The 56,929-nt window shown below is 57.2% G+C and carries 55 protein-coding genes and 1 other RNA gene (2 of these 56 cut by a window edge); 15 read left to right on the top strand and 41 right to left on the bottom strand.

Annotated features, from left to right (window positions below):
- The 5 genes from lysS to xerD form a co-directional block, all read right to left on the bottom strand.
- Positions 1 to 847: the 5' portion of a lysine--tRNA ligase gene (gene lysS / locus ACOTWU_RS06000; protein WP_003863452.1), read on the bottom strand. The gene continues 671 nt to the left of window position 1, outside the view; the window shows 847 of its 1,518 coding nt (coding positions 1-847); its start codon is at positions 845 to 847; its stop codon lies beyond the left edge, outside the window.
- A 9-nt stretch (positions 848 to 856) separates the two neighbouring features.
- A protein-coding gene (gene prfB, locus ACOTWU_RS05995; protein ID WP_096147815.1) for a peptide chain release factor 2 occupies positions 857 to 1,955 on the bottom strand; the annotation gives its coding sequence in 2 pieces (ribosomal slippage) (positions 857 to 1,879 and positions 1,881 to 1,955; 1,098 coding nt in all).
- Positions 1,956 to 2,045: 90 nt separating this feature from the next.
- Complete coding sequence (recJ, locus tag ACOTWU_RS05990) at positions 2,046 to 3,779, bottom strand: single-stranded-DNA-specific exonuclease RecJ (protein ID WP_017382886.1); 1,734 nt, start codon at positions 3,777 to 3,779, stop codon at positions 2,046 to 2,048.
- A 5-nt stretch (positions 3,780 to 3,784) separates the two neighbouring features.
- Positions 3,785 to 4,498 (bottom strand): bifunctional protein-disulfide isomerase/oxidoreductase DsbC, encoded by a 714-nt coding sequence (gene dsbC / locus ACOTWU_RS05985; protein ID WP_023295380.1) that lies wholly within the window; start codon positions 4,496 to 4,498, stop codon positions 3,785 to 3,787.
- Positions 4,499 to 4,526: 28 nt separating this feature from the next.
- A complete protein-coding gene (gene xerD, locus ACOTWU_RS05980) occupies positions 4,527 to 5,423 on the bottom strand; it encodes a site-specific tyrosine recombinase XerD (RefSeq protein ID WP_003863442.1) in 897 nt (298 codons plus the stop codon).
- 101 nt (positions 5,424 to 5,524) lie between these two features.
- Between xerD and fldB the strand changes: the two genes are divergently transcribed.
- Positions 5,525 to 6,046 (top strand): flavodoxin FldB, encoded by a 522-nt coding sequence (fldB, locus tag ACOTWU_RS05975; RefSeq protein ID WP_015571793.1) that lies wholly within the window; start codon positions 5,525 to 5,527, stop codon positions 6,044 to 6,046.
- Between the two features lies 1 nt (position 6,047).
- Here the strand turns inward: fldB and ACOTWU_RS05970 are convergent, their stop codons facing one another.
- On the bottom strand, positions 6,048 to 6,458 hold the full coding sequence (locus ACOTWU_RS05970; RefSeq protein WP_017382887.1) for a protein YgfX: 411 nt from the start codon (positions 6,456 to 6,458) through the stop codon (positions 6,048 to 6,050).
- Positions 6,439 to 6,705, bottom strand: a complete 267-nt coding sequence (gene sdhE, locus ACOTWU_RS05965; protein ID WP_003863437.1) for an FAD assembly factor SdhE — start codon at positions 6,703 to 6,705, stop codon at positions 6,439 to 6,441. The genes ACOTWU_RS05970 and sdhE overlap by 20 nt, the downstream gene beginning before the upstream one ends.
- A gap of 294 nt (positions 6,706 to 6,999) precedes the next feature.
- Between sdhE and ygfZ the strand changes: the two genes are divergently transcribed.
- On the top strand, positions 7,000 to 7,980 hold the full coding sequence (gene ygfZ, locus ACOTWU_RS05960; RefSeq protein ID WP_022649306.1) for a tRNA-modifying protein YgfZ: 981 nt from the start codon (positions 7,000 to 7,002) through the stop codon (positions 7,978 to 7,980).
- 111 nt (positions 7,981 to 8,091) lie between these two features.
- Here ygfZ and trhA read toward each other — a convergent pair whose 3' ends face one another.
- Positions 8,092 to 8,751 carry a PAQR family membrane homeostasis protein TrhA gene (trhA, locus tag ACOTWU_RS05955; protein WP_003863433.1) on the bottom strand — a complete coding sequence of 220 codons (660 nt, stop codon included), beginning with the start codon at positions 8,749 to 8,751 and terminating at the stop codon, positions 8,092 to 8,094.
- A gap of 266 nt (positions 8,752 to 9,017) precedes the next feature.
- On the opposite strand from trhA, the gene ACOTWU_RS05950 reads away from it, so the two are divergent.
- From ACOTWU_RS05950 to ACOTWU_RS05925, 6 genes are all read left to right on the top strand, one after another.
- Positions 9,018 to 9,749, top strand: a complete 732-nt coding sequence (locus ACOTWU_RS05950; RefSeq protein WP_015571796.1) for a MurR/RpiR family transcriptional regulator — start codon at positions 9,018 to 9,020, stop codon at positions 9,747 to 9,749.
- A 116-nt stretch (positions 9,750 to 9,865) separates the two neighbouring features.
- On the top strand, positions 9,866 to 11,299 hold the full coding sequence (bglA, locus tag ACOTWU_RS05945) for a 6-phospho-beta-glucosidase BglA (RefSeq protein WP_017382891.1): 1,434 nt from the start codon (positions 9,866 to 9,868) through the stop codon (positions 11,297 to 11,299).
- Between the two features lie 124 nt (positions 11,300 to 11,423).
- A complete protein-coding gene (locus ACOTWU_RS05940) occupies positions 11,424 to 11,783 on the top strand; it encodes a hypothetical protein (protein ID WP_032649430.1) in 360 nt (119 codons plus the stop codon).
- A 48-nt stretch (positions 11,784 to 11,831) separates the two neighbouring features.
- On the top strand, positions 11,832 to 13,841 hold the full coding sequence (locus ACOTWU_RS05935; RefSeq protein ID WP_126498788.1) for a protein-disulfide reductase DsbD family protein: 2,010 nt from the start codon (positions 11,832 to 11,834) through the stop codon (positions 13,839 to 13,841).
- Between the two features lies 1 nt (position 13,842).
- On the top strand, positions 13,843 to 14,445 hold the full coding sequence (locus ACOTWU_RS05930; protein ID WP_040118068.1) for a DsbA family protein: 603 nt from the start codon (positions 13,843 to 13,845) through the stop codon (positions 14,443 to 14,445).
- Positions 14,435 to 14,935 carry a protein disulfide oxidoreductase gene (locus ACOTWU_RS05925; RefSeq protein ID WP_017382895.1) on the top strand — a complete coding sequence of 167 codons (501 nt, stop codon included), beginning with the start codon at positions 14,435 to 14,437 and terminating at the stop codon, positions 14,933 to 14,935. Before ACOTWU_RS05930 ends, ACOTWU_RS05925 begins: the two co-directional genes overlap by 11 nt.
- A gap of 2 nt (positions 14,936 to 14,937) precedes the next feature.
- Here ACOTWU_RS05925 and ACOTWU_RS05920 read toward each other — a convergent pair whose 3' ends face one another.
- The 8 genes from ACOTWU_RS05920 to ACOTWU_RS05885 form a co-directional block, all read right to left on the bottom strand.
- Positions 14,938 to 15,681 (bottom strand): SDR family oxidoreductase, encoded by a 744-nt coding sequence (locus ACOTWU_RS05920; protein ID WP_015571798.1) that lies wholly within the window; start codon positions 15,679 to 15,681, stop codon positions 14,938 to 14,940.
- Between the two features lie 70 nt (positions 15,682 to 15,751).
- On the bottom strand, positions 15,752 to 18,625 hold the full coding sequence (gene gcvP / locus ACOTWU_RS05915) for an aminomethyl-transferring glycine dehydrogenase (RefSeq protein ID WP_126498787.1): 2,874 nt from the start codon (positions 18,623 to 18,625) through the stop codon (positions 15,752 to 15,754).
- Between the two features lie 124 nt (positions 18,626 to 18,749).
- On the bottom strand, positions 18,750 to 19,139 hold the full coding sequence (gcvH, locus tag ACOTWU_RS05910; RefSeq protein ID WP_006811885.1) for a glycine cleavage system protein GcvH: 390 nt from the start codon (positions 19,137 to 19,139) through the stop codon (positions 18,750 to 18,752).
- Between the two features lie 23 nt (positions 19,140 to 19,162).
- Positions 19,163 to 20,257 carry a glycine cleavage system aminomethyltransferase GcvT gene (gene gcvT / locus ACOTWU_RS05905; protein ID WP_126498786.1) on the bottom strand — a complete coding sequence of 365 codons (1,095 nt, stop codon included), beginning with the start codon at positions 20,255 to 20,257 and terminating at the stop codon, positions 19,163 to 19,165.
- 397 nt (positions 20,258 to 20,654) lie between these two features.
- Positions 20,655 to 21,857, bottom strand: a complete 1,203-nt coding sequence (gene ubiI / locus ACOTWU_RS05900; protein ID WP_017382899.1) for an FAD-dependent 2-octaprenylphenol hydroxylase — start codon at positions 21,855 to 21,857, stop codon at positions 20,655 to 20,657.
- A gap of 12 nt (positions 21,858 to 21,869) precedes the next feature.
- Positions 21,870 to 23,048: a 2-octaprenyl-6-methoxyphenyl hydroxylase gene (gene ubiH, locus ACOTWU_RS05895; protein ID WP_015571801.1), complete on the bottom strand. Its 1,179-nt coding sequence runs from the start codon at positions 23,046 to 23,048 to the stop codon at positions 21,870 to 21,872.
- Positions 23,045 to 24,358, bottom strand: coding sequence for a Xaa-Pro aminopeptidase (gene pepP / locus ACOTWU_RS05890; protein WP_126498837.1), 1,314 nt, complete (start codon positions 24,356 to 24,358; stop codon positions 23,045 to 23,047). The genes ubiH and pepP overlap by 4 nt, the downstream gene beginning before the upstream one ends.
- A gap of 31 nt (positions 24,359 to 24,389) precedes the next feature.
- Positions 24,390 to 24,968 carry a YecA family protein gene (locus ACOTWU_RS05885; protein WP_003860099.1) on the bottom strand — a complete coding sequence of 193 codons (579 nt, stop codon included), beginning with the start codon at positions 24,966 to 24,968 and terminating at the stop codon, positions 24,390 to 24,392.
- A 167-nt stretch (positions 24,969 to 25,135) separates the two neighbouring features.
- On the opposite strand from ACOTWU_RS05885, the gene zapA reads away from it, so the two are divergent.
- From zapA to ACOTWU_RS05870, 3 genes are all read left to right on the top strand, one after another.
- Positions 25,136 to 25,465, top strand: coding sequence for a cell division protein ZapA (gene zapA / locus ACOTWU_RS05880; protein ID WP_003860096.1), 330 nt, complete (start codon positions 25,136 to 25,138; stop codon positions 25,463 to 25,465).
- A 41-nt stretch (positions 25,466 to 25,506) separates the two neighbouring features.
- Positions 25,507 to 25,690: non-coding RNA, 6S RNA (gene ssrS, locus ACOTWU_RS05875), on the top strand.
- 24 nt (positions 25,691 to 25,714) lie between these two features.
- Entirely contained in the window at positions 25,715 to 26,311 is a 597-nt protein-coding gene (locus tag ACOTWU_RS05870; RefSeq protein ID WP_017692706.1) for a 5-formyltetrahydrofolate cyclo-ligase, read from the top strand.
- A 154-nt stretch (positions 26,312 to 26,465) separates the two neighbouring features.
- Here the strand turns inward: ACOTWU_RS05870 and serA are convergent, their stop codons facing one another.
- Both serA and rpiA read right to left on the bottom strand, forming a co-directional pair.
- Positions 26,466 to 27,698: a phosphoglycerate dehydrogenase gene (gene serA, locus ACOTWU_RS05865; protein ID WP_017382902.1), complete on the bottom strand. Its 1,233-nt coding sequence runs from the start codon at positions 27,696 to 27,698 to the stop codon at positions 26,466 to 26,468.
- A 266-nt stretch (positions 27,699 to 27,964) separates the two neighbouring features.
- The gene (rpiA, locus tag ACOTWU_RS05860) at positions 27,965 to 28,624 is read right to left on the bottom strand and encodes a ribose-5-phosphate isomerase RpiA (RefSeq protein ID WP_003860091.1); all 660 of its coding nucleotides are present in this window, start codon (positions 28,622 to 28,624) and stop codon (positions 27,965 to 27,967) included.
- Between the two features lie 127 nt (positions 28,625 to 28,751).
- Here rpiA and argP point away from each other — a divergent pair, with 127 nt between their 5' ends.
- Complete coding sequence (gene argP / locus ACOTWU_RS05855) at positions 28,752 to 29,645, top strand: DNA-binding transcriptional regulator ArgP (protein WP_003860089.1); 894 nt, start codon at positions 28,752 to 28,754, stop codon at positions 29,643 to 29,645.
- 42 nt (positions 29,646 to 29,687) lie between these two features.
- On the opposite strand, the gene ACOTWU_RS05850 is transcribed toward argP, so the two are convergent.
- Positions 29,688 to 30,410: an oxidative stress defense protein gene (locus tag ACOTWU_RS05850; RefSeq protein ID WP_017382904.1), complete on the bottom strand. Its 723-nt coding sequence runs from the start codon at positions 30,408 to 30,410 to the stop codon at positions 29,688 to 29,690.
- A 92-nt stretch (positions 30,411 to 30,502) separates the two neighbouring features.
- Complete coding sequence (gene argO, locus ACOTWU_RS05845) at positions 30,503 to 31,138, bottom strand: arginine exporter ArgO (protein WP_017382905.1); 636 nt, start codon at positions 31,136 to 31,138, stop codon at positions 30,503 to 30,505.
- Positions 31,139 to 31,338: 200 nt separating this feature from the next.
- On the opposite strand from argO, the gene ACOTWU_RS05840 reads away from it, so the two are divergent.
- Positions 31,339 to 32,397 (top strand): ABC transporter substrate-binding protein, encoded by a 1,059-nt coding sequence (locus ACOTWU_RS05840; protein WP_126498785.1) that lies wholly within the window; start codon positions 31,339 to 31,341, stop codon positions 32,395 to 32,397.
- A 46-nt stretch (positions 32,398 to 32,443) separates the two neighbouring features.
- On the opposite strand, the gene ACOTWU_RS05835 is transcribed toward ACOTWU_RS05840, so the two are convergent.
- From ACOTWU_RS05835 to tkt, 11 genes are all read right to left on the bottom strand, one after another.
- Positions 32,444 to 33,298: a small-conductance mechanosensitive channel MscS gene (locus tag ACOTWU_RS05835; protein ID WP_017382907.1), complete on the bottom strand. Its 855-nt coding sequence runs from the start codon at positions 33,296 to 33,298 to the stop codon at positions 32,444 to 32,446.
- Between the two features lie 187 nt (positions 33,299 to 33,485).
- On the bottom strand, positions 33,486 to 34,565 hold the full coding sequence (gene fbaA / locus ACOTWU_RS05830; protein ID WP_017692704.1) for a class II fructose-bisphosphate aldolase: 1,080 nt from the start codon (positions 34,563 to 34,565) through the stop codon (positions 33,486 to 33,488).
- Positions 34,566 to 34,657: 92 nt separating this feature from the next.
- Complete coding sequence (gene pgk, locus ACOTWU_RS05825; protein ID WP_032102947.1) at positions 34,658 to 35,821, bottom strand: phosphoglycerate kinase; 1,164 nt, start codon at positions 35,819 to 35,821, stop codon at positions 34,658 to 34,660.
- A gap of 49 nt (positions 35,822 to 35,870) precedes the next feature.
- Positions 35,871 to 36,890 carry an erythrose-4-phosphate dehydrogenase gene (gene epd, locus ACOTWU_RS05820; protein WP_015571810.1) on the bottom strand — a complete coding sequence of 340 codons (1,020 nt, stop codon included), beginning with the start codon at positions 36,888 to 36,890 and terminating at the stop codon, positions 35,871 to 35,873.
- 293 nt (positions 36,891 to 37,183) lie between these two features.
- On the bottom strand, positions 37,184 to 37,894 hold the full coding sequence (locus ACOTWU_RS05815) for a nucleoside/nucleotide kinase family protein (RefSeq protein ID WP_047733985.1): 711 nt from the start codon (positions 37,892 to 37,894) through the stop codon (positions 37,184 to 37,186).
- Positions 37,891 to 38,400 (bottom strand): MltR family transcriptional regulator, encoded by a 510-nt coding sequence (locus tag ACOTWU_RS05810; protein ID WP_015571811.1) that lies wholly within the window; start codon positions 38,398 to 38,400, stop codon positions 37,891 to 37,893. Before ACOTWU_RS05810 ends, ACOTWU_RS05815 begins: the two co-directional genes overlap by 4 nt.
- 15 nt (positions 38,401 to 38,415) lie before the next feature.
- Positions 38,416 to 39,387 (bottom strand): class II fructose-bisphosphatase, encoded by a 972-nt coding sequence (gene glpX, locus ACOTWU_RS05805; protein ID WP_126498784.1) that lies wholly within the window; start codon positions 39,385 to 39,387, stop codon positions 38,416 to 38,418.
- The gene (locus ACOTWU_RS05800; RefSeq protein ID WP_126498783.1) at positions 39,384 to 40,661 is read right to left on the bottom strand and encodes a zinc-binding dehydrogenase; all 1,278 of its coding nucleotides are present in this window, start codon (positions 40,659 to 40,661) and stop codon (positions 39,384 to 39,386) included. The genes glpX and ACOTWU_RS05800 overlap by 4 nt, the downstream gene beginning before the upstream one ends.
- A gap of 23 nt (positions 40,662 to 40,684) precedes the next feature.
- Entirely contained in the window at positions 40,685 to 42,064 is a 1,380-nt protein-coding gene (locus tag ACOTWU_RS05795; protein WP_126291047.1) for a PTS mannitol transporter subunit IICB, read from the bottom strand.
- Positions 42,065 to 42,091: 27 nt separating this feature from the next.
- On the bottom strand, positions 42,092 to 42,535 hold the full coding sequence (gene cmtB / locus ACOTWU_RS05790; RefSeq protein ID WP_023295399.1) for a PTS mannitol transporter subunit IIA: 444 nt from the start codon (positions 42,533 to 42,535) through the stop codon (positions 42,092 to 42,094).
- A gap of 315 nt (positions 42,536 to 42,850) precedes the next feature.
- Positions 42,851 to 44,842 (bottom strand): transketolase, encoded by a 1,992-nt coding sequence (gene tkt / locus ACOTWU_RS05785; RefSeq protein ID WP_126498782.1) that lies wholly within the window; start codon positions 44,840 to 44,842, stop codon positions 42,851 to 42,853.
- Between the two features lie 270 nt (positions 44,843 to 45,112).
- Here tkt and ACOTWU_RS05780 point away from each other — a divergent pair, with 270 nt between their 5' ends.
- Positions 45,113 to 45,871: a M48 family metallopeptidase gene (locus tag ACOTWU_RS05780; RefSeq protein WP_126498781.1), complete on the top strand. Its 759-nt coding sequence runs from the start codon at positions 45,113 to 45,115 to the stop codon at positions 45,869 to 45,871.
- A gap of 210 nt (positions 45,872 to 46,081) precedes the next feature.
- The gene (locus ACOTWU_RS05775) at positions 46,082 to 47,350 is read left to right on the top strand and encodes an OprD family outer membrane porin (RefSeq protein ID WP_126498780.1); all 1,269 of its coding nucleotides are present in this window, start codon (positions 46,082 to 46,084) and stop codon (positions 47,348 to 47,350) included.
- A gap of 88 nt (positions 47,351 to 47,438) precedes the next feature.
- Here ACOTWU_RS05775 and ACOTWU_RS05770 read toward each other — a convergent pair whose 3' ends face one another.
- From ACOTWU_RS05770 to ACOTWU_RS05725, 10 genes are all read right to left on the bottom strand, one after another.
- Complete coding sequence (locus ACOTWU_RS05770; protein WP_126498779.1) at positions 47,439 to 49,079, bottom strand: thiamine pyrophosphate-binding protein; 1,641 nt, start codon at positions 49,077 to 49,079, stop codon at positions 47,439 to 47,441.
- 13 nt (positions 49,080 to 49,092) lie between these two features.
- Positions 49,093 to 50,562, bottom strand: a complete 1,470-nt coding sequence (locus ACOTWU_RS05765; RefSeq protein WP_126498778.1) for an aldehyde dehydrogenase — start codon at positions 50,560 to 50,562, stop codon at positions 49,093 to 49,095.
- Between the two features lie 9 nt (positions 50,563 to 50,571).
- Positions 50,572 to 51,342 carry an aspartate dehydrogenase gene (locus tag ACOTWU_RS05760; protein ID WP_126498777.1) on the bottom strand — a complete coding sequence of 257 codons (771 nt, stop codon included), beginning with the start codon at positions 51,340 to 51,342 and terminating at the stop codon, positions 50,572 to 50,574.
- Between the two features lie 9 nt (positions 51,343 to 51,351).
- Positions 51,352 to 52,146 (bottom strand): SDR family oxidoreductase, encoded by a 795-nt coding sequence (locus ACOTWU_RS05755; RefSeq protein ID WP_126498776.1) that lies wholly within the window; start codon positions 52,144 to 52,146, stop codon positions 51,352 to 51,354.
- Positions 52,130 to 52,900, bottom strand: a complete 771-nt coding sequence (locus ACOTWU_RS05750; protein WP_126498836.1) for an alpha/beta fold hydrolase — start codon at positions 52,898 to 52,900, stop codon at positions 52,130 to 52,132. Before ACOTWU_RS05750 ends, ACOTWU_RS05755 begins: the two co-directional genes overlap by 17 nt.
- 9 nt (positions 52,901 to 52,909) lie before the next feature.
- Positions 52,910 to 53,440, bottom strand: a complete 531-nt coding sequence (locus ACOTWU_RS05745) for a cupin domain-containing protein (RefSeq protein WP_126498775.1) — start codon at positions 53,438 to 53,440, stop codon at positions 52,910 to 52,912.
- Positions 53,441 to 53,450: 10 nt separating this feature from the next.
- Positions 53,451 to 54,707, bottom strand: a complete 1,257-nt coding sequence (locus ACOTWU_RS05740; protein WP_015571825.1) for an MFS transporter — start codon at positions 54,705 to 54,707, stop codon at positions 53,451 to 53,453.
- Between the two features lie 25 nt (positions 54,708 to 54,732).
- Entirely contained in the window at positions 54,733 to 55,920 is a 1,188-nt protein-coding gene (locus ACOTWU_RS05735; RefSeq protein WP_126498774.1) for an NAD(P)/FAD-dependent oxidoreductase, read from the bottom strand.
- A complete protein-coding gene (locus ACOTWU_RS05730) occupies positions 55,917 to 56,843 on the bottom strand; it encodes a VOC family protein (protein WP_023304399.1) in 927 nt (308 codons plus the stop codon). The genes ACOTWU_RS05735 and ACOTWU_RS05730 overlap by 4 nt, the downstream gene beginning before the upstream one ends.
- Before the next feature lie 78 nt (positions 56,844 to 56,921).
- Positions 56,922 to 56,929 carry the 3' portion of an IclR family transcriptional regulator gene (locus ACOTWU_RS05725; protein ID WP_126498835.1) on the bottom strand. 781 nt of this gene lie beyond the right edge of the window, so 8 of the gene's 789 nt are visible here — the last part of the coding sequence; the start codon falls outside the window, past its right edge; its stop codon occupies positions 56,922 to 56,924.

The raw sequence follows: 56,929 nt of genomic DNA, 5'->3' as shown, positions 1-56,929 counted from the left end.
CCATATAGAGTTCCATCATGGTGAACTCTGGGTTATGACGTACGGAGATACCTTCGTTACGGAAGTTACGGTTGATCTCAAACACACGGTCGAAACCGCCGACCACCAGACGCTTCAGATACAGTTCCGGCGCGATACGCAGGTACATGTCCAGGTCCAGGGCGTTGTGATGGGTGATGAACGGACGGGCAGAGGCACCGCCTGGGATCACCTGCATCATCGGGGTTTCTACTTCCATAAAGTCGCGGTTAACCATGAACTGGCGAATACCGGCCATGATCTGGGAGCGAATTTTGAAGGTCTTACGGGATTCATCGTTAGAGATGAGATCCAGGTAACGCTGACGATAGCGCGCTTCCTGATCCTGCAAACCGTGGAACTTGTCCGGCAGCGGGCGCAGGGCTTTGGTCAGCAGACGCAGTTCGGTGCAGTGGATAGACAGTTCACCGGTCTTGGTTTTGAACAGTTTACCTTTAGCGCCCAGGATATCGCCGAGGTCCCACTTTTTGAACTGCTCGTTGTAGATGCCTTCCGGCAGGTCGTCACGAGAGACGTACAGCTGAATGCGGCCGCCAACGTCCTGTAAGGTCACGAAGGACGCTTTACCCATGATACGACGGGTCATCATGCGGCCCGCCACGGACACTTCAACGTTCAGCGCTTCCAGCTCTTCGTTCTCTTTACCGTCGAAGTCTGCGTGCAGTTGGTCTGAGGTGTGGTCACGACGAAAATCGTTCGGGAACGGCACGCCCTGCTCGCGCAGCGCTGCCAGCTTCTCGCGGCGGGTTTTCAGTTCGTTGTTAAGATCGACTACCGCGTCAGCGCCCTGTGCTTGTTGTTCAGACATGTTGGTTCCTCATAACCCTGCTTTCAAACTTGCTTCGATAAATTGGTCCAGGCTGCCGTCCAGCACCGCCTGCGTGTTGCGGGTTTCAACCCCGGTACGCAGGTCTTTGATGCGGGAGTCATCAAGGACGTAAGAACGGATCTGGCTGCCCCAGCCGATATCGGACTTGTTGTCTTCCATCGCCTGCTTCTCAGCATTTTTCTTCTGCATCTCCAGCTCATAAAGCTTCGCTTTCATCTGCTTCATGGCCTGGTCTTTGTTCTTATGCTGGGAACGGTCGTTCTGGCACTGTGTTACCAGCCCGGTTGGAATGTGGGTAATACGCACCGCAGATTCCGTACGGTTAACGTGCTGACCACCCGCGCCGGATGCGCGGTAAACGTCGATACGCAGGTCCGCCGGGTTGATGTCGATATCGATATCTTCATCCACTTCCGGGTAGACAAACGCGGAGCTGAAGGAGGTGTGACGACGGCCGCCGGAATCGAACGGGCTCTTACGCACCAGGCGGTGAACGCCGGTCTCGGTACGCAGCCAGCCGTAAGCGTAATCGCCAATAATCTTGATGGTGACGGATTTGATACCCGCCACTTCACCTTCGGACTCTTCGATAATCTCGGTTTTGAAACCGCGCGCTTCCGCCCAGCGCAGGTACATGCGCATCAGCATGCTCGCCCAGTCCTGCGCTTCGGTACCGCCAGAACCTGCCTGAATATCGAGATAGCAGTCAGCACTATCGTATTCGCCGGAGAACATGCGACGGAATTCCAGCTGCGCCAGCTTCTCTTCCAGCACGTCGAGCTCTGCCACGGCTTCGTTAAAGGTTTCTTCGTCGTCGGCTTCGACAGCCAGCTCCAGCAGCCCAGAAACATCTTCCAGACCCTGCGCCATTTGATCCAGCGTATCTACGATGGCTTCGAGGGAGGAACGCTCTTTACCCAGCGCCTGAGCGCGCTCAGGTTCGTTCCAGACGTCCGGCTGTTCCAGCTCGGCGTTTACTTCTTCGAGACGCTCTTTCTTGGCATCGTAGTCAAAGATACCCCCTAAGAACGTCAGAGCGCTCCGTGAGGTCCTGAATGCGGTTTTTTACCGGATTAATTTCAAACATGGTCTGTTTTCTTTTATGAGCTTGTCAAAATGCGGTGATAAGAGCGGGATTGTACCGAATCCACGCCCTTTTTTATAGAGATTACTGACGCTAAATTGGCCAGATATTGTCGATGATGATCTGAAGGGAGCGGTTACCGCGGAACTCGTTAATATCCAGCTTATAGGCCAGCTCAACCTCGCGCACGCCGTTGTCCGGCCAGATGGAGGTATCAACGTTAAAGGCGATGCCATCGAGCAGCGGTCCGCCGCCGACCGGTTCCACCATCACTTTGAGATGGCGTTCGCCCACGATGCGCTGTTGCAGCAAACGAAAACGTCCGTCGAAAAGCGGTTCCGGGAACATCTGCCCCCACGGGCCGGCATCGCGCAGCATCTGCGCCACCTCCATGGTCATTTCAGCCGGTGAAAGCTCACCGTCAGAAACCACTTCACCCTGCAACAGAGCCGGATCGATCCACTCGGTGACCAGTTCGCCAAACAGACGCTGGAATTCGTCGAACTTCGCCTCTTCCAGCGACAGGCCTGCCGCCATCGCGTGACCGCCGAACTTAATCATCAGGTTCGGATGCAGCGTATCCAGACGCTCCAGCGCATCGCGCATATGCAGACCCTGAATGGAACGACCGGAGCCTTTCAGCGTGCCGTCCCCGGCGGGGGCGAACGCGATCACCGGGCGGTGGAAACGCTCTTTAATGCGCGACGCCAGAATGCCCACCACGCCCTGGTGCCATTCGGGGTGATACATCGCCAGCCCACCCGGCAGGGTGTCGCCGCTGCGCTCCAGCTTTTCGCACAGGGTCAGCGCTTCGGCCTGCATGCCCTGCTCAATCTCTTTACGGGTCTGGTTGAGTGCGTCCAGCTCACTGGCCAGCACGCGCGCTTCGCCGATGTTGTCGCACAGCAGCAGCGCAACGCCAACCGACATATCATCCAGCCGCCCCGCCGCGTTCAGGCGCGGGCCGAGGGCAAAGCCTAAATCGCTTGCCGCAAGCTTCAGCGGATCGCGGTTGGCAATTTCCAGCAGCGCCTTAATCCCCGGACGGCATTTACCTGCCCGAATGCGGCTTAAGCCCTGCCAGGTGAGAATACGGTTATTGGTATCGAGCGGCACCACGTCCGCCACGGTTCCCAGCGCCACCAGATCGAGATACTCCGCGAGGTTCGGCACGGCAATTCCGCGCGATTCGAACCAGCCCTTATCTCGCAGCAGCGTGCGTAACGCCAGCATCAGATAAAACGCCACCCCTACTCCGGCCAGCGATTTCGACGGGAAATCGCAGTCGCGCAGGTTCGGGTTAATGATGGCTTCGGCGGCAGGCAGAGTTTCGCCCGGCAGGTGGTGATCGGTGACCAGTACCGGGATCCCCAGCGCATGGGCATGATCGACCCCCGCATGAGAAGAGATCCCGTTATCCACGGTCATGATCATCTGTGCGCCACGGGCGTGGGCCTGATCGACCACTTCCGGGCTGAGGCCGTAGCCGTCTTCAAACCGGTTCGGCACCAGGTAAGTCACATTATCGCAGCCCAGCGCACGCAGGCTGAGCACGCTCAGCGCGGTACTGGTTGCGCCGTCGGCATCGAAATCGCCCACCACGACAATCCGCGTGCCTTCCCGGAACGCGTCGTAGAGCATTTCAGTCGCTTTTTCGATGCCACTCAGCGCTTGCCAGGGCAGCATGCCTTTGACGCTGCGCTCAAGATCGCTTGCCGTACGCACGCCACGGCTGGCGTACAGCCGCTTTAACAGCAGCGGAAGCGTGTCTGGTAAATCCGCGGTTTCACCCGCATCGCGGCGGCGCAGTTTTATCGGGGCTTTCACGCGAATTATTTACCACCCATCTGTTTCTGGTGCTCGTCGAGGAACGCTTTCATCTCTTTTGGCCCCTGGTAGCCCGGCACCACGTAGCCGTTACTCAGCACAATGGCTGGCGTACCGCTCACGCCAAACTGTACGCCCAGCGCGTAGTGGTTAGCGATGTCGATATCGCAGGACGCGGGCTTCACGCCTTTGCCGTTCATCGCGTCATCAAAGGCCTTGTTGCGGTCTTTCGCACACCAGATCGCTTTCATATCCTGCTCAGGCTGGCTCTGCACGCCGGCACGTGGGAAAGCCAGGTAACGCACGGTAATGCCCAGCGCGTTGTAGTCTTTCATCTCTTCATGCAGCTTGTGGCAGTAGCCGCAGGTGATGTCGGTGAAGACGGTAATAACGTGCTTTTCCTGCGCCGCTTTGTAGACAATCATCTCTTTTTCGAGCGCGTTCAGGTTTTTCATCAGCAGCTGGTTAGTGACGTTCACCGGCTGCGCGCCGCTCACGTCGTACATAGGCCCCTGAATGATGTGCTTGCCGTCTTCGGTCACGTACAGCACGCCGCTGTTGGTCAGCACCGTTTTCATGCCAGCCACCGGCGCTGGCTGGATCTCGCTGCTGGCGACGCCGAGTTTCGTCAGAGACTGTTTAATGGCGGCATCGTCCGCATGGGCAATACCGGAAATCGAAGCTGCCAGCAGGGTGAGCAGCGCTAAAGACTTTTTCATATTTGTTCCTGTAACAATTCGTCGGCACTCACGCGCGAGGGTGGTGCTGTTGGTGTAGCTGCCGCAGGCGTTCCGTCGCGACATGGGTGTATATTTGCGTCGTTGAAAGATCGCTGTGTCCAAGCAACATCTGCACCACGCGTAAATCAGCGCCGTGGTTTAACAGATGCGTCGCGAAGGCGTGACGCAAAACGTGCGGCGACAGCTTCTCACTGTCAATACCCGCCAGTGTGGCGTAATGTTTAATGCGATGCCAGAACGTTTGTCGCGTCATCTGCTGCGCGCGCTGGCTCGGGAACAATACATCTATGGAGACGCCGTTCAGCAGCCACGGACGCCCGTGTTCCAGATACGTCTCCAGCCAGTAGACCGCCTCTTCACCCAGCGGCACCAGCCGTTCTTTGTTCCCTTTACCGATAACGCGCACCACGCCCTGACGCAGGCTGATATCGCTCATCGTCAGGCCCACCAGCTCGGAAACGCGCAAGCCCGTGGCATACAATAGTTCAAGCATGGCTTTATCGCGTAACTCCAGCGGAAGGTCAACTGCGGGCGACTGTAATAATCTCTCAACTTGTGCTTCGCTGAGATCTTTTGGCAGCCGCTGAGGCAGTTTAGGCGATGCCAGCAGTGCGCTGGGGTCATCCGCGCGGATCTTCTCGCGGTACAGGTGCTGGAACAGGCGGCGCATGGCGCTCAGCAGACGTGCAGAGCTGGTGGCTTTGTACCCCCCTTCCATCCGCTCAGCCAGTAACCCTTGCAGGTCATCGCTTTGCGCGCTTTCAAGCGTCAGCCCACGATGTGCCAGCCACTCGACCAGCAGCGTGAGATCCCGACGATAGGCGCTGAGCGTATTTTCAGCGAGGTTTTTCTCCAGCCACAGCGCGTCGAGAAACTGTTCGATGAGTGCGAGATCCTTTTCCACATCAGCCCCTTTGGTTCAGCAATCTGGCCATTATGCCTGAATGCCATCGGTTTCTGGTACACTACGCGCAAAGTCATAGCAAGAATTGAGATAGTTACGCGATGAATATTGGTCTGTTCTATGGTTCCAGCACCTGCTACACCGAAATGGCGGCGGAGAAAATTCGTGACATCATTGGCCCGGAATTGGTGACGCTGCATAACCTGAAAGATGACGCGGTTGCCTTGATGGAGCAGTACGATGTGCTCATTCTGGGTATCCCTACCTGGGACTTTGGTGAGATTCAGGAAGACTGGGAAGCCATCTGGGATCAGCTCGATTCAGTCAATTTTGAAGGCAAAATCATTGCGATGTACGGCATGGGCGACCAGTTGGGCTACGGGGAGTGGTTCCTTGACGCACTCGGCATGCTGCACGACAAACTGGCGCCAAAGGGCGCGACCTTTATCGGCTACTGGCCTACGGAAGGCTATGAGTTCACCAGTCAAAAACCGATTATTGCCGACGGTCAGCTGTTTGTCGGGCTCGCGCTGGATGAAACCAACCAGTACGATCTTAGCGACGAGCGCCTCCAGAGCTGGTGCGAGCAGATTCTGGGTGAGATGGCCGAGCAGTTCAGCTGATTTACTCCTGCGTCGGCTGTTGCACGATCAACCGGCGCAGATCTCGCCACTCCGCAGGATCCATACTGTCTGCGGCCAGCCACAGGTGCTGGCGACGGTTATCCTCGACCCGACGCAGCCGTAGCATCATCCCGGTATTAAGCATCCACGGCGTCCCCATCATCTCCCACTCTTTTCCCTGCCAGCGCAGGCGAGAATCCATCAGCAGCTTAATTTCACCCTGACGGGCGTTGATTCGACGCTGGCTGCGCACGCTGTCAAACACCACAAACGACAGCAATAGCAACCACAGAGGGGTATAGCTAAGCGGCCACGGCACCAATAACACCAGTGCCGCCACCAGACCGTGGAGCAGTAAGGACATCCACTGTGAGCGCCACGAGACGCGAAGATCAGATTGCCACAGGACCACGTTCCTGATTCCGTGTTTGAATTAATTGCACCATCCGTTGCAACTCGGTGTCGGCGGGCTTGCCGTGATTCATCAGCCAGTTGAATAAATCCGGATCGTCAGACTCAAGCAGACGGACAAACAGGCGCTTATCGTCATCGCTTAAGCTGTCGTACTCATATTCGAAGAAAGGCATGATGGAGATATCAAGTTCACGCATGCCGCGACGGCACGCCCAGTGAATACGGGCTTTGTTGTTAATATCCATGTTCTGTTTCCTGCATTACGTTTGGCACAGTCGGTATCCCGTTTGGTATTCATTATTGCTCTCCGGGAACACCTGCTAGTGTAACGTGTTTTTGACCGTTTCTTTACTGGAATATTGCGAACCTCGAGCAGGCTCCCTGAATAATCCTTATAAAGACAGCGGATTACACTATTTTGCGTAGCGCCACGCATAACCGCGTAATGGCACGAATGGCCTGCTGAAAGCGCTTGCATTGAATACAGTCTCTTTTACCATTAGGTATTATCAAAGCGTTAAGCAATTCAGGACATCACTATGGCATTTACACCATTTTCTCCTCGCCAGCCCGCCGCCTCTGCGCGTCTGCCGCTGACGCTGATTACTCTTGATGACTGGGCACTGGCGACACTGACTGGTGCGGACAGTGAAAAATACCTGCAAGGCCAGGTCACGGCGGACGTGGCGCAGTTGACTGAGCACCAGCATCTGCTGGCCGCGCATTGCGATCCAAAAGGCAAAATGTGGAGCAACCTGCGTCTGTTCCGCCGTCAGGACGGATTCGCCTTTATTGAGCGCCGCAGCCTGCGTGACGCCCAGCTTAAAGAGCTGAAAAAATACGCGGTCTTTTCTAAAGTCACCATCGCCCCGGACGATGAACACGTTCTGCTGGGGGTCGCGGGTTTCCAGGCGCGTGCAGCGCTGAAAAACCTGTTTGCCGAGCTGCCGGATGCTGAAAAACAGCTGGTCAGCGAGGGAGCGACCTCCATTCTGTGGTTCGAACACCCGGCGGAGCGCTTCCTGCTGGTAACCGACGAAGCAACGGCGGAACGCGTCACTGACGCCCTGCGCGGTGAAGCACAGCTCAACAACAGCCAGCAGTGGCTGGCGCTGAACATCGAAGCGGGCCTGCCGGTGATTGACGCGGCAAACAGCGCGCAGTTTATCCCGCAGGCGACAAACATCCAGGCGCTGGGTGGTATCAGCTTTAAGAAGGGCTGCTACACCGGTCAGGAAATGGTGGCGCGTGCGAAATTCCGCGGCGCGAACAAACGCGCCCTGTGGACACTGGCTGGTCACGCCAGCCGTGTGCCGGAAGCGGGTGAAGATCTTGAGATGAAGATGGGCGAAAACTGGCGCCGTACCGGCACCGTGTTAGCCGCCGTCCAGCTCGATGATGGCCGCCTGCTGGTGCAGGTTGTCATGAATAATGATATGGAGCCCGACAGCGTGTTCCGCGTGCGGGATGATGCAAACACGCTCAGCATTGAGCCGCTACCGTATTCTCTGGAAGATTGATGCTGTATCGCCCGGTGGCGCTGCGTTTACCGGGCCTACGGTGTTGATATTCTCCCTCTCCCTGTGGGAGAGGGTCGGGGTGAGGGCATCAGACCGCACCTTACAAAAAAACTACACCTGCCCAACATACAGATAAATTGCCAGGAAGTGGCACACGCTGCCGCCCAGCACAAAGCCGTGCCAGATGGCATGGTTATACGGGATACGCTTGCAGACGTAGAAAATCACGCCCAGCGAGTAGACCACCCCGCCCACCGCCAGAAGCGTCACGCCCCCCACCGCCAGCTTAATGGCTAACTGATACACCACAATCAGCGACAGCCAGCCCATTGTCAGATAGGTAACCAGCGACAACACTTTAAACCGGTGCGCAATAGTCAGCTTAAACAGGATCCCCAGCAGCGCCAGGCTCCAGATCACAATCATCAGGCCACGCGACAGCGGTGAGTTGAGCCCCACCAGCAAAAACGGCGTATAGGTACCCGCAATAAGAAGATAGATAGCGCAGTGGTCAAATTTCTTGAGCCATATCTTCGCCCGTTGATGCGGAATAGCGTGATACAGCGTTGAGGCCAGGAAAAGCAGGATCATACTCCCGCCATACAGACTGTAGCTGGTAATGGCCATCGCGCTGGCGTTGGTATCCACTGCCTGTACCAGCAATAACACTAAGCCGACAATCCCAAAAACCAGGCCAATGCCGTGGCTTATACTGTTGGCTACTTCCTCAGCCAGCGAATATCCCTGTGCGATTAATGGTCTGCTCACCATACTTAACTCCGGGAAAACAAAAGATGATTATTCATCGCCAGTCTATGCTAACTGAGAATGATTCCAGTGAACACCTGTTAGCTAAAATAAATCCACATTCAAGATTTATCCTTATAAATCAGCATAATGTAAAAACAATCCACCGCACAGGTGTAAATGATTTCATTAACATCTAAGTAATCAAGGAGATAAATCCGTCTCCCGCCCTTCGTCATCATGGTATGCTTCAGGAATAGTGTCCGACAGCGAGTTTAGCCATTGTGAGTATGTTCAGCCATTCCGCCATTGCCAGCCTCAACAATCTGGAAATGATGGTCTACAACTATGTCATTAAGAACCGCGATAAAGTGATGTACATGACCATCCGCGAGCTGGCGGATGCGGCGGGCGTTTCCACTACTACCATCCTGCGCTTCTGCCGCAAGCTTAACTGCGATGGCTACTCGGAATTTCGGGTGCGCTTTAAACTCTATCTGGAGCAGAACGAGCCGCAGCAGGCGAATTTTGGTGCCAGTGAAATCATCAGCTTCTTTAAAAGCGTAAATAACGAAGAGTTTGATGCGCTATTAGATAACGCCGTCGATATTATTTTATCATCTGAACGAATTATTTTTGTCGGTGCGGGCACCTCCGGATCGCTGGCAAAATATGGCGCACGTTTCTTTTCAAATATCGGGAAATTCAGCAACCATATCGACGATCCTTATTTTCCAGTCACTAACGATATGGCTAAAAATGCGCTGGCTATTGTACTCTCCGTCTCCGGCGAAACCGAGGAGATCCTGCGCTTCGCCAGCCAGTTCAGCCTGCACCACTGCAAGGTGCTCTCAGTCACCAGCCACGAACATTCACGTCTCGCAAAGCTGGCGGACTTTAACCTCTCCTGGCATGTCCCGCAAACGCGCATTGGCGGCGTTTACGATATCACCACGCAAATTCCCGTCATCTATATTCTGGAATCATTAGGCCGGAAACTGGCGAAGAAATTAACAGAATAAAACATCCTGTTTTTTTGATGTGACAAATTACAATTTCCGCAAAATGTTATATCGTGACATTTAATTCCGCTTTGCTAGACTCGAAATCAATAAGTCCTGAATTGAGAATAGCAAAGATGAAAAAACTCACCTTACCGAAAGATTTTTTATGGGGCGGCGCGGTAGCGGCGCACCAGGTTGAAGGCGGCTGGAACAAAGGCGGCAAAGGGCCAAGCATCTGCGACGTGCTCACCGGCGGCGCACACGGCGTTCCGCGAGAAATCACGCAGGAAGTGATTGAAGGCAAATATTACCCCAACCACGAAGCCGTCGACTTCTACGGCCATTACAAAGAAGACATCAGGCTGTTTGCCGAGATGGGCTTCAAATGTTTCCGTACCTCCATCGCCTGGACGCGCATCTTCCCGAAAGGCGACGAAACTCAGCCAAACGAAGAGGGGCTGAAGTTTTACGACGACATGTTCGATGAACTGCTGAAGTACAACATCGAGCCGGTGATCACCCTCTCCCACTTTGAAATGCCGCTGCACCTCGTTCAGGAATATGGCGGATGGACCAACCGTAAAGTGGTCGATTTCTTTGTGCGCTTCTCGGAAGTGGTATTTGAGCGCTACAAAAATAAGGTCAAATACTGGATGACCTTCAACGAAATCAACAACCAGCGCAACTGGCGTGCGCCGCTGTTCGGCTACTGCTGCTCTGGCGTGGTCTATACCGAGCACGACAACCCGGAAGAGACCATGTACCAGGTGCTGCACCACCAGTTCGTGGCCAGCGCGCTGGCGGTGAAAGCCGCACGCCGCATTAACCCGGAAATGAAAGTCGGCTGCATGCTGGCGATGGTGGCGCTCTATCCGTACTCCTGCAAGCCAGAAGATGTCATGTTCGCTCAGGAATCCATGCGCGAGCGCTACGTCTTTACCGACGTACAGCTGCGCGGCTACTACCCGTCTTACGTGCTGAACGAGTGGGAGCGCCGTGGCTTCTCCATCAAAATGGAAGCGGGCGACGAGCAGATCCTGCGTGAAGGCACCTGCGATTACTTAGGTTTCAGCTACTACATGACCAACGCGGTCAAAGCGGAAGGCGGTACCGGTGACGCCATTTCCGGCTTCGAGGGCAGCGTGCCGAACCCACACGTCAAGGCGTCCGACTGGGGCTGGCAGATTGATCCGGTAGGCCTGCGCTATTCGCTGTGTGAACTGTACGAACGTTATCAGAAGCCGCTGTTTATCGTGGAAAATGGTTTCGGCGCCTACGACACCGTGGAAGAGGACGGCAGCATCAACGATGACTATCGCATCGACTACCTGCGCGCCCACGTGGAAGAGATGATGAAGGCGGTGACCTGGGATGGCGTGGATCTGATGGGCTACACGCCGTGGGGCTGCATCGACTGCGTCTCCTTCACCACCGGCCAGTATAGTAAGCGCTACGGCTTTATCTACGTCAACAAGCACGATGACGGTACCGGTGACATGTCCCGCTCCCGTAAGAAGAGCTTCGAGTGGTATAAAACCGTCATTGCCAGCAACGGCGAAACGCTGTAATGGCTCGCCCTCTCTGCAAGCAGAGAGGGCAAACCGCTTATCTTCCAGACACTTCTTTACAGCTTTTGCGTTGCCAAAATATGTTCGCCCGATAATATAGGCGTCCTGAATATTTGAGGCGAACATGATTAAGCGACAACGCAACGCTATCCTGCTTGTAGCCCTGGCCTGCCTGGTGGTGCTGATATGCACCGCCCAGCGGATGGCCGGGATGCACGCGCTTGTCATGAACGTCACCGCCACGAGCCAGTCTGTCCAGCAGGGGCAGGAGAGTACCGACGCACCGGTAACCCCGTGTGAGCTTAGCGCCAAGTCGCTGATGTCGGTCCCGCCTGTTTTATTTGAAGGCGCCCTGATTGCCGTCACCCTGCTGCTGGCGTTGCTGGCAGCCAGTCCACCGCGCCGCGAACGGCAGTGGCCTCCCCGCGTTATCTCCTCGCCCCGGTTAAGGGTGCATCTGCGATTATGCGTCTTCCGTGAATGAGCCTTCGCCTGTTACTTCAGGTTAATTCATCATTTACGGAGAAAATTTATGTTTACTGTATTCAGGCGACTGCTGGTCTGCCTGCTTTGGCTATGGCTGCCCCTCAGCCAGGCTGCCGACAGCGGCTGGCTGCGCGCCGCCGATAATCAGCACGCCAGCGTCAGGCTGCGTGCGCAACCCGAAAGCACTGGCGAAACCCGCCTGCTGCTGGACGTCGCCCTGCAAAAAGGCTGGAAAACCTACTGGCGCTCGCCGGGCGAAGGCGGCGTCGCACCCGCGATTAAATGGCATCAGCCCGTCGAGGCGATCTGGCGCTGGCCTGTGCCGCAGCGTTTCGACGTCGCGGGCATCACCACGCAGGGCTACCACGGCGATGTCAGCTTTCCCATCACTCTGCGGGGCGACGTCCCGAAGATCCTGAGCGGCGTACTGACGCTCTCCACCTGTAGCAACGTCTGTATTCTTACCGACTACCCGTTTTCGCTGAACATGACCGCATCCGCAGGTGCCGGTTTTGATTACGATTTCAGTCGGGCCATGGGCACCCTTCCGCTCAGCGGCGGGTTGACCTCAACGCTTAACGCCACCTATGCCCCCGGCAAGCTGACCGTAACGGCGCAGCGTGACGCAGGCTGGCAGGCGCCGTCCCTGTTTATCGACGGTATGGATGATGTTGATTTCGGCAAACCGGCCCTCACCGTTCGCGGTGACTCGCTGGTCGCCACCGTGCCCGTGACGGACAACTGGGGCGAGGCCGCGCCCAACCTCAGCGGCAAAACCCTGTCGCTGGTTCTGGCCGATAGCGGGCAGGCGCAGGAGTCCAGCCTGAGCATTCAGCCGGGGAACGCCGCGCCGACGCTCTCGTTAGGCTGGGTGCTGCTGATGGCGCTGGCGGGCGGTCTGATCCTTAACGTCATGCCCTGCGTACTGCCCGTGCTGGCCATGAAGCTAGGCACGCTGATGCAAACCGAACGGCAGGCGCGGGGTCAGGTACGCCGACAGTTTCTTGCGTCGGTAGCCGGGATCGTGATCTCGTTCCTCGCGCTGGCGCTGATGATGACGGTTTTACGCTTAGGCAATCAGGCGCTCGGCTGGGGGATCCAGTTCCAGAATCCGTGGTTTATTGGCGCGATGGCGCTGGTGATGGTGCTTTTCAGCGCCAGCCTGCTGGGGTTGTTTGAAATCCGTCTCCCTTCCGGCGCCAGCACCTTCCTCGCCACGCGCGGCGGCAACGGGCTTGCGGGTCATTTCTGGCAAGGCGCGTTTGCCACGCTGCTGGCGACACCCTGCACCGCGCCGTTCCTGGGTACGGCGGTCTCGGTCGCGCTGGCGGCACCGCTTCCCCTGCTGTGGGGGATCTTCCTGGCGATGGGTATCGGCATGAGCCTGCCGTGGCTGCTGGTGGCGGCCTGGCCGGGGCTGGCCCAGCGGTTGCCGCGTCCGGGACGCTGGATGAACGTCGTACGCGTAGTGCTGGGGATGATGATGCTCGGCTCATCGCTGTGGCTGCTGAGCCTGCTGACGGTGCACATTGGCAGCCTGCCCGTCATCACGCTGGGCGTGTTCCTGATCCTTACGCTGCTGCTGGTCACCGCCTGGCGCTACCGCTGGCAAACGGCACTGCGCGCCGGGGTATTAGCTGTAGTGGTGGCCGGGGCGGTCGCGTTTGTATCCGGTTCCGGCGGCGAGGGTTCCCGCCGCGATCGTATTCACTGGCAGCCGCTCAGCGAGCAGGCCATTGCCCGCGCGCTGGCGGAGAACAAACGGGTGTTCGTCGACGTGACCGCCGACTGGTGCGTGACCTGTAAAGCCAATAAATACAACGTGCTGCTGCGCGACGACGTGCAGGATGCGCTCTCCGCCCCGGACGTTGTCGCCCTGCGCGGCGACTGGAGCCGCCCCTCAGATACCATCAGCCAGTTCTTAACCACGCGCGGCAGCGCCGCCGTACCGTTTAACCAGATCTACGGACCGGGATTACCGCAGGGCCACGTGCTGCCTGCGTTGTTAAGCCGCGAAGCGGTGCTGAGCACCCTGTCCGATGCAAAAGGAAAATAACATGAGAGCCTTCGTTGCCTTACTTCTGCTGTCGTTATCAACGTTCGGTTTCGCCGCACCTTCTGATGACGCTTCCAGCGACCAGCTGGCAAAACTGCTGTTTAACGACCCCAACAGCCCGCGAACCGGCGCGACATCGCCGAAGCTGACCATCGTCTCCTTCACTGACTACAACTGCCCGTATTGCAAGCAGTTCGACCCAATGCTTGAGAAAATCGTGCAGGAAAATCCCGACGTGCAGCTCATCGTCAAACTGCTGCCGTTCAAGGGACAAAGCTCGGTAAATGCCGCGAAAGCGGCACTCTCAACGTGGCAGCAGGCGCCGGATAAATTCTGGGCGCTGCACCAGCGGCTGATGATGAAAAAGGGCTATCACGATGACGCCAGCATCGCCGCCGCGAAGGTAAAGACCGGAACGGACAGCATTAAAACGGATGATAAAACCATGGACAGCCTAAAGATGAACCTCATCCTGGCGCAGGTGCTGAATATTCAGGGTACCCCGGCGACCATTATCGGCGACCAGATGGTGGCGGGCGCAATTCCGTATGACGACCTGGAGGGGCTGGTCAAAGAACAGCTGGCAGACGCCCGTGGCAAGTAAGCTTCCGCGCCTGCTGCGCGAGCTGGGCGTATGGCTGCTGATTGGCGTAGCCGTGAGCCTGGCGGTGGACTATTTCCGCCAGCCCGCGCTGCCGCAGAATTTCTCCGCGACGGCACTGCACACCCTCGACGGTCAGCCCGTCGATCTTATCGCCATGAGTAAGGAGCGACCGCTGCTGGTCTACGTCTGGGCGACATGGTGCGGCGTCTGCCGCTATACCACGCCGTCGGTGGCGGCGCTTGCCGCAGACGGGGGTAACGTGATGTCGGTTGCGCTGCGCTCGGGCGATAACGCGACGCTCGAAACCTGGATGAGGAAGAAGAAGGCGACGATGCCCACGGTCAACGACGCCAGTGGAGAGCTGGCGCGTGAGTGGGATGTTAAGGTTACGCCAACGCTGGTGGTGATCTCTCACGGTGAAGTGAAGTCGATCACCACCGGCTGGACCAGCGGCTGGGGAATGCGCCTGCGGCTGTGGCTGGCGTCGTAGCGTTACTTCCCGCCAGCCAGCTCCAGGAAGCTACCGGTGACATAGGAGGCTTTGTCGCTCAGCAGCCAGACAATGGCCTGGGCGACCTCCTCCGGCTGACCGCCACGCTGCATCGGTAACATCGACTTCACCCGATCCACACGCCCCGGCTCGCCGCCGGAGGCGTGAATATCGGTATAAATCAGGCCTGGCCGCACGCCGTTAACGCGAATGCCCTGCGCCGCCACCTCCAGCGCGAGGCCGGTGGTCAGGGAATCCACCGCCCCTTTTGAGGCGGCATAATCCACATATTCCCCCGGCGCGCCCAGCCGTGATGCCGCCGAGGAGACATTCACAATCGCGCCGCCCTTGCCGCCGTGTTTATGCGACATGCGCTTAACCGCTTCACGGCAGCAGAGAAAATAGCCGGTGACGTTGGTAGCCAGCACGCGGTTAATACGTTCAGCGGAGAGATTTTCGATGGTGGATTGTTCAAACAAAATCCCGGCGTTGTTCACCAGCGCGGCGAGCGGCTCACCTTCGCGATCGATGCTGTCGAACATCGCCATCACCTGCGCTTCATCGCTGATGTCCGCGCGTACGGCAAAGGCTTTACCGCCCGCGTCCACGATCTGATTAATGACGTCCGTCGCGGCTTTGATGTTGTGATGAAAATTCACCGCAACGGTGTAGCCTTCGCTTGCCAGCTGTAGCGCGGTGGCTTTACCAATACCCCGGCTGGCGCCGGTGACCAGTGCAATTGCCATTCTTTTCTCCCAATAAAAAAGCCGGGTGGCGGCTTCGCCTTACCCGGCCTACGTTACTACAGGAACAACGTTACTGGTATTCGCTCATCGGTACGCAGGAGCAGAACAGGTTACGGTCGCCGTAAACATCATCAAGACGTTTCACGGTTGGCCAGTATTTGTTTGCCACACCTGCCGGGAAGACAGCCAGCTCGCGGGTATAACCGTGGTTCCACTCTGCCACCAGTTCGTTCTGTGTATGCGGCGCGTTCACCAGCGGGTTATCTTCCAGCGTCCACTCCCCGCCTTTCACGCGGTCGATTTCGCTGCGGATAGCCAGCATGGCGTCGATAAAGCGATCCAGCTCCACCTTGCTTTCAGATTCGGTCGGCTCAACCATCAGCGTACCCGCTACCGGGAACGACATGGTTGGCGCGTGGAAGCCGTAGTCGATCAGACGCTTGGCGATATCCAGCTCGCTGATGCCCGTCTCTTCTTTCAGAGGACGAATATCGAGGATGCATTCGTGCGCCACGCGACCGTCGCGACCGGTATAAAGCACCGGATAGGCGTCCTTCAGACGCGTTGCGATGTAGTTGGCGTTGAGGATCGCCACCTGGCTGGCCTGCTTCAGCCCTTCCGCGCCCATCATGCGGATGTACATCCAGCTGATTGGCAGGATAGAGGCGCTGCCGAACGGTGCCGCGGAGACCGCGCCCTGACGGGTCAGCATGCCTTCAATCTGCACCACGCTGTGGCCCGGCACAAACGGTGCCAGGTGCGCTTTCACGCCGATAGGACCCATCCCCGGGCCGCCACCGCCGTGCGGAATGCAGAACGTTTTATGCAGGTTCAGGTGCGACACATCCGCGCCAATAAAGCCCGGAGAGGTGATGCCCACCTGGGCGTTCATGTTTGCGCCGTCGAGGTAAACCTGGCCGCCGAACTTATGCACCACTTCACACACTTCACGGATAGTTTCTTCGTACACGCCGTGGGTGGACGGGTAGGTCACCATGATGCAGGAGAGTTTGTCGCCCGCCTGCTCGGCTTTGGCGCGCAGGTCGGCCAGATCGATGTTGCCGTTTTTGTCGCACGCCACAACCACCACTTCCATTCCTGCCATCTGGGCAGAAGCCGGGTTGGTACCGTGGGCAGAGCTTGGGATCAGGCAGATATCACGGTGGCCTTCGTTGCGGCTTTCGTGATAGTGACGGATCGCCAGCAGACCAGCGTATTCACCCTGCGCACCGGAGTTCGGCTGCATGCAGAGCGCGTCGTACCCGGTCAGCTTCACCAGCCAGTCGGAGAGCTGGTTGATCATCATGTGATACCCTTCCGCCTGCTCAGCCGGGCAGAACGGGTGCAGCTCAGAGAATTCAGGCCAGGTAATTGGGATCATCTCAGCCGCGGCGTTCAGCTTCATGGTGCAGGAGCCCAGCGGGATCATCGCCTGGTTTAGCGCCAGATCTTTACGTTCCAGAGAGTGCATGTAACGCATCATCTCGGTTTCGCTGTGATAGCGGTTGAACACCGGGTGAGTCAGGATCGCGTCGTCGCGCAGCATGCTTTCCTGAATGGAGCGGCTGTCGAGCGCAACCTCTTTGTCGAGCGTATCAACGTCCAGACCGTGTGCGTCACCCAGCAATACGTTGAACAGGGTCAGGATATCGTCACGGGTGGTGCTTTCGTCCAGCGTAATGCCGACCGCATTGTGAATGTCGCTGCGCAGGTTGATTTGCGCTGCCTCGGCGCGCGCCAGCACGGCCGCTTTGTCTGCCACCTCGACGCACAGGGTATCGAAATAGTGTTCATGACGCAGTCTGAGACCTTTCTGTTGCAGACCGCAGGCCAGGATATCGGCCAGACGGTGGATGCGGCTGGCAATACGTTTCAGGCCAGCCGGACCGTGGAACACCGCGTACAGGCTGGCAATGTTAGCCAGCAGCACCTGCGAGGTACAGATGTTGGAGTTCGCTTTCTCGCGGCGGATATGCTGCTCGCGGGTCTGCATCGCCATGCGCAGCGCGGTGTTACCGGCGGCATCTTTCGATACGCCGATAATACGGCCTGGCATGGAACGTTTAAATTCATCTTTCGCGCCAAAGAACGCCGCGTGCGGGCCGCCGTAGCCCATCGGCACGCCGAAACGCTGAGCTGAGCCGAAGACAATATCCGAGCCCTGTTTGCCTGGCGCCGTCAGCAGCACCAGCGCCATAAAATCAGCGGCGACGCTAACAATAACCTTACGGGATTTCAGCTCGGCGATCAGTGCGCCGTAGTCGTGTATTTCCCCGGTGGTGCCCACCTGCTGCAACAGCACGCCGAAGACGTCCTGGTGATCCAGCACTTTTTCAGCGTCGTCGACAATCACCTCAAAGCCGAAGGTTTCCGCACGGGTGCGCACCACGTCCAGCGTCTGGGGATGCACGTCCGCCGCGACGAAGAAGCGGTTGGCGTTTTTCAGCTTGCTCACGCGCTTCGCCATCGCCATCGCTTCGGCGGCGGCGGTGGCTTCGTCCAGCAGCGAGGCAGAGGCGATATCCATACCGGTCAGATCCAGCGTCACCTGCTGGAAGTTCAGCAGCGCTTCCAGACGGCCCTGGGAGACTTCTGGCTGATACGGGGTATAAGCGGTATACCAGCCCGGGTTTTCCAGCATATTACGCAGGATCACCGGCGGTAACTGCACGTTGGTGTAGCCCATGCCGATATAAGACTTATAGCGCTTGTTAAGGCCGGCGATGGCCTTCAGCTCCGCCAGCGCGGCGAACTCCGTCGTGGACTCGCCTACCTGCGGCGGCGTAGCAAGCTGGATGTCTTTTGGCACGATCTGGCCGATCAGTGCGTTTAATGAATCCGCGCCAACTGTTTTCAGCATCTCCTGCTGTTGCTGAGCATCCGGCCCAATGTGACGTTCAATGAAAGCGCCACGGTTTTCAAGCTGGCTTAAAGTCTGTGTCATGAGCGATGGTTCCTGAAACGTGCAGTGAATTTAAGTTCCCTCTCCCTTTGGGAGAGGGTTAGGGTGAGGGGAAGATTGGCACCCTCACCCCTGCCCTCTCCCAAAGGGAGAGGGGGATTACTGATTACTCGTCTTCTAACAGTGCTTCGTACGCGGTCGCATCCAGCAGCGCGGCAACCTGCGCTTCGTCGCTGGCTTTGATCTTGAAGATCCAGCCGCCTTCATACGGTTCGCTGTTGACCAGCTCCGGGGAGTCGCTCAGCGCGTCGTTCACGGCAACAATTTCACCGCTCACCGGGGCGTAGATGTCAGAGGCCGCTTTAACGGATTCCGCCACCGCACAGTCGTCGCCTGCGCTCACGGTTGCGCCCACTTCCGGCAGATCAACAAACACCATGTCGCCCAGCAGCTCCTGCGCGTGCTCGGTGATCCCAACGGTGTAAGTGCCGTCCGCCTCTTTGCGCAGCCACTCGTGTTCTTTGCTGTATTTCAGTTCTGCTGGCACATTGCTCATTGAAGTTCTCCTGATAAAAATAGTTAGGCGACCGGCTTACCGGCGCGAACAAAAATCGGTTTGGTCACGTTGACCGGCATTTCGCGGTTGCGGATCTGCACCACCGCCGTTTCGCCAATCCCCGCCGGCACGCGTGCCAGGGCAATACTGTAGCCGAGCGTCGGGGAGAACGTTCCGCTGGTGATCACGCCTTCGCGATGATTGCCATCGGCATCGGTGAAGCGCACCGGCAGCTCGCCGCGCAGCACGCCTTTTTCTTTCATCACCAGGCCAACCAGCTGTTCAGTGCCCTTCTCGCGCTGCATCTCCAGCGCTTCACGACCAATAAAATCACGGTCAGCCGGTTCCCACGCGATGGTCCAGCCCATGTTGGCCGCCAGCGGAGAGACGCCTTCGTCCATCTCCTGACCGTAGAGGTTCATCCCCGCTTCCAGACGCAGCGTATCGCGCGCGCCCAGGCCCGCAGGCTTCACGCCCGCCTCCACCAGCGCACGCCAGAAATCAGCGGCCTTATCGTTTGGCATGGCAATTTCGTAGCCCGCTTCACCGGTGTAGCCGGTGGTGGCGATAAACAGATCGCCCGCCTGCACGCCGAAGAACGGCTTCATGCCTTCGGTGGCTTTGCGCTGCTCGTCGCTGAACAGAGACGCGGCTTTCGCCTGCGCGTTCGGCCCCTGCACGGCGATCAGTGACAGATCGTCACGGACGGTGATGTCGATGGCATAAGGTTCGGCGTGTTGGGTGATCCAGGAGAGGTCTTTTTCGCGGGTGGCGGAGTTTACAACGAGGCGGAAGTAATCTTCAGTGAAGTAGTAGACGATGAGGTCGTCAATCACGCCGCCCGAGGCATTCAGCATGCCGGTATAGAGCGCTTTGCCCGGCGTCTTCAGTTTGGCGACGTCATTTGCCAGCAGATAACGCAAAAACTCCCGGGTGCGGCTACCGCGCAGGTCGACAATCGTCATATGAGACACGTCGAACATACCGGCATCGGTGCGCACCGCGTGGTGCTCATCAATCTGCGAGCCGTAGTGCAGCGGCATCATCCAGCCGTGGAAGTCCACCATGCGGGCGCCGCACAACACGTGCTGTTCGTACAAAGGAGTCTGTTGAGCCATCTTTTCCTCGTTGAAAAATTCACCGTGAAACCCGGTGTCGGCCTCGCGATCGGGGGCCGACGCAAACGTTCTCTTTTACCTGAACTTACCACCGAAACCGGCGGTTAACCATAAGGTAAAACGGGTCATCACATTAGCTTATGACCAAAAATCGCTGAAAAGCCTACAGAGTTATTCACTGGGAAAATGCGATTAAACCCGCATAAAATTAACAATGATCTAACAGAATTTAGCAGATGGTGATATTTCATGCGGAAAAACGGGCCGAATTTCCGTAACATAAAAATAGTTAGATTAGATTTTCTAATGCGAAAAATGACGTGAAATTAGATTATTTCAAACGAGGAAATTTCCCCGGCGCAGAGGCCGGGAAAATAAAGTGTGACGGGGATCGAGATTAACGTAACCAGTCGGGAAGATCGTTGAGGCCCATTGCCTGACGAAGAAGCTGCGGTTTTACGCCGGGAAGAGTGTCGGCCAGCTTGAGGCCAATATCGCGCAGCAGTTTTTTCGCCGGATTCGCTCCGGCAAACAGCTCGCGGAAACCCTGCATCCCCGCCAGCATCATCGCCGCACTGTGTTTGCGGCTGCGCTCGTAGCGACGCAGATACAGATGCTGACCAATATCTTTACCTTCCCGATGCAGGCGACGCAGCTCTTCAACCAGCTCAGCCGCGTCCATAAAGCCGAGGTTCACCCCCTGCCCGGCCAGCGGATGAATGGTATGCGCCGCATCCCCCACCAGCGCCAGACGGTGCGCGGCAAACTGACGCGCGTAGCGACCGGTTAACGGAAACGTCTGGCGTTCGCTTTCAAGCGTGCACAGGCCCAGACGGTTATCAAACGCCACGCATAGCGCCTGACTGAAGGCATCCGGCGTCGCCTCCTGCATCTGCTGCGCTTTCTCCGGCTCTAAAGACCAGACGATGGAGCAGAGATGCGGATCGGCAAGCGGCAGGAAGGCCAGAATGCCGTCATTATGGAAAATCTGGCGCGCCACGCCGCCGTGCGGCTCTTCGGTGCGGATTGTGGCCACCAACGCGTGATGGCGGTAATCCCAGAAGGTCAGCGGAATATCCGCTTTGTTACGCAGCCAGGAATTGGCGCCGTCGGCACCCACCACCAGACGCGCGGTCAGCATGTCGCCACTTTCAAGAGTGATAAACGCGTCGTTTTCGCCCCACGCCACCTGCTGAAGTTTCGCCGGTGCGATCAGCGTGACGTCGCTGCACTGCTGCGCTTTCTGCCACAGCGCGTGGTGGATCACCGCGTTTTCAACGATGTGTCCAAGGTGGCTGTAGCCCATGCTTTCATCGTCAAACGCGATATGGCCGAAGCTGTCTTTGTCCCACACTTCCATGCCATGGTAACAGCTGGCACGCAGCGCCACGATTTCAGACCAGACGCCAAGGTGCGTCAGTAGCTTTTCGCTGGCGGCATTGATCGCCGAGACGCGCAGCTCCGGCGGTGCATCCTGCGCCACAGGCTGCGGCGCTTTTTGCTCAAGCACGGCCACGCGCAGGCCGCTGCCCTGTAAACCACAGGCCAGCGCCAGTCCTACCATTCCGCCGCCCACAATGGCGACATCAACATTTTGCACGGTCAATACTCCTTAACGCGCGACCCAACCCAGGGTCCGCTGCGCCAGCACGTCACGTGCCGGAATGAACAGTTCCATCGCCATCAGCCCAAGGTTGCGACCCGCAACCAGCGGTGCCCAGCGATTGGCAAACAGGTGGACTAAACCGTCGGTGACGCCAATGGTCGCCGCTTTGTCCGCCTGGCGTCGTTTCTGGTAATGGCTTAGCACCGAGTATGCGCCACAATCCTGTTGTTCGCTCCACGTCCGGGCCAGTAGCTCTGCCAGGCTTATCACGTCACGGAGGCCAAGGTTGAAGCCTTGCCCGGCGATGGGGTGCAGCGTCTGCGCGGCGTTGCCGACCAGGGCGACGCGATGGGAGACAGTCTGCGATGCGGTCGTCAGCGCGAGCGGATAGGCCACGCGTTTTCCGGCATGGGTGATGCGCCCAAGCCGCCAGCCGAAGGCTTTTTGCAGCTCGGAACAAAAACGTTCGTCGGACCAGGAGAGAACCTCATCGGCCCGATCCTGCGCATGGCACCATACCAGCGAGCAGCGCCCGTTCGACATCGGCAGCATGGCCAGCGGGCCGTGCTCCGTGAAGCGCTCAAATGCCCTGCCGTTATGCGCGCCAGCCGTAGAGACGTTAGCGATGACCGCCGCCTGCCCATAGGGTTCAGAGCGCCATTCGACGCCGCACTGCGTGGCGATCGCGGAGCGTGAACCATCTGCCGCCACCAGCAGTTGCCCCTCCAGCGTGGTGCCGTTGTCCAGCGTCACGCTGACGGCCTCGTCACGGCGGGTAAAGCTGGCGACGCGCGCCGGACAGTGCAGCGTGACGCCAGGCGCGTCCTGTAACAGACGGAACAACCGCAGCCCTACATCATGCAGCTCGACAACCTGCCCCAACGCCTCGATCCGATAATCGTGGGCATCCAGCGTCACAAACCCGGCATGCCCGCGATCGCTGACGTGAACGGTGCCGATCGCCGTTGCGCAATCCGCTATCGCCTGCCAGATCCCAATACGCGCAAGCTGCTGACAGGTTCCCTGCGCCAGCGCGATAGCGCGGGCGTCGAAACCGGGATGATCGGCCGCCTGCGGCGCGACCGCCTCGACGAGATGCACCGGAAGCTGGCCCTGGGTTAACTGCGAAATAGCCAGCGCCAGAGTAGCGCCGGTCATGCCTCCGCCAACAATGATTACGCTCATCCGCGTGCCGCCGCCATCAGCGCCTCGATGTCGTCGGCTTTTTTCACCACGGTCGCGGTCAGGTTTTCGTTACCGGTTTCCGTGATGACGATGTCATCTTCAATACGAATGCCGATCCCGCGGTACTGTTCCGGCACGTCGGCATCCGGCGCGATGTACAGCCCCGGCTCAACGGTCAGCACCATGCCAGGCTCCAGCACGCGCGAACGTTCCGGACCGTATGCCCCGACGTCATGCACATCCAGCCCCAGCCAGTGGCTCAGGCCGTGCATAAAGTACGGACGATGGGCGTTTTCGGTTATAAGGGTGTCCACATCGCCTTTCAGAATGCCGAGCTTCACCAGCCCGGTAATCATGATGCGTACCACCTCGCCCGTAACCTCCTGAATGGAGGTGCCAGGGCGGAACAGCGTCAGCGCGGTCTCCAGAGACTCAAGCACGATGTCATAGATTTCACGCTGCGCGGTGGTGAATTTACCGTTCACCGGGAAGGTACGGGTGATGTCGCCCGCGTAACCCTGATATTCACAGCCGGCGTCAATCAGCACCAGATCGCCGTCGCGCAGTTCACTTTCGTTTTCGGTGTAGTGCAGAATGCAGCCATTTTCCCCGCCGCCTACGATGGTGTTATAGGACGGGAAGCGCGCACCGTGACGGTTAAATTCATGGTGAATTTCGCCTTCAAGCTGGTACTCGAACATACCGGGATGGCACTTTTCCATGGCGCGGGTATGCGCCAGGGCGCTGATTTCGCCCGCGCGGCGCATCACGTTCAGCTCTTCTTCAGACTTGAACAGGCGCATCTCATGCACCATCGGTCGCCAGTCCGTCAGGGTGGCGGGTGCAGACAAATTCTGACGTGAGCCTTTACGCAGCTTATCCAGCGCGGTGAAAACAATGTCATCCGCATACGCGTATTCGCCCTGGGCGTGATAGAGCACGTCCAGACCGTTCAGCAGTTGGTAGAGCTGCTGGTTGATTTCGCTGTAGGCCAGCGCGCGGTGCACGCCCAGTTTTTCCGGCGCCGCCTCCTGCCCTAAGCGGCGGCCAAACCAGATTTCAGCCGTCAGATCGCGCACGCGGTTGAAAATCACGCTGTGGTTGTGGGTGTCATTGCTTTTAATCAGCACCAGTACCGCTTCCGGCTCGTTAAACCCGGTGAAGTACCAGAAATCACTGCTCTGGCGATAGGGGTATTCGCTGTCGGCGCTGCGCGTCACTTCCGGCGCGGCGAAAATCAGGGCAGCGCTTCCCGGCTGCATTTTTGCCAGCAGCGCCTGACGACGGCGAGAATACTCTTGACTGGAGATAACCATGACACCCTCCTGTGCGTTATTTTTCTTAGTGTAATGTTGGCTTGCGAACTTCCGGCGCGGTCGGCTGCGAGCGCGTAAAGTTGTCGTGGCACAGCAGAGACGCCACGCGTACGTACTCGATAATCTCTTCGAGAGACATCTCCAGCTCTTCCTGGTCTTCGTCTTCATCGTAGCCGAGTTGGGCGATGTTACGCAGATCGTCGATCGCTTCACCCGCTTCGCCGGTCACTTTATCCAGTTTAGGCTGGGTTACGCCCAGGCCAAGAAGATAGTGGTTTACCCAACCCGCGAGCGCATCAGCGCGATCGAAGACGCTGACATCGTCGCCTTCAGGCAGATAAAGCTGAAAAAGAAAGCCATCGTCTTCCAGGGAATCGCTGGTTGCGGCGTGCATTTTACGCAGCGCTTCCGCCAGTTCGTGGCCAAACGCCAGCCCTTCGTTGGTGAGGTCGTGGATCAGCGGCTGCCATGAGCTGTCGCTGTTTCCGCCGCACAGTATGCCGCTGATCAGACCGTGCATTTCGGCAGGGGTCAGACCGACTCCCTGCTGGTTCAGTAACTGGTTTAAATCCTTGTAACCAGGCATTTCGTTCTGTATAGACATACGCATTCGTCATCAAAGGGAGGATATTCATGATATGCTACCACTTTGGACCCTGGTGATACCAGAAAAGGGCTTGTATCTTCACATCAGGGTAGCTATAGTGTCGCCCCTTCGCAGCCCCCGGGGCAGTATGCGAAGGCAGCGCAGTCAATCAGCAGGAAGGTGGCATGTCTGCACAACCCGTCGATCTCCAGATTTTTGGCCGTTCACTGCGAGTGAATTGTCCGCCTGAACAAAGGGATGCCTTGAATCAGGCTGCGGACGATTTGAATCAGCGGTTGCAAGATCTAAAAGAACGCACTAGAGTCACAAATACTGAGCAGCTGGTTTTCATCGCCGCGTTGAACATCAGCTATGAACTGACTCAGGAAAAAGCGAAGACCCGCGATTACGCGGCAAGCATGGAGCAGCGCATTAAAATGCTCCAGCAGACCATAGAACAGGCATTGCTTGATCAAGGTCGCAGTCCCGAAAGACCGGGACCAAAGTTTGAATAACACTTCTCAGTTGACTATGGTAGAGTAACTGTGAAGACAAAATTTCTCTGAGATGTTCGCAAGCGGGCCAGTCCCCTGAGCCGATATTTCATACCACAAGAATGTGGCGCTCCATGGTTGGTGAGCATGCTCGGTTCGTCCGAGAAGCCTTAAAACTATGACGACACATTCACCTTGAACCAAGGGTTCAAGGGTTACAGCCTGCGGCGGCATCTCGGAGATTCCCTCTCTTTTCTTCTACCGACTACCATGACTCAACTCCCTGAAGTTTCTGCTTCACGCCAGGACATCCGTCAGCTTATTCGCCAGCGTCGTCGCGCCCTAAGCGCCGAGCAACAGGCACAGTTTGCTCAGCAGGCCGCCGCCCGCATGATGGCCTATCCCCCTGTGGTGATGGCAAACACCGTCGCCCTGTTTCTCTCGTTTGATGGTGAGCTGGATACCCAACCGCTTATCGACCAGCTCTGGCGCGCCGGGAAAAAAGTTTACCTGCCGGTTCTGCATCCCTTTAGCCCGGGCAATCTGCTGTTTCTGCACTACCATCCGCACAGCGAGCTGGTGGTGAATCGTCTGAAAATCACCGAACCCAAACTGGACGTGCGCGACGTGCTCCCGCTTTCCGGGCTGGATGTGCTGATTACGCCGCTGGTGGCGTTTGACGAGCAGGGCCAGCGATTGGGCATGGGCGGGGGATTCTATGACAGGACGCTACAAAACTGGCAGCAGTACGGATTGCAGCCGGTGGGGTATGCGCATGATTGCCAGGGCGTGGAGGCATTACCCGTAGAGAAATGGGATGTGCCGTTGCCGGCGGTGGTGACGCCCAGTAAAACCTGGACCTGGTAGAACAAAGCCGGGTGGCGGCTACGCCTTACCCGGCCTACATAAATCCTCGAACATTACAGGTCGGGTAAGCGTAAGCGCCACCCGACACACAAACCGCACGACAACTGTAGGTCGGGTAAGGCGCAGCCGCCACCCGACGCCACAGACCGCACCATCAGTACAACAGGCGCGCGCGAATCGTCCCCGGAATGGCCTTCATGCTCTGCAATGCTTTCTCGGCGATGTCTTCATCCGCTTCGATATCAATCACCACATAACCCATCTGCGAGTTAGTTTGCAGATACTGCGCGGCAATGTTAACACCCTGCTCAGCAAAAATCTGGTTGATGGCGGTCAGCACGCCAGGACGGTTTTCGTGGATGTGCAGCAGACGACGCCCACCGTGCAGCGGCAGAGACACCTCCGGGAAGTTCACCGCAGAGAGCGTTGAACCGTTGTCGGAATATTTGCTCAGTTTACCCGCCACTTCCAGGCCGATATTTTCCTGCGCTTCCTGAGTAGAACCGCCGATGTGCGGCGTCAGGATCACGTTGTCGAACTCGCACAGCGGAGAGGTGAACGGATCGCTGTTGGTGGCCGGTTCCGTCGGGAATACGTCAATCGCCGCACCCGCCAGATGCTTACGCTTCAGCGCGTCGCACAGCGCAGGAATATCGACCACCGTGCCGCGCGCGGCGTTGATCAGCAGAGAGCCCGGCTTCATCAGCGCCAGCTCTTCCGCCCCCATCATGTTTTTGGTGGACGCATTTTCCGGCACGTGCAGGCTGACCACGTCGCTCATATTCAGCAGATCAGAGAGATGCTGCACCTGCGTCGCGTTACCCAGCGGCAGCTTGCTTTCGATATCGTAGAAAAACACGTGCATGCCGAGGGATTCAGCCAGAATACCGAGCTGCGTACCGATGTGGCCGTAACCGATAATCCCGAGCTTTTTACCACGCGCTTCGAAAGAGCCCGCAGCCAGCTTATTCCACACGCCGCGGTGCGCTTTAGCGTTAGCTTCCGGAATGCCGCGAAGGAGCAGCAGCAGCTCGCCAATCACCAGCTCCGCCACGGAACGGGTGTTAGAGAACGGCGCGTTAAAGACCGGGATACCGCGTTTGGCGGCGGCATTCAGATCAACCTGGTTGGTGCCGATGCAGAAACAGCCAATCGCCACCAGCTTTTCCGCCGCAGCAATAACGTCTTCAGTCAGTTGGGTACGGGATCGCAGGCCAATGAAATGGGCATCACGGATGGACGCTTTCAGCTCTTCAGTGTCCAGCGCGCCTTTGTGAAATTCGATGTTGGTGTAGCCTGCTGCGCGAAGGCTATCGAGCGCTTTCTGGTGCACGCCTTCAACCAGCAGGAATTTAATCTTGTCTTTCTCCAGTGATACCTTTGCCATTTACCCGACCCTGTTTTTATCTGAACTGATGTTGTGCTGGATATAAATCCCGTGCAGCCAACATATCAAAAAAAACTATTGCAGCAATATGAACGTTTGCGTCGGCACTCTGAAGAAAAGTCATACAGAGCAAAATGGCAGAGGAAAATGCTGCGGAAAATTACGAACGTGGCAGGATCGGCAAAAGAGGCGGAAAAACGTGACACAAGTCACCGAATTTAGCTTTTCAAAAATTTTTTAGCGGGGGGAGCGCTCCCCCCGTCAGATCATTTTACGATGGTTTTTACACCGTCAGCCGTGCCGATCAGCGCCACGTCCGCGCCACGGTTGGCAAATAACCCTACGGTAACGACGCCTGGAATGCCGTTGATCGCATTTTCCAGCGCAATGGCATCGAGGATCTCAAGGCCGTGAACGTCGAGGATCACGTTGCCGTTGTCGGTCACCACACCCTGACGGTATTCCGGACGACCACCCAGCTTCACCAGTTGACGTGCCACGGCGCTGCGCGCCATCGGGATCACTTCGACCGGCAGCGGGAAATTCCCCAGAATGTCGACCTGCTTGGAGGCGTCCGCGATGCAGATGAACTTATCCGCCACGGAAGCGATGATCTTCTCGCGGGTCAGCGCCGCGCCACCGCCTTTGATCATCTGCATATGGCCGTTGATTTCATCCGCGCCATCAACGTAAATGCCCAGACGGTCCACTTCGTTGAGGTCGAAAACGGTGATGCCGAGGCTTTTCAGCTTTTCCGTGGAAGCATCGGAGCTGGAAACCGCGCCCTCGATCTGCCCCTTCATCGTGCCCAGCGCATCGATAAAGTGCGCCGCCGTCGACCCCGTACCAACACCGACAATGGTACCCGGCTGTACGTACTGGAGAGCGGCCCATCCTACTGCTTTTTTCAGTTCATCCTGCGTCATGATCGTTTTGCCTGTGGTGTGAAAACTCAGGGCGCATTATAGAACACGTCGAATGGATTTCGTCTGCCACGAAGGGAAAATTGTGTCATAGTGCAGATTAAGCAAAATTAAGGAGTCAGCCAGAGCAATGAAACGTCCGGACTACAGAACACTACAGGCACTTGATGCAGTTATTCGTGAACGCGGTTTTGAGCGCGCGGCGCAAAAGCTGTGCATCACCCAGTCCGCCGTATCACAGCGTATCAAACAGCTTGAAAACATGTTCGGGCAGCCGCTGCTGGTGCGTACCGTACCGCCGCGTCCGACGGAGCAAGGACAAAAGCTCCTCGCCCTGCTGCGGCAGGTTGAACTGCTGGAAGATGAGTGGCTGGGCGATGAACAGACCGGCTCCACGCCGCTGCTGCTGTCGCTGGCGGTGAACGCCGACAGTCTGGCAACCTGGTTGCTGCCGGCCCTTGCGCCGGTGCTGGCCGACTCCCCTATCCGCCTGAATCTCCAGGTTGAAGACGAGACCCGCACCCAGGAGCGCCTGCGACGCGGCGAAGTGGTTGGGGCGGTCAGTATTCAGCCTCAGGCGCTGCCAAGCTGTCTGGTGGATCAGCTGGGCGCGCTGGATTACCTGTTTGTCGGTTCAAAAGCCTTTGCCGAGCGCTACTTCCCGAACGGTGTGACCCGCGCCGCGCTGCTGAAAGCGCCTGCCGTCGCTTTCGACCATCTGGACGATATGCATCAGGCCTTCCTGCAACAAAACTTCGATCTGCCGCCGGGCAGCGTACCGTGTCATATCGTTAACTCGTCCGAAGCCTTCGTACAGCTCGCGCGTCAGGGAACCACCTGCTGCATGATCCCGCATTTGCAGATTGAGAAAGAGTTGAAAAGCGGTGAGCTGATTGATTTAACCCCGGGGCTGTATCAGCGCCGGATGCTGTACTGGCACCGTTTTGCGCCGGAAAGCCGCATGATGCGCAACGTCACTGACGCGCTGCTGGCGTTTGGGCATAAGGTGTTAAGACAGGATTGAAAAACTAGCCGGGTGGCGGCTTCGCCTTACCCGGCCTACGGGTTACTGAGCGGGCTTTTCAGTCGGCTCCAGCTGGAACACCACATCAACCTGATCGTCGAACTGAATGGTTGGCTGCTCGTAGGTTTCCTGAGCAGAAACCGGCGCGGCGTCCGCCTTCATCATCCGAACCATCGGGCTTGGCTGGTAGTTTGAAACGTGGTAGCGCACGCTGTAAACCGGACCGAGCTTGGTCTTGAAGCCGGATGCCAGCTGCTGCGCCTGATGAATGGCATCATCAATCGCCGCTTTACGCGCTTCGTCTTTATATTTCTCCGGTTGCGCAACGCCCAGCGAGACGGAACGAATTTCGTTCAGCCCAGCCTTCAGCGCACCATCCAGCAATCCGTTGAGCTTATCAAGCTGGCGTACAGTCACTTCCACAGTACGCACGGCGCGATAGCCTTTCAGGATGCTTTTGCCGTTCTGGTAGTCGTAATCCGGTTGGGTACGCAGGTTCGCAGAGCTGATGTCTTTTTTCGCGACACCGTTCTGTTCCAGGAAAGAGAGGTATTGCGCAACACGATCGTCTGCCTGTTTCTTGGCGGAAGCAGCATCTTTCGCCGCCACGTTCACTTCAATTGCCAGGGTTGCAACATCCGGTACCGCATCCACGCTTGCCGTGCCTGAAGTGACAATGTGCGGGCCGTTTGGCAGTTCATTCGCCTGCACCGACACCGCACCTAAACTTACTAATGCCGCCAGGGCCATCACCTTAAACTTCACTGTCATTCCTCCATGTTGCGAAGAGTGCCCCATCAACAGGGCTCATGCCAGCAAGCTTAGCGGGTCTTGTTCAGATGTCCATAAGACAACGCTTAGTTGAACAATCCCTGTACGTGATGAATGCCCTCTTTCGCCAGCTGGAAGGCAATAAACCACATCACCAGCCCAACCAGGGTATTGATAATGCGCTGCGCTTTAGCGGTGCGCAGACGTGGCGCCAGCCATGCCGCCAGGATCGCAAGACCAAAGAACCAGAGGAAGGAGGCGCTGACCGTACCGAGCGCAAACCAGCGCTTGGGCTCAACGTCCAGCTGTCCACCCAGGCTGCCGAGCACCACGAACGTATCAAGATAAACGTGCGGGTTAAGCCACGTCACGGCGAGCATGGTGACGATAATCTTCCAGCGCCCCTGCTTCATCACTTCGGCGCTCGCCAGCTCAAGATTGCTGCTCATGGCCGTTTTCAGGGCGCCAAACCCGTACCACAGCAGAAACGCTACGCCGCCCCAGGTAACCAGCGCCAGCAGCCACGGCGACTGCATCAGCAAGGCGCTGCCGCCAAAAATCCCGGCGCAAATCAGTAGCAAATCGCTCACCGCGCACAGCAGGGCAATCATCAGATGATACTGACGGCGAATGCCCTGGTTCATCACAAACGCATTTTGTGGACCAAGGGGAAGGATCATGGCCGCACCTAATGCAAGCCCTTGAAAATAGTAAGTTAACATTGATAACTCTCAGGCAGTTTTCTCTACGTGCAGACTATACTGCGTGACCATCATTAGATAAAATTTAAAATTTTAATGGTTAATTAGAATCACTAATAAAACCCTGCTGTATACAATATTAAGATTTTATAAAACCTGCCCTCTCGCGACCCGGCGTATGCTGTAATGCCCCAGGCCGAAAAATTCTCACAGGAAATCATATGAAACATCAAGGCGTTGCAATGGTCATCTCCGCCATATTTGCGCTCTTAACTGCATTTCCGGCCATAGCGAGTGCAGGAAAGATACTTCGCTACACGGACCATGAACCGTACGGCAATATGCGTACGCAATTTATCAAAAACGTTTTCTTTAGTGAGATTGAAAAAGAATCGCAAGGCCGCCTGAAAATTGAAGCCCACTGGGAAGGTGATATATCAAGTAGTTACAATGCGCTAAGTACGCTTGGCCAGGGAACCAGAGCTGATATTGGCATCGTTGTCCCTGAATATACGGCTGAGCAACTGCCGCTTCATCAAATATTCAAAAGCTTTCCCCTGGGGCCTACAAACGGCGAGGCCCAGATGCGCTTCTTTCATCGCGTGTTCCAGCAATACCCACAGTTTGCCCGCGAGCTTGGGCAGAATAACCTGGTGAATTTGCAGTTCTTCCTGGGTTATCCGGTCGGGTTCTTTACCCGTCAGCCAGACGTTAAGCTGAAGCAGCTAGAGGGAACAAAATGGCGAACCGCCAGCTTCTGGCACCAGTCATTTTTGCGCAATGCTGGCGGAGCTACCCTGGCAATGCCCTGGAATGACAAGATTACCGACGCGTTGCGCACGGGACAGTTGAATGGCCTTATGGTGAATCTCGACAGCGGAGATGACATACATGCGCAGCGCGCGGCGCCCTACATTCATTATTCTCCTGCGCTCTGGCTGGGGCATGTCTACCTTCTGGTTATAAATAAGGACACCTTAAACGCACTGGACGAGCGGGATCGTCTTGCTATTCGTCGTGCAGCCGAAACCACGGAGAAACAACTCGGTGCTGCGTTGGACAGCGGGCTGGCTTCTCTCACCACGCGTCTGGAAAACGAAGGCGCTAAGCTTCATCTTCTGAGCCGTGATGAGCAATTGGAATGGCAGAAAGCAACGCGATATCAAGAGGTTCAGGAGGAATGGGTACGGCAACAGGAAAGTAAGGGTAATACGGACGCAGGCAAATTGATGCACGAGCTACGCCTATTGCTGGAGGCTAACGCCCGGCAAAAGCGATAGGCTCAACGCCCGCATACAATGCGGGCGTTGTCTGAACTGACGAGCGTTAGTCAGCTTCTTTCACTTTTTTGAAGTTCACATCCATCTGCGGATAAGGGAAGCTGATGCCGTTAGCATCGAAATCACGCTTGATGCGCTCCAGCACGTCCCAGTAAACGTTTTGCAGATCGCCGCTTTTACTCCAGATGCGCACCACAAAATTAATGGATGACGCGCCCAGCTCGTTCAGGCGAACGGTCATTTCGCGATCTTTAAGAATGCGGTCATCTGATTCGATGATATCGGTAATCAGCTTTTTTACCAGCTCAGTATCTGAATCATAGCCAACCCCGATAATGAGTTCATTACGGCGAACCGGCTCACGAGAGAAGTTAGTAATGTTGCCATCAATCACTTTCTTGTTTGGCACAATGACGATTTTGCCGTCTGCCGAACGCAGCGTGGTAGAAAAAATCTGCACGTTCAGCACGGTGCCCGCAGTGCCACCGAGATCAACATACTCTCCGGCACGGAAAGGACGGAACGTCACTAACAGTACGCCAGCTGCAAGGTTAGCCAGCGAGCCCTGAAGAGCGAGACCTACGGCCAGACCAGCGGCACCAAGTACGGCAATGACCGAAGCGGTCTGTACACCGACCCGCCCCATTGCCGCAATGAGGGTAAACGCAATAATCCCGTAACGCACCAGCGCAGAAAGGAAATCAGCAACGGTTGCATCGATATGACGGGATAGCATTACGCGATTAACGCCCCGGGAAACCGTGCGGGCAACGATCATCCCCACAATAATAATGGCGATTGCCGCCGCAATATTCACAGCGTAACTAATCAGGAGCGCCTGGTTGCGCACCAGCCAGGAGCCAGCGTTATTGATGCTATCTACAACACCGAGATCTTCCATTTATCTTTCCTTATGCTCATAAAAACCACAAAATCTATCCCACACGGAGACAGGCAGGTCAGTAAAGGGTAAACAAAAAGCCATGATATTGCCAAACAGATCACAAAAACAGAGGCATCAGGCTATTGAAAAGGCATAAAAAAAGGCCCGCATATGCGGACCTTCTTGACGCTATGAACAGCTCAAATTACAGAACGTCAACCGCGTTCAGTTCTTTGAATGCCTGCTCCAGACGAGTAATCATAGAAGTCTGGGCAGCGCGCAGCCATACGCGTGGATCGTAGTATTTCTTGTTCGGCTGGTCTTCGCCTTTCGGGTTGCCCAGCTGACCTTGCAGGTAAGCTTCGTTGGTTTTGTAGTATTGCAGGATACCGTCCCAGGTTGCCCATTGGGTGTCGGTATCGATGTTCATTTTCACTACGCCGTAGCTTACGGAATCTTTGATTTCCTGAGCAGAAGAACCGGAACCGCCGTGGAAGACGAAGTTCAGGCTGTTGTGCGGCAGGTTGTGTTTCTTAGACACGTATTCCTGAGAATCACGCAGGATGGTCGGGGTCAGAACCACGTTACCTGGTTTGTATACGCCGTGTACGTTACCGAAGGACGCTGCGATGGTGAAGCGTGGGCTGATTTTGCTCAGCTCGGTGTAAGCGTAATCAACGTCTTCTGGCTGAGTGTACAGAGCAGAAGCGTCCATGTGGCTGTTGTCCACACCGTCTTCTTCACCGCCGGTGCAACCCAGTTCGATTTCCAGGGTCATGCCCATTTTGGACATACGCGCCAGGTACTTAGAGCAGATCTCGATGTTTTCTTCCAGAGACTCTTCGGACAGGTCGATCATGTGAGAAGAGAACAGTGGCTTACCGGTTGCTGCGAAGTGTTTTTCACCTGCGTCCAGCAGACCGTCGATCCATGGCAGCAGTTTTTTCGCGCAGTGATCAGTGTGCAGGATAACCGGAACACCGTAGTGCTCAGCCATCTGGTGAACGTGATGTGCGCCAGAGATAGCACCCAGGATAGCAGCGCCCTGAGGAACGTCAGTTTTCACGCCTTTACCTGCGATGAACGCAGCGCCGCCGTTAGAGAACTGAACGATAACCGGTGCTTTAACTTTTGCAGCGGTTTCCAGTACGGCGTTGATGGAGTCGGTACCTACGCAGTTAACTGCTGGCAGAGCGAAGTTGTTTTCTTTAGCTACCTGGAACACTTTCTGTACGTCATCACCAGTGATAACGCCAGGTTTTACGAAATCAAAAATTTTAGACATGTTGCTTAGTCCTGTATCTTCGGCCGTTAGAAAAGGTGCGAGCTCTGATAAGCGCGCTGAAAATTGGGCAGGTTTCCCTGCCCCTGAATGGCTTACTTCTTAGCGCGCTCTTCGAGCATTGCTACTGCTGGCAGGACTTTACCTTCCACGAATTCGAGGAATGCGCCGCCACCAGTGGAGATGTAGGAGATCTTGTCAGCGATACCGAACAGATCGATAGCTGCCAGGGTGTCACCACCGCCTGCGATAGAGAACGCTTCGCTGTCTGCGATAGCGTTAGCCACGATCTCAGTCCCTTTGCGGAAGTTCGGGAATTCGAACACGCCGACAGGACCGTTCCACAGGATAGTTTTTGCGTTTTTCAGGATTTCAGCCAGTTTCTGTGCAGAAACGTCGCCCAGGTCCAGAATCTGCTCTTCATCTTTGATGTCGTTAACAGATTTCAGGGTTGCGGTAGCGGTTTCGGAGAACTCGGTAGCTACACGAACGTCAGTTGGAACCGGGATATCACAGGTGCTCAGCAGACGTTTGGCTTCGTCAACCAGATCCGCTTCGTACAGGGATTTACCCACGTTGTGGCCTTGCGCAGCAACGAAGGTATTCGCGATACCACCACCAACGATCAGCTGGTCAGCGATTTTGGACAGGGAATCCAGTACGGTCAGTTTGGTAGACACTTTAGAACCACCAACGATAGCGACCATTGGACGAGCAGGTTCTTTCAGAGCTTTACCCAGCGCTTCCAGTTCGTCAGCCAGCAGCGGACCTGCACAGGCGACGTCTGCGAATTTACCGATACCGTGGGTAGATGCCTGCGCACGGTGAGCCGTACCGAATGCATCCATCACGAATACGTCGCACAGCGCAGCGTATTTTTTGGACAGGGTTTCGTCGTCTTTCTTTTCGCCTTTGTTGAAGCGAACGTTTTCCAGAACAACCAGCTCACCTTCGGCAACGTCTACGCCGTCCAGGTAATCTTTCACCAGGCGAACCGGGCTGGACAGTTTGTCTTTCAGGTAATTAACAACCGGCAGCAGAGAGAACTCTTCGTTGTACTCGCCTTCAGTTGGACGGCCCAGGTGGGAGGTGACCATCACTTTAGCGCCCTGCTTCAGAGCCAGTTCAATGGTTGGCAGAGATGCACGGATACGCGCGTCGCTGGTCACTTTGCCATCTTTAACCGGTACGTTCAGATCGGCACGGATGAAAACGCGTTTACCTGCCAGATCCAGATCGGTCATCTTAATTACAGACATGGTGAATCCTCTCGTTGATTCTTAAAGTTTTGCAAGCGCAAGGTGCGCTCTACCTGAAACCTTTTGCGGCCATGGCTAACGTGGTGTCGAGCATTCGGTTAGCAAAGCCCCATTCGTTATCACACCAGACCAGCGTCTTGATAAGGTGCGCACCACTGACTCGCGTCTGCGTGCCATCCACGATGGCGCTGTGCGGGTCGTGGTTAAAATCTACTGAGACCAACGGTAATTCCGTATAGTCAACTATACCATGAAATGCTCCCTGTGCCGCTTTTTGCAGCAACAGGTTGACTTCACAGGCTTTTACCGGTTTTTTCACCGTCACGCTAAGATCGATTGCGGTGACGTTTATCGTCGGCACGCGCACGGCAATCGCTTCGAAACGGTCGTTAAACTGCGGGAAAATACGGGTGATCCCGGCAGCCAGTTTCGTATCCACCGGAATGATGGACTGGCTCGCCGCGCGAGTGCGCCGTAAATCCGGATGGTAGGCGTCGATGACCTGCTGATCGTGCATGGCGGAGTGAATCGTGGTCACGGTGCCGGATTCAATGCCATACGCATCGTCTAACAGTTTAATGACCGGAATAATGCAGTTGGTGGTGCAGGAGGCGTTGGAGACAATGCGGTGTTCAGCTTGCAGCTCGTGCTGGTTGACGCCAAACACGACGGTGGCGTCGAGGTCGTTACTGCCGGGATGGGAGAACAGCACTTTTTTCGCGCCAGCATTCAGATGCGCTTCGCCATGTTCACGGTTACCGTACACGCCGGTACAGTCCAGCACCACATCCACACCCAGTTCGCGCCAGGGCAGCCCTTCAATACTGTTCTCATGCAGCACGCGGATGGCATCGTCACCGACGAACAGCTGTTCCCTTTCCTGGCGAACGTCCCAGGCAAAGCGACCGTGGCTGGTGTCATATTTCAACAAATGCGCCATGCCCGCAGCATCCGCCAGTTCATTGATTGCCACCACGGTGATTTCCGCACGACGCCCGGATTCATATAAAGCACGAACCACGTTGCGTCCGATGCGACCGAAGCCATTAATCGCTACGCGTACGGTCATAGATCTCCTGCAAAGCTATCCCTGAGTTTGAGGTGGCTGAAAGAGTAATCCAGCGACGCCCGAAGGGGAATCCTTGCTGTCACAAACTGCGATTGATTGGTCAATTGTCGAACATTTAATCGACTGAAACGCTTCAGCAAGAATAAGCGAATCGGGGAATAAAAGGAATCTCTGTCCAGATTAAGAGCGATTTTATCTGATCTCCATCACATTTTTCCGGAATAATCCCTTTTCCTCCCGCCACGTAAAAACGCGGCGGGTCGACCGGCGCCCCCACTGAAAGCCGCTGAGGATCAGACGAGTCGGTATTCGCCATTTGCCGACATCATCAGTTCAACATTGGCAGGACGGCTGTGACGCAAAACACGCTCCACGTTTGGCCCGTCGGTGCGCGCATAAAACGCGTCGGCGTCGGCCTGAGAGAGTCCGCCGGCCAGCTTACGTCCAACCAGGCGCGTACGTAAGGCTTCGGCGGGGGCGCGAATAAACAATGAAAAATCACAGTATCCCATCAGCGTTCGCCATCGTTCGTCATCGAGCAGCAGCCAGTTACCCTCAACAATCACGACAGGGGCCGTTACCACGATTGCCTCTTCGACAGGGTCGTGCGTTTGCCGGTCATACTGCGGCCAGGTACCGTCGCCCTCTTTTATCTGCCGCAGATGTTGCGCCAGCCTGTCGACATCAAAGGTCTCCGGGGCGCCTTTGTACGCGCGCAGGTTATGCGCTTCCAGCCAGACGTTGTAGTGATGAAATCCATCCATTGGCAACGTCTGAATCGGAGCGAGCCCCTCCGTCTGACGAGAGAGATATTCCCAGAAGGCGGTCAGCGTGGACTTGCCCGTACCGGGCGGGGCGCTGAGAAAAACAATCGTACGTCTGCTGGCGCTGGCGAAATGCCGTTTCGCCAGTTGCCGCAGCAAAGGCTTATGAACATTTTCAATTTCGTCGTCAGGATAATGTGCTTCTACATATAGCCCATTGACCGTTAGCCCAATTTTCACGGCGTAAGTTCCTTTAAAATTGTTGTTACCGCCAGGGTGAGCGCCGTCTTGATCATTGCGGTAAAGCGCACCTCAGACCATGCGGCAAAGTCAGCAAATTTCATCGACTCCAGCGCGCTGAATAACGTCGCGTTACGGGTGATGCAATTAACGTTGCTGATAAAATCCCAGGTGATGTCATCGGCGAAGCCAGGGATCGTATCCTGCTCGTTAAGATACTGATAAAACTGCGAAAAATGCGTTATATCGGCGTAGAGCCATTTTTCCATTTTCCCCAGCGCATAGATCAGGCGTAACGCCACATCGATGTCATCAAGCGGCCCACTCCGGGCGAGTAACGGCTTCACTGCATATTCCACGATCTCTTCATCGTTATCGACAAACAGCGACGGCAGAAAACATTTAATGCCCTGGAGTAAAAAAGACTGTGCCGTCGTCATAAATGCGAGGAGGTTATTCTGAGCATCCAGTTGCTCAAGCACATCGTCTTCTGTCAGTGTCGTCATTTGTATCTCGATAAATCACCGTGAATGCAGAGAGTCTATTATATTACACGTTCGATCTGCGCCGCCGATCAGTAAAGTTTGCGTGCGCACACCCTTCGCAACCTGTTGAATACCTTTAACCAGTTCGCCGCCCGTCACGCCCGTCGCGCTGAACAGGATGTCATTGCCCTTTACCAGTTCGCTAAGGGTATAGATACGATTGACTTCCACCTTCATCTCCACACAGCGACGGTGCTCCTGCACGGCGACCCTACGGTTCTCAGGACTCTCCCCTTTCGCTTCACAAAAATCGATCAGCTCCGCCTGCATATCGCCACCCAGCGCTTTCACCGCGCAGGCGGAGATCACCCCTTCCGGCGCGCCGCCTGTGGTGTACATCAGATCATAGGGATTATCCTGTAAGCAGGTCAGAACGCTGGCGGCGACGTCGCCATCGGGCAGCGCAAACACTTTCACGCCCAGTTGCGTCGCCTCGGCAATTGCATTTTGCAGGCGCGGTTTGTCCAGCGTCACCATCCGCAGATGCTCCAGCGGCTTGCCCAGCGCCCGGGCAACGTTGCGAAGATTCTCTGCCAGCGGGAGAGCGAGGCTGATTGCCCCGGCTGCCGCTGCGTTAACCACCAGTTTTTTCATGTACATATCAGGGGCATGAAACAGGCTGCCCTCAGGCGCAAACGCCATCACAGCCAGCGCATTGCTTTGCCCCATCGCCACCATGCGGGTGCCCTCGATGGGATCGACGGCAATATCCACCGCCGGGCCGACGCCGCTGCCGATCTCCTCGCCAATCCACAGCATTGGCGCATGGTCAATCTCACCTTCGCCGATAACGATACGCCCGCGAATCGCTATCGCGTTTAGCGCCTCACGCATGGCGGTTACCGCCAGCCCGTCGATTCGGTTTTTATCGCCGCACCCGGTTTGCGGCCAGGCGGCCAGCGCCGCCTGTTCGGTCACGCGAAAGAGCGGCCACGCCAGAGACATCATGCCTCAGCCTCCCCAATATCCACCCCAAACTGCGCCAGAAGATAGCGCTCTGCTTTTTCATTCCAGATGCCGTGAGTCTCTTCCACAAGCCTTGCCAGCTCCCGGAAAAGCGGGTCGGTTTTACCCTTTTCGGCAAAATCGGCAATGGCCGTTAACGGCATGGTGACACCGTTATAGATAAGCTTCTTGCCACCAGGAATGTCCGGCAGATTGAGCACCGTATGCGGCACCGCATCAAGGCCGCCGATGTGGGTCACCATAAACGACGGCTGGAGCTGACCCGTTGCACTCAGCGCAATCGCCTCTTTCATGTCTTCCGTCGAACCGCCGGAGGTGCCCACCACGTGGGTACTGTTGTAATGGACGTTGTAAAAATTAAATGGCACCTTGAAATTGCTGTCCGTTGGTCCGGCGAAGAAATTCAGGCACCCGTCCTCGGCGAGAAGATCGTCTGCCAGTTCAATGACCGCCGGAACCGCGGCATAGACAAACACGTCGTCAAAGCCTGCATTGTCAGTTAATGCGCGTAACGTAGCGGCAGGGTTCTCCAGTTCGGAGGTATTGACATAGATAAGCTCAATACCCTTTTGTGCCGCCAGCGCAACCGGCAGTAATTTTTTTGCCTGCGCGAGGCGGGCCTCATCAATATCCACCACCACAACGCGCGACGGCTGAATCCCGCCGTTAATCGCATAATCAATAGCGCCAATTCCCATCGGCCCGGCGCAGGCCAGAAGCGCAATATTACCTCCCGGCTTCACACCCATCCGGTGCTCATAGACATATTGCGTCGTATGATAATTGGCGTTATACGCGCCGATAATGCAGCACATGGGTTCCGCCAGCGAAGCCGCCGCAAAATAGGAGCCGTGATAAGGTAAAACGCAGCCCAGATTAATCGCGACTTCTGGAATAATCATATACGTCGCATTGCCGCCAAAATATTCATAGCTGTAGCCAGCAGAATAACCGGTCGGTAATCCCATTGCCGGTTGTAAAACAAAGCGCTGACCTTTTTTATATTTTCCGGTCAGATTTTTCCCGACCTCAACAATCACCCCGGCGCATTCATGTCCGGTGATGACCGGATGTTTTTCCAGATCGTCCGGCACACGTTTATGTTCACTGCCTAATTTCGCTGCCTTCCAGGTTGATAAACAAACGCTGTCAGAAATTACGCTCACCAGCAGTTCATTGTCGCTTATTTCGGGCAGTTCAAATTCACGGATACGAACATCCTGCTTGCCATAAATGGCAGCCACTTTCGTTTTCATAATGACTCCAGGAACCAGATAGATTAATTCGCCGTTAAATGCTTAAAGAGATCGTCAAGCTGCGGATCGCCGAGATAGTTTTTTATCAGCACTAACGGTTTGTCACTGACCCGTTTAGCGCGCCCTTCCAGGCTGGCATGGGTAACAATAATGTCCGCATCGTCAGGCACATTTTCGATGGCGTAATGTTTTACGTCGATATCTCGCCCGGCCTTTTCCAGACGTTTCCGGAATGTCGTCGCGCCCATAGCGCTGGAGCCCATTCCGGCATCGCAGACAAAAGCGATGCGCTTAATATCCCGATAAGAAAACTTGCCTTCCTGCTTCATGGCTTTTACGGCTTTGGCAGAATCATTGAAAGTATCTTCCGTTTCAGCTTCATGACTTTTATCCATTTTTAAGATCAGGGAGGTGACTGCAAAAGAGACCAGCGTGCCTGCCGTTACGCCAGCAATCGTTGCGAGAAAAGCACCCTTAGGCGTTAACGCGAGATAGGCGAAAATCGAACCCGGACTTGGGCCAGCAACCAGCCCGCCGCCCAACAAATTAAATATCCACGTTCCGCTCATGCCGCCAGCGATCATCGCAATCAGCGTCAGCGGTTTCATCAGTACGTAAGGGAAATAGAGCTCGTGAATGCCGCCCAGGAAGTGAATAATCATCGCGCCAGGGGCTGATTTCTTTGCCATCCCTTTGCCAAAAAAAGTAAAAGCCAGCAGCAGACCTAATCCCGGCCCGGGGTTGGAGGCCACCATAAAGAAGATGGATTTACCCGTTTCGGAAGCCTGCTGCATTCCCAGCGGATAATAAACACCCTGATCGATAGCGTTATTTAAAAACAGGATTTTTGCCGGTTCGTTAATCAGCGACAGCAGCGGCAAATAGCCCGCATGCACCAGTGCTTCAATACATTCTTTGATAAAGTTATTGGCAATTAACACCGCAGGGCCGATCACTTCAAATCCCAGCAGGCAGAGGAGCATGCCCGCAATACCCAGCGAGAAGTTGTTGATGACCATCTCAAAACCAGCGGGAATGCGTTTATCCAGCAGCCGATCGATGTGCTTAATCACCAGACCGCCGAGTGGCCCCATGATCATTGAGCCGAGGAACATAGGAATATCCGCGCCGATAATCACGCCGATAGTGCCGATCCCCCCCATCACCGCCCCACGTTTGCCACCAACCAGGTGTCCACCGGTAGAGCCAATCATCACCGGCAATAAATAGGTGATCATCGGACCGACAATTTTGGCAAAATGCTCATTTGGCATCCAGCCGGTTGGAATAAATAATGCGGTAATAAATCCCCAGGCAATAAAAGCGCCAATATTCGGGATGACCATTGCAGTCAAAAAGCCCCCAAAAGCCTGGACCTTTGCACGAGCAGACTTGTGTTCCATAATAATGTCCTGTAAAGGAGAGAATAATTATGCGCGAGCGATAATATCCGCCAACTGCTTTTCTGACTTAGCGGTTAACAACGCCGACAGTTTATCTTCTTCACATAATAATTCGCTTAATGCCTGGATAGCGCCGATATGTGAATCCGCATCCGCCGCCGATAAACCAATGAGTAATTTCACGGGCTCATCGTCGTCGGCAAACTGCACTTCCTGTTTAAGAAGCGTTAATGACATACCTGTTTTTAAGGCACCGCACTCCGGACGGGCATGAGGCATCGCTACACCCGGAGCGAGAATGTAATAAGGACCATTAGTAAGCGTCGAGGTTTTAATTGCTTCAATATAACCAGCGTTAATATAATGATTTTGCAGCAAAGACGACATGGACAAATCAATGGCTTCCTGCCAGTCCTTTGCTGCGGATTTTATTGATATTGAGGATTCAGGGAAATAATCAATTAACCGCATATATCATCCTTATTTTATTTTTAGGGTACAACGTATCGCTAAAAACAAAATACGCCTGCGGTAAAATGAAATCAAACGGGGAGAAAATAGCGAGAGTGTCAGACTGTATTTTAATAAAACGAACAAAAACAAATCGTTAAAAACGAAAAATAAAAAAGCAAGTCTATATATGTGATACCCATTGCAAATTACACACATCACGACTTTACGTATTTGTGATATAAATCACCAAATATGTATTGTTATAACCAAAAAAAATACCAAAGAAATAAAAAACGGGCCGCCTGAGCGACCCGTTCTGCCTCATTGGGAGGTTTACAGCAGTTCTTTCGCCTTAGCGACAACGTTCTCAACGGTGAAGCCAAACTCTTCAAACAGCTGTTCAGCCGGCGCAGACTCACCGAACGTGGTCATACCGACGATAGCACCGTTCAGGCCCACGTATTTGTACCAGTAGTCAGCAATACCCGCCTCCACTGCCACGCGAGCGGAGACCGCTTTAGGCAGTACGGATTCGCGGTACGCGGCATCCTGCTTGTCGAACGCATCGGTAGACGGCATGGAGACCACGCGCGCTTTCACGCCTTCGGCAGTCAGTTTTTCCCATGCGGCAACGGCCAGTTCAACTTCAGAACCGGTAGCGATGAAGATCAGCTCAGGCTGGCCTGCGCAATCTTTCAGCACGTAACCACCGCGCGCGATGTTTGCCAGCTGCTCTGGGGTACGCTCCTGCTGCGCCAGGTTCTGACGGGAGAGGATCAGTGCGGTCGGGCCATCATGACGCTCAACGCCGTATTTCCACGCCACCGCAGATTCAACCTGGTCACATGGACGCCATGTGCTCATGTTCGGGGTCACGCGCAGGGAAGCCACCTGCTCTACCGGCTGGTGGGTTGGACCATCTTCGCCCAGACCGATGGAGTCGTGGGTGTAGACCATCACCTGACGCTGTTTCATCAGCGCAGCCATACGTACGGCGTTACGTGCATATTCCACAAACATCAGGAAGGTAGAGGTGTACGGCAGGAAGCCACCGTGCAGAGCGATACCGTTGGCAATCGCGGTCATACCGAATTCACGTACACCGTAATGGATGTAGTTACCGGCAGTATCTTCGTTGATTGGCTTAGATCCGGACCACAGGGTCAGGTTAGATGGCGCCAGGTCAGCGGAGCCGCCGAGGAACTCTGGAAGCAGAGGGCCAAACGCTTCGATCGCATTCTGAGATGCTTTACGGCTGGCGATCTTAGATGGGTTCGCCTGCAACTTCGCGATGAACTCGTTCGCTTTCGCGTCGAAGTCAGACGGCATGTCACCTTTCATACGACGGGTGAATTCAGCCGCTTCCTGAGGGAAGGCTTTCGCGTATGCCGCGAACTTCTCGTTCCAGGCCGCTTCTTTCGCCTGGCCCACTTCTTTCGCATCCCACTGAGCGTAGATTTCAGACGGGATTTCGAAGGCAGGGTGTTTCCAGCCAAGCGCTTCACGGGTCAGTGCAATTTCCGCGTCGCCCAGCGGTGCGCCGTGGGAGTCGTGAGTGCCCGCTTTGTTCGGAGAACCGAAGCCGATGATGGTTTTGCACATCAGCAGGGACGGTTTGTCGGTCACGGCGCGCGCTTCTTCTACGGCACGTTTAATCGAGTCAGCATCGTGGCCATCAACGCCGCGCACAACGTGCCAGCCGTAGGCTTCGAAACGTGCGGCGGTGTCGTCAGTGAACCAGCCTTCAACATGACCGTCGATGGAGATGCCGTTGTCGTCGTAGAACGCAACCAGTTTACCCAGCTTCAGGGTGCCTGCCAGGGAGCACACTTCGTGAGAAATGCCTTCCATCATGCAGCCGTCGCCCAGGAAGGCGTAGGTGAAGTGGTCAACGATGTCGTGGCCAGGACGGTTAAACTGCGCCGCCAGGGTCTTCTCTGCAATCGCCATACCTACGGCGTTAGCGATGCCCTGACCCAGCGGACCGGTAGTGGTTTCAACGCCAGCGGTGTAGCCCACTTCCGGGTGACCTGGAGTTTTGGAGTGCAGCTGACGGAAGTTTTTCAGCTCTTCGATTGGCAGATCGTAGCCAGTGAGGTGCAGCAGGCTGTAGATCAGCATAGAGCCGTGGCCGTTAGACAGCACGAAACGGTCGCGGTCTGCCCATGCCGGGTTCTGCGGGTTGTGGTTAAGGAAATCACGCCACAGGACTTCGGCGATGTCAGCCATGCCCATAGGGGCGCCCGGGTGGCCGGATTTGGCTTTCTGTACTGCGTCCATGCTCAGCGCACGAATAGCATTAGCAAGCTCTTTACGTGAGGACATTTTAACTCCAGATCGGACTGTTAAAGGCCATGCCCTTGACGACAGCGCGTTTTGGGCTACGCCGGAAAAAAGTGCCAACAATGTAACCCAAGCCGCAAGTCATGTACATGGAGCATTCTTTTGCGTGTTAAGAAATCTCTGGATCATGCTCGCATGTTGCGCAATCTGCTCGCCCGCCCCTGTCGATATTCCTTATACTTAGCCTCACCGGCTTCGCTGACGGTGCACTTTTCGGATTTTATTCAGATTAACGAGTACGGAAGCAACATAATGAAAATGCGTGCAATAGTGCTGGCCCTGGGTACAACGCTCCTGCTGAGCGGCTGCCAAAATATGGATTCTAACGGTCTGATGTCGTCAGGGGCCGAGGCCTTCCAGGCGTATTCCCTGAGCGATGAGCAGGTTAAAACGCTGAGCGACCAGGCCTGTAAAGATATGGATGCAAAAGCCACCCTCGCCCCGGCTAACAGTACCTATACGCAGCGTCTGAATAAGATTGCTTCCGCGCTGGGCGACAACATTAACGGTCAGCCGGTGAACTACAAGGTGTATATGGCGAAAGACGTCAACGCCTTTGCGATGGCGAACGGCTGTATCCGCGTTTACAGCGGGCTGATGGACATGATGACCGACAACGAAGTCGAAGCGGTGATCGGCCACGAAATGGGCCACGTTGCACTGGGTCACGTGAAGAAAGGCATGCAGGTTGCGCTGGGTACTAACGCCGTTCGTGCGGCGGCGGCCTCCGCGGGCGGCATCGTCGGCAGCCTGTCTCAGTCTCAGATTGGCGATATGGGCGAGAAGCTGGTCAACTCGCAGTTCTCCCAGCGCCAGGAGTCCGAGGCGGACGACTACTCCTACGATCTGTTGCGCAAACGCGGCATCAATCCATCAGGTTTAGCCACCAGCTTCGAAAAACTGGCCAAGCTGGAAGAGGGCCGTCAAAGCTCCATGTTTGACGATCACCCGGCCTCGGTTGAGCGCGCGCAGCATATTCGCGACCGTATGGCGGCAGACGGAATTAAATAATTTCAGAAGGAGGCAGTTTTGCCTCCTTTTTATTTCGCATGAATTGTTAACTTAAAAGCACGTATCGATAAAACCCCTGAAAGCCCCGCCAACTCTGCCCTGTCACACTGAAATGTCTGGTCACATAATTATTGCAAAGGTAATTTTTTCCGGTAATTATCTCTTTCGCAGTTATTTAAATTAATATATCCAGACAGAGACGTTCCCTCCGTGAAAAAAGAATTATCATTAATTGCTTTAAGTTTATTTGCCGCATTACCTGCCGCCGCAAGCCAGCAATCCGACAGCAAGGGTTTTATTGACGACAGCCATCTGGATCTGTTTTTACGCAATGCGTATATCAGCCGCGACTACCACCAGGGCCAGCAGGACAAAGCCGAATGGGGTCAGGGGATCATCGCCACGTTTGCATCCGGCTATACCGAAGGGCTCGTGGGCTTTGGTGTGGACGGTATTGCTCAATACGGCGTGCGCCTGGACGGCGGCCGTGGAAAAAGCGGCGCAGGCGGCATCGACTTCTTTAAACAGGAAGATGATGGCCGGGCAAAATCCGATCTGGCAAAGTTTGGCGCAACCGCCAAAATGCGCATCTCGAATACCGTACTGAGCTACGGGAATCAGCGCCCTGAGCTGCCCATCGTGAATGCCGACAGCTCCCGCCTGCTGTTTGAAAGCTACACCGGCGCCATGCTGACCTCGAAAGAGATTGACGGTCTGGAAGTCAACGCCGGTTACTTCACCGACGAGCAGCGTAAAAGCGATGACCGCCACGACAGCGGACTGAAGAGCCTCTCCTTCGGCGGTGCGAGCTATCAGTTTAACGACCAGTTCAGCGGCGCGCTGTACGCCTCTCATAACGAAGAGGTGATGAACAAGCAGTACCTGGGCATGAACTTCAAACAGCCGTTCAGTACCGGGCAGCAGCTGGTGCTCGACTTCAACGGCTATAACTCCCGTCTCGACCAGGATTACGCGGACAGCCTCGACACGGGCCGCAGCAACACCATCTGGAGCCTGGCGGCGAGCTATATCTGGGACATTCACACGTTCAAAGTGGCGTACCAGCAGAGCAGCGGCAGTACCGGCTACAACTACGGCGGCTATCGCGACAAAGGCGGCGTGGGTGACGGCGGTAACACCATCTGGCTGGCGAACTCCTACTGGTCTGATTTCAACGGCGAAGATGAACGTTCCTGGCAGGCATCCTACGGTCTGGACTTTGGCGGCCTTGGCTTACCGGGCCTGAGCTGGACCACCGCCTACGTGCGCGGCGATAACATCAAAACCTCTGAAACCAGCAATGGCAAAGAGCACGAGTGGTTTAACCAGATCCAGTACCAGGTGCAGGATGGCCCGGCGAAAGATCTGAAGCTGAAGCTGCGCTACTCCGTACTGCGCGTCTCCAGCAACGCCAGCGAGTACAACGTGGGCGGGGACGAGATCCGCGCCTACGTGGAATACCCGTTTAACGTGTTCTGATGAAAAAAGCCGGGTGGCGGCTTCGCCTTACCCGGCCTACCGTTTTCTCCCTCTCCCTGTGGGAGAGGGTTGGGATGAGGGGAAACAGCTAGTAAAGCGTCTTCTGCGGCGGCCCCGCAAACTTAAGGGCGCCAATCTGCCCCATCCGCACTTCCACAACCGACGGCCCCGGCATCGCCAGCGCTTCCGTCATCACCGCATCAAAGTCCTCAGCCCGCTCAACGCTCCAGGCCTGTAGGCCAATCGCCTGCGCCAGCAGGGTAAAGTCCGGCGTATGCAGCGCGTTATAATACTGACGCCCGCCAAAATATTTATCCTGAATACCGCGCATCACCCCGTAGCCCCCGTCGTTCATGATCAGCAGCGTCACGTTGGCTTTCTCCTGCGCCAGCGTCGCCAGCTCGCCTAAATTCAGACTCAGGCCGCCGTCGCCCACCAGCCCCACCACCTTGCGCTGCGGGTTGGCAATCGCGGTGCCGATCGCCATCGGCAGGCCCATGCCTATCGCCCCGGCCAGAGAGTGAATGTTCATCAGCGGGCCGTTGGCGCGGAACAGTCGGCTTCCCCACAGGCTGCCGGACACGGTGATATCACGCACCAGCAGGCCGTCCTTCGGCAGCGCCTTCTCGATGGCGTCGTTGAGCTTCGCGTAGGCGCCGCACTGCTCGCGCAGCCCCTGCTCGGCTTGCTCAACCGCCTGCCGCACCTGCGCATCCCACTGCGCGTTGCCCCACTCGCGGCCCTGGGCCTTGTCGGCCAGCGCGCTAAGCAACGCGGAACAGTCGGCGACCAGCGTGTTATCCATCAGGTAGTTACGGCTGGCCGCCGCCGGGTCGATATCAATCTGCACGCGCGGATGCGGTAGCTCGAGCGTCCATGAACGGGTTTCGTTACTGCGCAGGCGCGAGCCCGCCACCAGCGTAAAGTCGCACTGCGCGATGAGCCCCTCAACCGACGGCGAGTTGTGGAACGCCCGCAGGCTGGCGCGATGGCCGTCCGGCAGCACGCCGCGCGCGTGGGTGCTGGAGATAACGGTGATGCCCGCATCCGCCAGCTTTTTCACGGCGTCAGCGCTGCCCAGCGCCCCGCCGCCCAGCCACAGCAGCGGCTGTTTTGCCTGCTTCAGCTGCGCCCACAGCGTATCGACAACGCTCGCATCAACGCTTACACCCGACACCGGTTTCACCGGGGCGGTCACCAGCGACAGCGGAATTTTCGCCCCCTGAATATCAATCGGGATTTCCACGGAGACCGGCCCGCACGGCGGCGTCTGGGCATCCTGAATCGCTTTATGCAGAATCGCTATCGCCTGGCTGGCGTTGCTGATGCGGTACGCCCGCTTTGAGCTGGCCTTCAGGAAGGTCAGCTGGTCGCGGGTTTCATGGATAAACCCGGTGTCGGCATCCAGCCAGGCCTTTTCCACCTGCCCGGTTAAGTGCAGCAGCGGCGTGCAGGCATTCATGGCTTCCACCAGCGCGCCTACCGCGTTCCCGGCCCCCGCGCCGGTGCTGGTCAGCGCCACGCCGAGACCGGAAAAGCGCCCGTGGGCATCGGCCATGGTGACGGAACCGGCTTCACCGCGCGCAGGCACAAAGCGGATATTGCCCCGCTGCCCAACCGCATCCGCGATCGGCAGGTTGTGAATAGAGATGACGCCGTAGATGGCCTCAACCTGATACTGCTCCAGCGTTCTGGCGATGGCGTCGCCGACGGTTATCATTTCGCTCATTGCTCACCCTTTCTCAGTCGCACCAGTGGTTGACGCTGTTACCCGTCGCCAGATAAATGCTCTTTTGTTGCATCCAGGCTTTCAGCCCCTGGATACCCTTCTCGCGGCCCAGACCGCTCTCTTTAAAGCCCCCGAACGGGGTCGAAATCGCAAAAACCTTGTAGGTGTTGATCCACACCGTGCCAGCCTCCAGCTGCTCGCTGAGACGCAGGGCGCGCCCGGTATCGCGCGTCCAGATCCCCGCCGCCAGGCCGTAAACCGAGTCGTTCGCCTCGCGGATAAGCGTGGCTTCATCGCGAAACGGCATCGCCACCAGCACCGGGCCGAAGATCTCTTCCTGACAGGCGCGGGCGCGGTTGGTCAGCCCTTCAATGATGGTTGGCTGGAAGAAACTGCCGTTTGCCAGCGCGGGATCGGCGGGGATCTCGCCGCCGCACAGCACGCGGCCCCCTTCACGCTTCGCCAGTTCGACGTACTCGATCACGCTCTGGCGATGTTTTTCGCCGATCAGCGGTCCGACATGCACGCCGTCGGTAAACGGGTGTCCGACGCGCAGCCCGCGAGTTAATTCCAGCAGCCTCGCCATCAGCGGGGCGTAAATGCTCTCGTGGATAAACAGCCGCGACCCGGCGATACACGCCTGCCCCGCCGAGCTGAAAATGCCATAGCAGATCCCGCGCGCGGCCTGTTCGATATCAGCATCCTCCAGCACAATGGTCGGCGATTTGCCGCCCAGCTCCAGCGAGGCCGGGATCAGTTTTTCCGCCGCCACGTGCGCCAGATGACGGCCCGTGGTGGTACCGCCGGTAAAGGAAATTTTGCGCACGCGAGGATGACGCGCCAGCGCATCGCCAATCACCGAGCCTTTGCCCGGCAGCACGCTCAGCAGCCCGGCGGGCAGCCCGGCCTGTTCAAAAATCCGCGCCAGCTCCAGCGCCATCAGCGGCGTGGCTTCGGCCGGCTTGAGGATCACCGCGTTCCCGGCGGCAATCGCTGGTGCGACCTTCTGCATTTCGCTGGCAATCGGCGAGTTCCACGGCGTGATGGCCGCCACCACGCCGAGCGGCTCATAGCGGCTCAGCGTCAGCAGATCCGGCTGGCGCGGCGTGGGCAGTTCCCCTTCCAGCAGCTCGCAGGCGGCGGCGAAATAGCGCGCCGTTCCCGCCGCGCTCATCACCAGCCCGCGCGCTTCCGCCAGCGGCTTGCCGTTATCACGGCTCTGCATCTGCGCCAGCGCGTCGACGCGGGATTCAATGAGATCGGCAACCTTATGCAGGATCTTCGCGCGCATATGCGGCGGGCTGTTACGCCATGCGGGATCGCGCCAGGCGCGCTCTCCGGCGGCTACCGCCTCCTCCAGGTCATCCAGACTGGCGGCATTCAGCGTCGCGTTGATCGACCCGTCTGCCGGGAAGTGGCTCTGCATCGGGTTGCCGCCGCCGTGTCGCCACTGGCCGCCGATAAAAATCTTCAGATCGTCCATCGTCACTCCTCAGCTCAGGGCCAGCTCGCGGCAGGCGCGCACCGCGCTCAGTGCCGCCAGGGTGGAGGTTTTTGGATTAGAAGCCAGCGGCAGTCCGCTCAGCTCCAGATGAAACTCGCCGAACAATCCTTCCACGTGGAGCGTGTGGGTATTGCGTTTCGTTGCCGGGTCAACCATCAGCTGCACGCGGGTGTTGTCCATCCCGACGCCGCCGAGCGCCACGGTCGCCGCCACGTTGGCGTTCGCCGGGAACAGCCGCGCCGCCTCGCGGGCGCTGCCTTCAAAAAAGACCTTTGCCTCTGACACCGCATTCAGATCGATAAGCTGCTCGGCATAGCTGCCGCGCCAGCTGGCCGGGCTTTTACGCGACTGATAGGTAACGCGCTCAAGCCCGCCCTCTTTCGCCGCCGCCAGCCCGTCGATACCGGCCACCGCACCGGAAAGCAGGGTCAGTTTTCCGCCCGCAGCGAGCAGACGCTGCTCCAGCGCGCTGTCCGCCAGCGCGCCGGTGGAAATGACGGCCAGATGCCAGCCGCGACGCAGGATCTCTTCCCCGTACTGGGCCACCGCCTGCTGGCTGGCGCATTCCAGCACCAGATCCGGCGTTTGTGCGCACGCCATCGGCGATGTCAGCGCCTCAACCGCATCGCCAAACTGGTCGTGAATGGCGGCATGGTGAGACGCGCGCGCCACGATCCAGCCGATAGCCACGCCGGCGGGCAGGCGCTCAATCACCGCCTGCGCCATGGCGCCAAAACCAATCAACATTACCTTTTTCATGATGTGTCCTTACAGATGGCGGCAGAAGCCGCCGGAAACGTCCAGCGCCGCGCCGGTGGTAAACGAGGCCAGCGGCGAGGCGAGGAACAGCAGCGCCTGCGCGGGCTCCTGCGGCTTGCCGAGGCGCGCCATCGGAATGCCGCGCTTGCGCGCGATATCCGCCGTCCATTCCGGCCAGCTCTGGCTTTTGTCCGCCCGGTTTTCAAAGCGGCGCTGCCACTGGCCGGATTCCACCATGCCGAGCAGTATGGAATTGACGCGAATGCCCTTGCCCACCAGCTCTTTCGACAGCGTCAGCGTCATGTTCAGCAGCGCGGCACGAGCGGCAGAGGTGGCGATCATGTGCTCTTCCGGCTGTAGCGCCAGCAGGGAGTTGACGCAGGTAACAGAGGCAATGTCTGACTGCTCCAGCAGAGGCTGAAACGCCTGCACCGGGTTAATCACCCCGAACAGTTTGAGTTCGGCTTCGTGCAGCCACGCCTCGCGCGGGGTGTCATGGAAGTGCGCCACGTAGCCCTGCCCGGCGTTGTTGATCAGCATATCCGCCGCGCCAAAGCGCGCCTGCACCGCATCCGCAAAGGCCTGAACTTCGTCGGCGTTCAGCACGTCGCAGCGGTAAGCGAAAATCTCCCCGTGGGGAAATTCGTTTTGCAGCGTCGCATGGGCGCTGGCGAGCCGATCCGCGTCACGGCCGCAGAAGGCGACTTTCGCCCCTTCAGCCAGCAGCAAGCGTAGCGTTTCAAAGCCAATGCCGGACGAACCGCCGGTGACTACCGCTACGCGCCCGTCAATGTGTGCATTCATCGCGCACCTCTTCGTTAATGCGTAAAAGCTGTTGGTTGAAAAACGCGTCGTTATCGAGATAGCTGGCGTGCCCGGCCTGCGGAATGGCGATAAACGGCATGCCGTAGCGCAGCGCCAGACCCTGAACCAGTTCCGGCTGGGTGATGGCATCCTGCTCGCCGCACCAGACTTCAAACGTGCCGGAGTAGCGTTTAAGCCAGCCGTGAATGTCGTCATGTGCCAGCATCCACGCGGCAGCGAGATAGCCTTCCGGGCGCAGCGCCCTCATGCCCGCCGCGACGGTGGCGATATCTTCCGCGCGCGCGCCGGGGCGCAGCAGCTTCGCGGCGCGGGTCTGGGCGAGGATGTCGCCCCCCAGCGCCATCTGCTGCTCGCGGTTGCGCCAGACCTGCTCCCGCTGCTCCGGCGCGGCATTGCCGTACCCCTGCGCGGCGTCGGCCAGCACCAGATGAATGACGCGATCCGGGAACTTTGCCGCAAAGGCGCTGGCCACCAGCGCCCCCAGGGAATGGCCGACCAGCACTGCCTGCCAGACACCGGCGCGATCCAGCATGGCCGCCAGCGCGTCGGCGTAATCCCCCGCGTTTGCCCGCTCAACGGCCAGCATCGGGCTTTCGCCGTAACCGGGCATGTCCCACGCCAGCACGCGAAAGCCGTTCAGCGCCATCTGCTTGTGCCAGGAGGCTGCGCCGGAGCTGATCCCGTGCAGCAGCATCAGCGGGATGCCGCTTCCCTGTTCACGAAAACCCGTCATCATGCCCCCTTAGTTCCGCTTCACTTTGGAAAGCGGATGATCGGCGGGGTAGGTCGGGATTTCCGGCTTGTTGGTCCCCAGCATGACGCACATCAGCGCTTCTTCTTCGCCGTGGTTAAACAGGCCGCGATAGATGCCCGGCGGAACGGAGATCAGGTCACGCTCACGCAGCACGGTTTCGGTGTAGTTGTCGCCGTCCAGGATCATCAGCGTGATCTGCCCCTTGAGCATGAAGAACACCTCTTCCACGTCGTCGTGCAGGTGCAGCGGCCCTTCGCACTTCGACGGCAGCACCATGGTGGAGAAGGTAAAATGGTCCGCCTGCACGGTGTTGGTGTCGTTCGCCACGCCGGTTGCGCCGGTACCGATATAGCGCATCTGCGCCCGGCGGTATTTCGGGTCAAAATCGGCCTGGAACTTCAGCGCGTTCCAGTCGTATTTACGCCCTTCGAAGCGCGCGATGCGCGACTCGACCCACTCTTCCATCGTCAGATGGTCAGGTTTGATGCCCGTTTTGTTGGTTACGGTTGAATCAGTCATGACACTCTCCTCAGTAACGTCTCAGCAGCGGCAGTAACAGGACGCAGCCCACCGCCGCCATCACCGCCAGAAAAATCAGCCCGGAATCCATGCTGTGGGTGAAGGCGATAAGCGCGCCCATCACCGCCGGCGACAGCGCGCCCGCAAAGTTTCCCAGCCCGTTGAAGATACCGCCCGCCGTGGCGCTCACCCGGGGATGGGTGGCCTTCGCCAGCAGGGCGAAAATGTTGGGCGCGCCGGTGCCCCACATAAAGGTGCTGAAGCTCATCGCCGCGATGACGGCCAGCGGGGTATCAAGGTGCATCACCGCCGCCAGCCCGACGGCCGCCCCCGCCATGGAGATAAAACATGCCGCCGCGCGCTTATCGACCCTGTCCGAGAGCCACGCGCCAATCACTTCCCCTGCCAGCATGGCGATGAACGGCATCGACGACAGCCAGCCCGCGTGCTCCAGATGAATGCCTTTGCCTTTGATCAGGTAGCCCGGCAGCCAGCCGTTGATGCCCCACAGGTAGGTCAGGAAAGCGATATTAAAGATGCAGATGATCCAGAAGTGCGGGCTGACGAACAGCTCACGCCGCGCCGCGCGCCGCTCGTCCCGGGACGCCTGCGAGGTGCCGGGTTTTGCCTCCAGGCGGATCCCGCGCAGACCAATGCGCACAAAGATAAGCACCGGCACGGTAAGCATGGCCATCACAAAGAAAGTGCTCTGCCAGCCAAAGGTGTTCAGCAGCCAGAGGGAGAGCGGGAAACCAATCGCCGCGCCAACCGGGGTACCCAGCAGCCACAGCATGGTGGCTCGCGCCTGCAAATGCTGCGGGAAGTTGTGACGTACGATGGCAAAGGCCAGCGGGAACAGCGGTCCTTCCGCCACGCCCAGCAGAATACGCAGGACGATCATCAGCGTGTAGTTATGGGTAAAGCCCATCGCCACCATCAGCACGCACCACACCGCCATCATCCCGGTGAGCAGTCGCAGCGGCGCGATTTTGTCGCCTAAACCGCTCAAAAACACCGATGAGAAGCCGTAGCTCAGCAGGAAGGCGCTCATCAAAATGCCGAGACGCGTGGTGTCGAAATCAATGCCCATCGCCTGCTGGAAATGGGTATCAGAAAAGAGCGCCGCGATGCTGATTTTGTCGAAAAACGCCAGCAGCACACAGGCCAGCAGCGACAGCGGGATGGCCCAGCGCACCGCTTTTTCAGGCGTGCGGGTCCCCTCACCGCTCGCCTCAACCGGTGCGGTGTTAGTCTCTAGTGTGGTCATCTCTCCCCCTACGGGTGCGGGTTAGCTATCGCAGTGACATCAGTGAAAAGGTCGGGTCGGCGAGCGGCACGTCGGACAGATCCCGCCCCGCCGCCATCCAGCGCTTCGCCAGCTTGACGGTACGCGCATCGTCGAACGCCACCAGCTGCGTCAGCCGCCCGTTGTCGTCCAGCGAGAAGTACAGCGCCTCTTCACGCACGACCGTTCTGCTGCCTGGCTGCGGAATACCGAGGATCTGAATGTTGTGCTGGTATTGATCCGACCACAGCCACGGCGCGTCGTCGTAGCCTGGCGCATCGGGGTTGAGCATCGCTTTCGCCGTCGCCGCCGCCTGATTCTGGGCGAAGGCCCAGGACTGGATGCACAAGCCGTAGTGATGGTGCTGGGCGACATCTCCTGCGGCAAAGATGAACGGATCCGACGTGCGTCCCTGGGCATCCACCACGATCCCGCGCCCGGTTTTCAGCCCCGCATCGCGCGCCAGCTCCAGATTGAGATCGACGCCGATCCCGACCACCACCGCATCAAAGGTTTCACGCTGGCCGTCGCAGTGGATAACCGGCAGGCCGTTATCGTCCTCCAGCTCCAGCGCGCCGCAGCCGGTACGGATCTCCACCCCCTGCTCGCGGTGGATGGCCTCCAGGCGCTGCGACACCTCGCCGCTCACCGAGCGCATGCAGAGCGCGGGCTGCTGCTCGAACAGGGTGACCGCCACGCCGCTTTTCCGCGCCGAGGCAGCAATCTCCAGTCCGATCCAGCCGCCGCCGACGATCGCCAGTTTTTTACTTTCCGCCAGACGACTTTTCAGGCGCTGCGCGTCCTGCCAGTGGCGCAGGGTATAGACCTGCGGATGGCTGGCCCACGCCTGCGAAGGCAGGCGCGCCCGACCGCCGGTAGCGATTAAAAGGATGTTGTAACTAAGCCGCTCGCCGTTGCTAAGAACGACTTTTTTCTCATCGCGATCGACAGATTCAGCGCGCAGCGGCCGGTACCAGGCCAGGTTCAGCGCCTGCTGCACCTCGTCGCTAAACAGCCTTGGGAGCGCCGCGTCCGGCTCCAGCAAAGACGCTTTCGACAGCGGCGGGCGCTCGTAGAAATCCCACTCTTCTTCCGCTACCACGCAAATCTCTCCGTCGAAACCCTCATCGCGCAGGGTTTTCGCCGCCCAGCCGCCCGCCTGGCCGCCGCCGATAATGACAACGCGCGACGTCATACCGCCTCCGGCTTTTTCTGCTGACGGCGCGTGTCGTGGTCAATCCCGCCTTCCACCGCCCACTCGGTAAAGGAGACCAGCGAATGCTCCAGCTCACGCGGCTGCCAGTTTTCCGTCAGATAATCATCGTTGGTGTAATACTCAAACGCCCCGCCGGTCGGGCTGTTGACGTACCAGAAGTACGCCGACGACACCGGATGACGGCCCGGCCCGATAAAGGTGCTCCAGTCATGTTTATTCATCGCGATACCGCCGCCGATCACCTCGTGGATGTCGCGCACGGTGAAGGCCACGTGGTTGAGGCCGCGCTTGCGGTTCGGCAGTTGCAGCAGGAACAGGTTGTGATGGCCGCCGCGCACGCCGCAGCGCAGGAACACGGCGCGGTTGATATAGCGGTCCGAGACCTGGAAGCCGAGCACCTCGCGGTAGAATTTCTCCACTGCCGCCAGCTCTTCCACGAAGAACACCACATGCCCCACGTTGATCGGCTGGGCGCGATCGTAAACCGGGCTGGGGGTGTCGATACGGCGGGCATCGCCCCACTGGTTAATCGGCTCGACGTTCAGCTCCACGTCAGTTTGCTGGGTCACCTGCACGCGCAGCGTCATGCCGTTCGGGTCCAGGCACTCCAGCGCATCGCCCACTTCACGAAAACCTGGCTGTTGCGCCAGCTTCGGGCGCAGCGCATCCAGATCTGACTGGCTGGCAACTGCCCAGGTCATGCGGCGCAGGGTGTTACCCGCTTCAAACGCGGGCGGCAGGTCGGGGCTGTCGATCGGGTTAAGCTCCACGCGCGCGCCGCTCAGGGTGGTGAAACGCTGGCCGCTGGCATCGCCCGTCAGGCCAAAATCACGCATAAATTTGGCGCAGTGCGTCAGGTCTTGCACACCAAATTCCAGCTTTTCAATTCCGGTTACACTCATCGTTCGTTGCCTCATCTGGCCCAGATTGGGCGTAAAACATGCCCGACGCAGTCAAGCGCCTGACGTTAACTCACTGATTTAACTGG

It is taken from the genome of Enterobacter cloacae complex sp. GYL001, assembly GCF_049237125.1.
In the GTDB taxonomy this organism is placed as follows: Bacteria; Pseudomonadota; Gammaproteobacteria; order Enterobacterales; family Enterobacteriaceae; genus Enterobacter; species Enterobacter hormaechei_C.
Note: the sequence above shows the minus strand (reverse complement) of the source record. Positions and strands in the feature narration are given on the sequence as shown.

Excerpts from the sequence above, each read along its gene's own strand:
- dsbC (WP_023295380.1), bottom strand. The coding sequence starts at position 4,498 with ATGAAAAAGTCTTTAGCGCTGCTCACCCTGCTGGCAGCTTCGATTTCC.
- fldB (WP_015571793.1), top strand. The coding sequence starts at position 5,525 with ATGAATATTGGTCTGTTCTATGGTTCCAGCACCTGCTACACCGAAATG.
- sdhE (WP_003863437.1), bottom strand. The coding sequence starts at position 6,705 with ATGGATATTAACAACAAAGCCCGTATTCACTGGGCGTGCCGTCGCGGC.
- ygfZ (WP_022649306.1), top strand. The coding sequence starts at position 7,000 with ATGGCATTTACACCATTTTCTCCTCGCCAGCCCGCCGCCTCTGCGCGT.
- trhA (WP_003863433.1), bottom strand. The coding sequence starts at position 8,751 with ATGGTGAGCAGACCATTAATCGCACAGGGATATTCGCTGGCTGAGGAA.
- ACOTWU_RS05950 (WP_015571796.1), top strand. The coding sequence starts at position 9,018 with ATGTTCAGCCATTCCGCCATTGCCAGCCTCAACAATCTGGAAATGATG.
- bglA (WP_017382891.1), top strand. The coding sequence starts at position 9,866 with ATGAAAAAACTCACCTTACCGAAAGATTTTTTATGGGGCGGCGCGGTA.
- ACOTWU_RS05940 (WP_032649430.1), top strand. The coding sequence starts at position 11,424 with ATGATTAAGCGACAACGCAACGCTATCCTGCTTGTAGCCCTGGCCTGC.
- ACOTWU_RS05935 (WP_126498788.1), top strand. The coding sequence starts at position 11,832 with ATGTTTACTGTATTCAGGCGACTGCTGGTCTGCCTGCTTTGGCTATGG.
- ACOTWU_RS05930 (WP_040118068.1), top strand. The coding sequence starts at position 13,843 with ATGAGAGCCTTCGTTGCCTTACTTCTGCTGTCGTTATCAACGTTCGGT.
- ACOTWU_RS05920 (WP_015571798.1), bottom strand. The coding sequence starts at position 15,681 with ATGGCAATTGCACTGGTCACCGGCGCCAGCCGGGGTATTGGTAAAGCC.
- gcvP (WP_126498787.1), bottom strand. The coding sequence starts at position 18,625 with ATGACACAGACTTTAAGCCAGCTTGAAAACCGTGGCGCTTTCATTGAA.
- gcvH (WP_006811885.1), bottom strand. The coding sequence starts at position 19,139 with ATGAGCAATGTGCCAGCAGAACTGAAATACAGCAAAGAACACGAGTGG.
- gcvT (WP_126498786.1), bottom strand. The coding sequence starts at position 20,257 with ATGGCTCAACAGACTCCTTTGTACGAACAGCACGTGTTGTGCGGCGCC.
- ubiH (WP_015571801.1), bottom strand. The coding sequence starts at position 23,048 with ATGAGCGTAATCATTGTTGGCGGAGGCATGACCGGCGCTACTCTGGCG.
- ACOTWU_RS05885 (WP_003860099.1), bottom strand. The coding sequence starts at position 24,968 with ATGTCTATACAGAACGAAATGCCTGGTTACAAGGATTTAAACCAGTTA.
- zapA (WP_003860096.1), top strand. The coding sequence starts at position 25,136 with ATGTCTGCACAACCCGTCGATCTCCAGATTTTTGGCCGTTCACTGCGA.
- ACOTWU_RS05870 (WP_017692706.1), top strand. The coding sequence starts at position 25,715 with ATGACTCAACTCCCTGAAGTTTCTGCTTCACGCCAGGACATCCGTCAG.
- serA (WP_017382902.1), bottom strand. The coding sequence starts at position 27,698 with ATGGCAAAGGTATCACTGGAGAAAGACAAGATTAAATTCCTGCTGGTT.
- rpiA (WP_003860091.1), bottom strand. The coding sequence starts at position 28,624 with ATGACGCAGGATGAACTGAAAAAAGCAGTAGGATGGGCCGCTCTCCAG.
- argP (WP_003860089.1), top strand. The coding sequence starts at position 28,752 with ATGAAACGTCCGGACTACAGAACACTACAGGCACTTGATGCAGTTATT.
- argO (WP_017382905.1), bottom strand. The coding sequence starts at position 31,138 with ATGTTAACTTACTATTTTCAAGGGCTTGCATTAGGTGCGGCCATGATC.
- ACOTWU_RS05840 (WP_126498785.1), top strand. The coding sequence starts at position 31,339 with ATGAAACATCAAGGCGTTGCAATGGTCATCTCCGCCATATTTGCGCTC.
- ACOTWU_RS05835 (WP_017382907.1), bottom strand. The coding sequence starts at position 33,298 with ATGGAAGATCTCGGTGTTGTAGATAGCATCAATAACGCTGGCTCCTGG.
- fbaA (WP_017692704.1), bottom strand. The coding sequence starts at position 34,565 with ATGTCTAAAATTTTTGATTTCGTAAAACCTGGCGTTATCACTGGTGAT.
- pgk (WP_032102947.1), bottom strand. The coding sequence starts at position 35,821 with ATGTCTGTAATTAAGATGACCGATCTGGATCTGGCAGGTAAACGCGTT.
- epd (WP_015571810.1), bottom strand. The coding sequence starts at position 36,890 with ATGACCGTACGCGTAGCGATTAATGGCTTCGGTCGCATCGGACGCAAC.
- ACOTWU_RS05810 (WP_015571811.1), bottom strand. The coding sequence starts at position 38,400 with ATGACGACACTGACAGAAGACGATGTGCTTGAGCAACTGGATGCTCAG.
- glpX (WP_126498784.1), bottom strand. The coding sequence starts at position 39,387 with ATGATGTCTCTGGCGTGGCCGCTCTTTCGCGTGACCGAACAGGCGGCG.
- ACOTWU_RS05800 (WP_126498783.1), bottom strand. The coding sequence starts at position 40,661 with ATGAAAACGAAAGTGGCTGCCATTTATGGCAAGCAGGATGTTCGTATC.
- ACOTWU_RS05795 (WP_126291047.1), bottom strand. The coding sequence starts at position 42,064 with ATGGAACACAAGTCTGCTCGTGCAAAGGTCCAGGCTTTTGGGGGCTTT.
- cmtB (WP_023295399.1), bottom strand. The coding sequence starts at position 42,535 with ATGCGGTTAATTGATTATTTCCCTGAATCCTCAATATCAATAAAATCC.
- tkt (WP_126498782.1), bottom strand. The coding sequence starts at position 44,842 with ATGTCCTCACGTAAAGAGCTTGCTAATGCTATTCGTGCGCTGAGCATG.
- ACOTWU_RS05780 (WP_126498781.1), top strand. The coding sequence starts at position 45,113 with ATGAAAATGCGTGCAATAGTGCTGGCCCTGGGTACAACGCTCCTGCTG.
- ACOTWU_RS05770 (WP_126498779.1), bottom strand. The coding sequence starts at position 49,079 with ATGAGCGAAATGATAACCGTCGGCGACGCCATCGCCAGAACGCTGGAG.
- ACOTWU_RS05765 (WP_126498778.1), bottom strand. The coding sequence starts at position 50,562 with ATGGACGATCTGAAGATTTTTATCGGCGGCCAGTGGCGACACGGCGGC.
- ACOTWU_RS05760 (WP_126498777.1), bottom strand. The coding sequence starts at position 51,342 with ATGAAAAAGGTAATGTTGATTGGTTTTGGCGCCATGGCGCAGGCGGTG.
- ACOTWU_RS05755 (WP_126498776.1), bottom strand. The coding sequence starts at position 52,146 with ATGAATGCACACATTGACGGGCGCGTAGCGGTAGTCACCGGCGGTTCG.
- ACOTWU_RS05750 (WP_126498836.1), bottom strand. The coding sequence starts at position 52,900 with ATGACGGGTTTTCGTGAACAGGGAAGCGGCATCCCGCTGATGCTGCTG.
- ACOTWU_RS05745 (WP_126498775.1), bottom strand. The coding sequence starts at position 53,440 with ATGACTGATTCAACCGTAACCAACAAAACGGGCATCAAACCTGACCAT.
- ACOTWU_RS05740 (WP_015571825.1), bottom strand. The coding sequence starts at position 54,707 with ATGACCACACTAGAGACTAACACCGCACCGGTTGAGGCGAGCGGTGAG.
- ACOTWU_RS05735 (WP_126498774.1), bottom strand. The coding sequence starts at position 55,920 with ATGACGTCGCGCGTTGTCATTATCGGCGGCGGCCAGGCGGGCGGCTGG.
- ACOTWU_RS05730 (WP_023304399.1), bottom strand. The coding sequence starts at position 56,843 with ATGAGTGTAACCGGAATTGAAAAGCTGGAATTTGGTGTGCAAGACCTG.